We start from the raw sequence: 55,903 nt of genomic DNA on the forward strand, positions 1-55,903 counted from the left end.
GCCGGGCTGCGCGGGCGGCTGGGGCTCGGCCGGCGCGGGCGGCCCGAGGGGGACAGTGGCGGGGCGGACCCGGCGCCGCCCGGCCCCCTGTCGGTCCTGGCCTTCCAGGGCACCTGCGGCGGCGCCGGGGCCACGACGCTGGCGGTGACGCTGGCGGCCGAACTGGCGCGGCTGGGGCTGGAAACCTGCCTGCTGGACCTCGATCCGCAATTCGGCGGGGTGGCGACCTATCTGGACCTGCGCGCGCCCTCGCAGGTGGCCGATGCCTATCGCAACCTGACCCGTCTGGACACCGACGCCTTCCGCAGCTGCCTGGTCGAGGCGGCGCCGGGCCTGAAGGTATTCCCCGCGCCGGACGAGGTGCTGCCGCTGGACGCCATCGACGAGGAGTCGGTCAGCCGGCTGATCGGCTGCGCCCGGGCGGTGGCGCGGGTGGTGGTGATCGACATGCCGCACGCGCTGGCCGACTGGTCGGACCGCGCGTATGTCGAGGCGGACAGGGTCTATTGCGTCAGCCTGCCGGACGTGCGCTCGGCCCAGAACGCGCGCAAGCTGATGGCGCTGCTGTCCGGGGCGCGGCTGCCGCCGGGCCGGATGGTGCACTGCCTCAACCGCCTGCCGCAGCGGCGGCTGCCGCCCGAACTGCAGCGCAACATCGCCAGCTTCGAACAGGGACTGGGCCGGCCCTTCGCCGAACGGTTCGTCGATGGCGGCGTCGAGGTGTCGGCCGCCTGCGATCTCGGCACGCCGCTTGCAGAGCTGGCGGCGGCCAACCCGCTGCGACGGCAGGTCGCCGCCCTGGCCGACCGGCTGGCGGCGGACCACCGCACTGCGGCCGAAGCGCGCGGCGCAGGCCTTCTGGCGCCGCAAGGATCCCGGGCATGAGCATCTTTGACAAGTATCGGCAAAGTTTCGGCGAGTTCGGCTATGACGAGGCGCCCCCGGCGCAACGCGAGGCCGCGCCGCCCTCCGGCGAGGCGGAGGACGCCGCCCGCCGGATGCGCGAGTTCATGGCGCACCGGACCATGGAGGACCGGATGTCGGGCGGGCCGGGCGCGGCCCCCCGCACTGACGACGCCGCCGAGGCCGAGGCCGCCCGCGCCCGCCGCCGCAAGCTGGCCGACCTGCGCCAGCAGGCCCATGCGCAACTGCTGGAAACCTTCAACCTGTCCGCGCTGGTGCAGGCCAACGAGGCCGAGATCAAGACCGAGATCGGCAACATCGTCCGGGCGCTGGTGCCGCAGCAGGCCATCGCCCTCAGCCGGTCGGACCGCGACCAGATCATCGACGACCTCTATTACGAGGTGATGGGCCTCGGGCCGCTGGAAATCCTGATCAAGGACGACAGCATTTCCGACATCCTGATCAACGGGCCGGAACAGGTCTTCGTCGAACAGAACGGCATTCTCGAAGTCACCGACGTGTCCTTCCAGAACGAGGCGCATCTGCGCCGCATCCTGCAGAAGATCGTCGCGATGACCGGGCGGCGGCTGGACGAATCCACCCCCTATGTCGATGCCCGCCTGCCCGACGGGTCGCGGCTGAACGCGATCATCGCGCCCATTGCGCTCGACGGCACGCTGGTGTCGATCCGCAAGTTCAAGAAGGACAAGCTGAGCCTCGACCAGCTGGTGCTGTTCGACGCCTGCAGCGAGAAGATGGCGGCCTATCTGCGCGCGGCGGTGACGGCGCGGATGAACATCATCATCTCGGGCGGCACCGGATCGGGGAAGACCACGCTCCTGAACGCGCTGTCGGCCTATATCGGGCGGCGCGAACGGGTGCTGACCATCGAGGATACCGCCGAACTGCAGCTGCAGCAGGCCCATGTCGGGCGGATGGAAAGCCGCCCCGCCAATGTCGAGGGCAAGGGCGCGGTGACGCAGCGCGACTGCCTGAGGAACGCGCTCCGGATGCGGCCCGACCGGATCATCGTCGGCGAGACGCGCGGCGACGAGGTGATCGACATGCTGCAGGCGATGAACACCGGCCATGACGGGTCGATGACCACCATCCATGCCAACAGCGCCCGCGACGCGACCAGCCGGCTGGAGAACATGGTGGCCATGGCGGGGATCGAGATCCCGCTGGGGGCGCTGCGCCGCCAGATCGCCAGCGCCGTCAACCTGATCGTGCAGGTCAGCCGCCTGCAGGACGGCACCCGCCGCATCGTGTCGCTGACCGAGGTGGTGGGCTGCGAGGGCGACGTGCTGACGATGCAGGAACTGTTCTACTTCGAACATACCGGCGTCAGCCCGGATGGCCGGGTCGAGGGGCATTTCGTCGCCTCCGGCATCCGGTCGCATTATGCCGACCGCTTCAAGCGCTGGAACATCCGGCTGCCCGCCGACGTCTTCGGGGGCTGAGATGGGACCCTCCGCCTTCCTCAGCCTCGCCCTCGCGCTCGGTCTTGCGGCGCTGGCGGCGGCGATGGTCGTGGCGCTGTTGGACCGGGCGGCGCGCGACCGGCGGCGGGTCGAGCAGCGGTTTTCGGGCCGGGGCATCGAGCGGCGGCGCGTGGCGGTGCCGGCGGGCGGGGCCGCGCCGGTGCTGCGGCCGGTGTCGCGCGGCGGCTGGCTCGCCGAACTGACCGACGTGACGCCCGATGCCGTCGCGGCCTTCCGCGCCGACCTGCCGCCCTTCGCGGGTCTCATGCTGGCAATGGGGCTGGGTCTGGGGGTGCTGGCGGTGAACCGGATGCTGGGCATCGGGATCGCTCTGGCGGCGGCGGCGCTGGCACTGGCGGCGGTGCTGACGCTGGTGCTGGTGATCCGCTGGCGGCACCGCCGGCGGCTGCGGCTGATCGAGGCGAAGGTGCCCGAGGCGCTGGACATCATGGTGCGGGCGCTGCGCGTGGGCTCGCCGATCTCGGCCTCGATCCAGGTGGCGGGGCGCGACCTGACCGGGCCGATCGCGGAAGAGTTCACCAAGGCCGCCGAACAGGTCAGCTTCGGCAAGGATGTGGTGACGGCGCTGCGGGAACTGGCCGAACGCTGCCGCAGCCAGAACCTGCGCTTTCTCGCCACCGCCGTGGCGATCCAGTATGCGGCCGGCGGCAACCTCGCGGAGGTGCTGGACCGGCTGTCGGCGCTGGCCCGGCAGCGCCAGCAGCTGGCGCGCAAGATCTCTGCCATGACCGCCGAGGCGAAATGGTCCGGCCGGTTCCTGTCGGCCTTCCCGCTGGTGGCGGCGGGGCTGATCTGGGTGATCAACCCCGCCTATTTCGACACGATCGTCGGGCGGCCCTTCTTCTGGCCGATGCTGGGCATCGTCGGGTTCCTGCTGGTGCTGAACATCCTCTTCATGCAGCGGATGGTGCGGTTCGAATGACGCCTGTCGCCTCGCCCGCGCTGCTTCTGTTCCTGGCCTTCGCCGCGGGGCTGGTGCTGGCCGCGGCGGGCCTGATCCTTGCGGCGCGCGGCACGGCGGCGGCGCAGGCGGCCCGCCCGCCGCGGCCGGAACCGCTGATCTCGGCCCCGCAGCCCGAAACCCTGTCGGAACTGCGCCGCCAGCTGATCCAGGCGGGTTTCGGCCATCCCGCCGCGCCGCAGGTCTTCGTGCTGGCGAAGCTGGCGGCGGCGCTGGCCGGGGCGGCGCTCGCCGCGCTGGCGGTGGCGCTGCTGCCGCTGCTGTCGGGGCTGGCCGCGCCGCTGCGGCTGGCACTGGTCTTCCTCGGCTTCCTCGTCGGCTATCTGGTCCCCACGCTGGTCGTCGACCGCCGCCGCGCCGCCTATCGCCGCCGGATCGAGCTGGGCCTGCCCGACGCGCTGGACCTGATGCTGATCTGCGTCGAGGCCGGACAGTCGCTGGACCAGAGCGTGCAGCGGACCGCCCGCGAACTGGCGCCGATCCATCCCGACCTTGCGCTCGCCTTCGCCCGCGCGACCGAGGCGCTGGCGGCGGGGGCCGACCGGGAACAGGCCTTCCTGCGGATGGCGCAGGACACCGACAACGAGGATCTGCGCTCGTTCGCGGCGCTGGTGGTGCAAAGCGCGACGCTGGGCACGCCGGTGGCGCAGACGCTGCGCGTCTATGCCGCCGACCTGCGCGACCGCCGCATCCGCCGGATCGAGGAGCGCGCCAATGTCCTGCCCACCAAGATGACCCTCGGCACGATGATCTTCACCGTGCCGCCGCTGCTGATCCTGCTGATCACCCCCGCCGTCATCCGCATCCTCGATTCCTTCAAGTGACGGGAACCCCCTGACGTGGCCATGTCCCTTGCCACCGCGCCGCGCCTCGCCCCCACCCAGACCCCGCTGGCCCTCGCCTTCGGGCTGACGGTACTGGCCGCCGCCGCCCTGTCCGGCGCGACCGAGCCGCGGGGGCTGGCGCTGGCCACGGGCCTCGTGCTGGGGGTGACGCTGTTCAAGCTGCAACGCCAGTCGGGCGGGCTGCCCCGGCTGACGCTGGCGGCGCTGATCCTCGCCGGCGCGGGCATCGTGCTGTGGCACTCCCTCGTCCGCAGCGCCAGCGCGACGCGCGAGATCGAGACCGCCATCGCCTATCTGCTGGGCATGGCGGCGGCATGGCTGTTCGCGCGGGTGGATCGCATCGACCACCGGCTGGGCCGGCTCGGCACCCGGGCCACCGCCCTGGGGCTGGCGCTGCGGGCGGCCGGCCTGGTGCTGTTCCTCGCCCTGTGGCGCGGGGGCGAGGGCGTGGTCTTCGGCCGCCTGCCCCCGCCCGCCGAACTGGCCGAGACCCTGCTGGCCGCGCTGCATGTGCTGACCATGGCGCAATTCGCGGCGATCGCCGGCGAACGGCTGCCCGCCGACCGCCCCACCCGCCGCGCGGCGCTGACGGTGGCGACGCTTGCCGGCACCGGCACCGCGATCTTCTTCGACCTGCGGATGCGCGGCGCGCCCGAGGGCCTGCCCCCGGGGCTGCTGTCGATCACCGGGCTGATGCTGGTCGGGCTGCTGGTGCTGCAGATCCTGACCCGCCGGCGCATCGGCGCGCCGGTCGTGGCCTGCGCGATGGCGGGGCAATTGCCGGTCGTGGCGGCGCTGGTGTCCGAGGTTCATGTGCCGACGACCGGCCCCTTGGTCGCGCTGGGGCTGGGGCTGCTGTTGCTGTCGCTGCTGATCCTCGGGCTGCGGCTGGCCTATCCCGAGGGCGGCGCGGCCCGCGACCTCGCCCCCGGCACCACCGCGGGCTTTCAGGCGCAGGCGCAGGCCTGGCTCGCCGAACTGGACCTCGACCGGCGGCGGGTGCGCTTTCCGCTGCAGATCGACGGCAACGGCCCCGCGCCCGAGATGACCTTCACCGAATTCTTCGGCGCCGCGAATTTCGCCGACGTGCTGGAACTGCTGCGCCGCCTGCAGCAGCCGGGCGCCGCGCAGGCCGCCGCCGCCCAGCCCCGGATGACGATGGACCTGCCGCCGCCCGCGGGCAGCCCGCGCCCGGTGGTGGTGTCGATCCTCGCCGTGCAGGGGCAGCGCGGCTGGCTGGGACTGTCGAGCCTCGACGAAAGCCTGCAGTGGCGGCAGAGGGCGGCGCGGCTGGAAACGCAGCTGGCGCAGGCCCTGCTGCGCGAGGAGCGGCTGCTGTCCATCGCCTCGCACGAGCTGCGCACCCCGGTGGCGATCCTGTCGATGATGACCGAGGAACTGAAGTCGGGCGCCAGCTGGAACGACGTGTCGATCAGCTTCGAGGCGACGCTCGCCCGGCTGGTCGCCATCCTCGACGACCTGCGGGTGGGCAACGAGGGCATGCAGCGCAACGTCTTCGCCCTGCGCGAGATCGGGTTGCACCTGATGGAAACCTTCGGCGGTGCGGCGGCCGCGAACGGCATCGCGCTGCGGCTGGACCTGTCGCAGCTGTCGGACCTGCCCCTGCAGGGCGATCAGGCGCGGGTGCTGATCGCCCTGACGAAGCTGGTGCACAACGCGATCCTGCATTCCCGCGCCAGCACCGTCACCCTGACCGGCTTCGTGACGCTGCGCGACGAACATGCCGCCACCGTCACCTGGCAGGTGGCCGATGACGGCATCGGCATCCCGCCCGCCCGCCGCGACAGCCTGTTCGAGCCCTTCGACGGCGAGGCGAGTTCCACCGGCAACAGCGCGGCGGGGGCGGGCTTGGGCCTGTACACCGCGCGGCGGGCGATGCGGCTGATGGGCGGCGATCTGGTGCTGCAGCCGGCGGCGGACGATGCCCCCGCGCGGCCGGGGTCGATCTTCGTGCTGACCCATCCGGCGCGGCTGGCCGACCTACCCCCCGCGCCCGAGGCGGACCCCGCCCCCGCGCCCGAAAGCGACCTCGCCTATCCGGGGCTGAGCGCGCTTCTGGTCGAGGACAACCGCCTGGTGGGCGAGATCACCGCCAGCCGGCTGGGCAAGCTGTTCGGCCAGGTCTGGTGGGTGGAAACCGGGACCGAGGGGCTGGAGGCGTTCAGCCGTCAGCGCCCGGACATGATCTTCGTCGACCAGCTGCTGCCCGGCATGACCGGCAGCGAGATGGTGGCCGAGATCCGCAAGCTCGACCGCCGGGTGCCGGTGGTGGGCATCACCGCCTCGACCATGGGCGCGGAATGCGAGGAGCTGGAGGCCGCGGGCGCGAATATCGCGGTCGAGAAGCCGCTGAGCTTCATCCAGATCCAGGCCATCGCCCGCGACCTGCTGGGCGAGGCGGAGCCGGTGCCCGCCTGACGGATGCGGCGGGCGGCGGCGACCGCCGCCCGGACAGGTCGATTCAGTCCAGCCGGGTGACGAAGCGGGTGTCGAAATAGGCCTCGATCGCCTCGGACCCGCCTTCGGTGCCATAGCCCGAATCCTTGATGCCGCCGAAGGGCACCTCGGGCAGGGCCAGCCCCAGATGGTTGATCGTGGTCATACCCGCCTCGACCTCGGCCGCGATCCGCTGCGCCGCCCTGGCAGAGCCGGTCCAGGCATAGGCGGCCAGGCCGAAGGGCAGCCGGTTCGCCTCGGCAATCGCCGCGTCGAGCGAGTCCACGCGGTTGATCACCGCGACCGGGCCGAAGGGTTCCTCGTTCATGATCCGCGCCGAGGCCGGCACATCGGCCAGCACCGTGGGTTCATAGAACCAGCCCTCGTTGCCGATCCGCCGGCCGCCGGTCATCAGCCGCCCGCCCTGCTCTACCGCGTCCGCCACCAGCGCCTCCAGCGCCGGGATGCGCCGGTCATTGGCCAGAGGACCCATGTCGACGCCGCTGTCGAGCCCGCTTCCGACCTTCACCGCCTCGGCCGCCCTGACGAAGCCGTCGATGAAGCCGTCGGCCACCGGCGCCTCGACCAGGAAGCGGGTGGGCGAGACGCAGACCTGCCCGGCATTGCGGAACTTGTGCGCGGCCATCGTCGCCACCGCCTTGCCGATATCGGCATCGGCGGTGACGATCACCGGCGCATGGCCGCCCAGTTCCATCGTGGCGCGCTTCATGTGCTGGCCCGCCAGCGCCGCCAGATGCTTGCCGACCGGGGTCGATCCGGTGAAGGTGACCTTGCGGATCACCGGATGCGGGATCAGGTATTCCGAGATCTCGGCCGGGACCCCATAGAGCAGCCCGATCACCCCCGCCGGCACGCCCGCATCGGCGAAGCAGCGGATCAGTTCCGCGGGCGAGGCCGGGGTTTCCTCGGGCGCCTTGACGATGATCGAACAGCCCGCGGCCAGCGCCGCCGACAGCTTGCGCACCACCTGGTTGATGGGGAAGTTCCAGGGCGTGAAGGCCGCGACCGGCCCCACCGGCACCTTCACCGTCATCTGCGTCACCCCCGGCGCCCGGGCGGGGATCACCTGCCCATAGGCGCGCGGCGCCTCGCCTGCGAACCAGTCGATGACATCCGCGCCCGCCATCGCCTCCATCCGCGATTGCGCCAGCGGCTTGCCCTGTTCGCGCGTCATGATCCAGGCGATGTCCTCCGCCCGTTCCCGCAGCAGGGCCGCTGCCTTGCGCATCAGGCCCGCGCGGTCATGGGCCGAGGTCTTGCGCCAGACCGCGAAGCCGCGCTCCGCCGCCGCCAGCGCCGCGTCCATATCGGCCCGGCCCGCATGGGGAATGCGGCCGATCTCGGCCCCGGTGGCGGGATCGAAGACCGGAAGGCTGCGGCCATCCGCGGCCGGGCGCCAGGCGCCGTCGATATGAAGCAGCGTGTCGGGATAGCTTTGCATCTGTCGTCTCCTCTGGCCGGGTCATCTGCGGCGGGGTGCAGGGCGGGGCGCCCGCCGCCGGCGCGTCGCTCCGGGCTGCCGCCCGCCCCGGGCCGCCCCGTCGCGGCAAGTCTTACGCCGGCGCGGGAACGGGTGCGAGCGCAACTTGCGGCCGCGATGCGTCGTTTCCCGCACCGTCCCGATGCGCGGCGGCGCGGGATGGCCGACCCGCCGGGCAACCGGCCCGCCGGTCTTGAAGATCGCCGCCGGCCGGTCTACAGACGGCGCGGACACGCCAGACGCTCGCCTTCAGCCGTCCCGCCGCGATTGCCGCCGCGGCCAGCGAAAGTGAAGCGATGACCGTGACCCCTGCCTTTCCCGCCGATTCCGCGACCCTGTCGCCCGCCCCGATGCCCGCCTTCGCCCTTCTGGCTGGTGACGCCGCGCGCATCGCCGGGCCAGATGCGCAGCCGCTGCCCCCCGGCGGGGCGGCCGATCTGGGCGCCCGCCTTGCCGCGGCCTTTGCCGAAACCGGGCCGTGCGGCATCGTCGGGGGCACCCTGCCCTTCGATACGGCGGCGGCCGATGCGCTGTGGCTGAGCCGCCAGTGGTCCGCCGGCCCGCTGGCGGCGAGGACCGCGCCGGAACCGGTCGCCGCGCCCGGCGGCTGGACACTGCGGGAAGAGCCCCCGGGCGCGGACTATGCCGCCAGCGTGGCGGCGGCGTTGCGGATCATCGGCACCGGGGCACTGCGCAAGCTGGTGCTGGCCCGCAGCCTGACCGCCCGCGCGCCCGCCCCCATCGACCTTGCCGCGGTGCTGGCCCGGCTGGCGCTCGACCCCGCCGCCGCCGTCTTCCTGGCCCGCCTGCCCGGTCGCGACGGCGGGCCGCGCCATCTTGTCGGGGCGACGCCGGAACTGCTGGTCCGCAAGCGGGGCGCACAGGTCGCCTCGCATCCCCTCGCCGGTTCGCGGCCCCGCGCCGCCGATCCCGGCGACGACCGGGCCGCGGCGGCGGCGCTGGCCCGGTCCGACAAGGACCGCCGCGAACATGCGCTGGTGGTGGAATTCATCCTCGATACGCTCGCGCCCCTGTGCCGCACGCTCGACTGCCCCGAGGGCACGCGGCCCACGGCCACGCGCAGCATGTGGCATCTCGGCACCCGGATCGCGGGCGAGCTGCGCGACCCGGACCTGCCCGCGGCGCTGATCGCCGCCGCGCTGCATCCGACGCCCGCCGTCTGCGGCCTGCCCCGCGACAGGGCAGCGGCCGAGATCGCGCGGCTGGAACCGGTGCCGCGCGGCTTCTATGCCGGGGCGGTGGGCTGGTGCGGCGCGGATGGCGACGGCGACTGGTTCGTGGCGATCCGCTGCGCCGAGTTGGCGGGGCGCGCGGCGCGGCTCTTCGCCGGGGCGGGCATCGTCGCGGGATCGGACCCCGAGGCGGAACGGGCCGAAACGCAGGCCAAATTCGCGGCGCTTCTGGCGGGGCTGGGTCTTCCCCCGGCAGAAACCGGAGGGACCCCATGACCGACACGCCACGGCGGTTGCCCGCCATCGCCGCCTATCCGCTGCCTGCGGCGGCCGACCTGCCCGCGCCCCGTGCGCCCTTCCGGCTGGACCGGGCGCGGGCGGCGCTGCTGGTCCATGACATGCAAGCCTATTTCTGCGCCCCCTACCCGCAGGGCGACAGCCCTCTCGCCCCCGCCATCGCCCATATCGCGCGGCTGCTGGCGGCGGCGCGGGCGGCGGGGGTGCCGGTCTTCTATACCGCGCAGGAGCTGCGGCAGGACCGCCGCGACCGGGGGCTGCAGGCGGACCTGTGGGGGCCGGGGATGCAGGCGGAGGGCGCAGAGGCGATCCTGCCGGCGCTGGCCCCCGCCCCGGGCGATCATGTGCTGGTCAAGCATCGTTACAGCGCCTTCCAGCGGTCGAACCTCGAACCGCTGATGCGGGCGCGGGGGCGCGACCAGCTGATCGTCTGCGGCCTCTATGCCCATATCGGCTGCATGCTGACCGCCGCCGAGGCCTTCATGCGGGATATCGAGCCCTTCTTCGTGGCCGACGCGCTGGCCGATTTCAGCCGCGACCGGCATGACATGGCCCTGTCCTGGGTGGCGGAGATCTGCGGGGTGCCGATGATGACGGATCAGGTGGAGGCGCTGCTGTGACGGGATTCGGGCTGCAGGGTCGGCGGGCGCTGGTCACGGGCGCAGGCGGCGGCATCGGCCGCGCCACGGTGGCGGCGCTGGCGGCCGAGGGGGTGGAGGTGATCGCCACCGACCGCGCCCTGCCCGCCGAGCCGATCGCCGGCGCGCGCCACAGCCTGGCCCTGGACGTGACCGACAGCGCCGCCGTCGCCGCACTGGTGGCGCGGGTCGAGGCGGAGATCGGCCCCCTCGATATCGGCGTGTCGCTGGCCGGGGTGCTGGCGACCGGGCTGGTGGCCGATACCGGCGATGCCGACTGGCGCCGGGTCTTCGCGGTCAATTGCGACGGCGTCTTCCATGTCTGCCGGGCGCTGGCCGGGCCGATGCAGGCCCGCCGCCGCGGCGCCATCGTCGTCGTCAGCTCCAACGCCGCCGGCATCCCCCGGCACGGCATGGCGGCCTATGCGGCCTCGAAGGCGGCGGCAACGATGTTCACCCGCTGCCTCGGGCTGGAACTGGCGCCCTTCGGGGTGCGCTGCAACATCGTGGCGCCCGGATCGACGCTGACGCCGATGCAGACCGGCATGTGGGCGGATGCCTCGGGCGGCGACCGGGTGATCGCCGGATCGCCCGAAACCTTCCGCACCGGCATCCCGCTGGGCAGGATCGCCCGGCCCGAGGATGTGGCCGATGCGGTGGTCTATCTCGCCTCGGACCGGGCGGCGCATGTCACCATGGCCGATCTTTATGTCGATGGCGGCGCCACGCTGCGGGGATAGTCCCGGCGGATGATGCCCCGGCGAAGCTCCGCCGGCACAGGCCGTCGTGTTGTTATACTGTGACATTCGGCGGCTATAGCTCCCCTGCCAAGCAACCAAGCCAGGGGACATCACCATGAACCAGCGCCAGATTTTCCGCACCTCGAGGCTCGAGGAGGCCGACGGTCCCGGTCTGAACCCGACCGGTAACCCGACCATGGGCGACATCATCACTGCCCGCTTCTCGCGCCGCGGTTTCCTGCAGCGCTCGATGGCCACCGCCGCCATCGCCGCCACCGTGTCGCCGCTGGCGCTGATCGCCGCCGACGAGGCGCGCGCGCAGGGCACCGGTTCCGTCTTCGACTTCCCCGAGGTCGAGGCCGGCGTGGACGCCAACCATCACGTCGCCGAAGGCTATGACGCCGACATCCTGCTGCGCTGGGGCGACAAGGTCTTTGCCGACGCGCCCGAATTCGACCCGACCGCGCAGTCCGAAGCCGCGCAGGAACGCCAGTTCGGCTATAACAACGACTTCGTGGGCTTCATCCCGCTGGACGGCGCCACCGATCGCGGCCTGCTGGTCGTGAACCACGAATACACCAACGAACACCTGATGTTCCCGGGCATCGTCACCCTGCAGGACGGCAAGATCACCGTCGCCGACGCCACCGCCGAGCGCGTGGGCATCGAGATGGCCGCGCATGGCGGCACCATCATCGAGATCCGCAAGGAAAACGGCAAGTGGACGCCGGTTCTCGACGCGCCGCTGAACCGCCGCATCACCGCCAAGACCCGGATGCAGCTGAGCGGCCCCGCCGCCGGCCACGAGCGTCTGCGCACCTCGGCCGATGCCGAAGGCCGCACCGTCTATGGCACGATCAACAACTGCGCCGGCGGCGTGACCCCGTGGGGCACCTACATCATGGCCGAGGAGAACATCCACGGCTATTTCATGGGGGAACTGCCGGCGGATCACCGCGAAGCCGCCAACTACGACCGTCTGGGCGTGCCCGGCGGCGACTACCAGTGGGGCCGCTACGAGACCCGCTTCGACATCGGCCAGGAGCCGAACGAGCCGAACCGCTTCGGCTGGGTCGTCGAGGTCGACGTGATGGACCCGACCTCGGTGCCGAAGAAGCGCACCGCGCTCGGCCGGTTCAAGCATGAGGGCGCCGAAAGCGTCGTGGCCGCGGATGGCCGCGTCGTGTTCTACCTCGGCGATGACGAACGCTTCGACTATGTCTACAAGTTCGTGACCGCCGGCGCCTACAACCCCGACGACCGCGCCGCCAACATGGACCTTCTCGACGAAGGCACGCTCTATGTCGCGCGCTTCGACGAGGACGGCACGATGGTCTGGATGCCGCTGGTGCATGGCGAAGGCCCGCTGACCGCCGAGAACGGCTTCGACAGCCAGGCGGATGTGCTGATCGAAACCCGCCGCGCCGCCGACCTGCTGGGCGCGACGCCGATGGACCGCCCCGAGGACATCCAGCCGAACCCGACCACGGGCCGCGCCTATGTCATGCTGACCAACAACACCCGCCGCGAAGAGGCGAATGCCGCCAACCCGCGCGTGGACAACGCCTTCGGCCATATCATCGAGATCCTCGAGGACAACCAGGACTTCACCGCGACCGGCGGCCGCTGGGAAATCCTGCTGCAATGCGGCGATCCGTCTGTCGCGGAGGTCGGCGCGACCTTCTCGACCGAAACGACCCGGAACGGCTGGTTCGGGATGCCCGACAACGCCGCCGTGGACGCCGACGGCCGCCTGTGGGTGTCGACCGATGGCAACAGCAACGAATCCACCGGCCGCACCGACGGCCTGTGGGCGGTCGATACCGAAGGCGACGCGCGGGGCACCTCGCGCCTGTTCTACCGCGTGCCGGTCGGCGGCGAGATGTGCGGCCCCTGCCCGACCCCGGACATGACCACCATGTTCGTCGCGGTGCAGCACCCGGGCGACGGCGGCGACGACTGGGAAGGCCATGGCCGCCCGTCCTATTACGAGGACCTGTCGACCCGCTGGCCGGATTTCGACGACGCGATGCCGGTGCGCCCGGCTGTCGTGGCGATCACCCGGCAGGGCGGCGGCCGCATCGGCTGATCCGGCCCCGGCCGAACCGACAGGACCGGCGGCGGCAGCGATGCCGCCGCCGGTTCCGTTTCAGGCAGCGCAGCGGGCGCGCGGACCGGCAGCGGGCGTTGGAGTGCCCGGCGCCGGCTGCCCCGTGCGCGTGTCAGGCCGCGTCCTCGGCCGCGTCTTCCGCCGCCTCCTCGGCCTCTTCCTCGGCCGATTGCCGCGCCCACATCGCCGCATAGCGCCCGCCGCGCAGCAGCAGATCGTCATGCCGGCCCTGTTCGACGATGCGGCCCTGTTCCAGCACCACGATCAGGTCGGCATCGGCGATGGTGGACAGCCGGTGCGCGATGGTGATGACCGTCCGGCCCCGGCCCATGGCGCGCAGGGAGTCCTGGATGTCGCGTTCCGTCTGGGTGTCGAGCGCCGAGGTCGCCTCGTCCAGAAGCAGGATCGGCGGGTTCTTCAGCAGCGTCCGGGCGATGCCGACGCGCTGCTTCTCGCCGCCCGACAGCTTCAGCCCGCGCTCGCCCACGGTGGTGTCATAGCCTTCGGGCAGCGCGAGGATGAAGTCGTGGATCTTCGCGGCCCGGGCCGCCGCCAGCACCTCGTCGCGGCTGGCATCGGGACGGCCATAGGCGATGTTGTAGAAGATGGTGTCGTTGAACAGCACCGTGTCCTGCGGCACCACGCCGATGGAATCGTGCAGGCTTTGCTGCGTCACCTCGCGCAGGTCCTGCCCGTCGATGCGGATCGCGCCGCCGGTCACGTCGTAGAAGCGGAACAGCAGCCGCCCGATGGTGGACTTGCCCGAGCCCGAGGGACCGACGATGGCCACCGTCTGCCCCGCGGGCACGGTCAGCGACACGCCCTTCAGGATCGGGCGGGCGGCGTCATAGCCGAACTCCACCCGGTCGAGCGTGATCTCGCCCCCCGTCACCCGCAGCGCCGGCGCGCCGGGACGATCCGTCACCTCGGCCGGCTGGCCGAGCAGCCCGAACATCTCGCCCATGTCGACCAGCGCCTGCCGGATCTCGCGATAGACGGTGCCGAGGAAGCCCAGGGGCAGCGTGATCTGGATCATGTAGGCGTTGACCATGACGAAATCGCCCACGGTCAGCACCCCGGCCATCACCCCCCGCGCCGCCATCACCATGACGATCACCAGACCCGTGGTAATGATCATCGCCTGACCGGCGTTCAGGAAGGCGAGGCTCTGCCCGGTCTTCACCGCCGCGACCTCGTAGCCCTGCATGGCGCGGTCATAGCGTCCGGCCTCGCGCCCCTCGGCGCCGAAATACTTCACCGTCTCGAAGTTCAGCAGGCTGTCGATGGCCTTCTGGTTCGCGTCGGTGTCCTGGTCGTTCATCTGCTGGCGGATCTTCACCCGCCATTCGGTGACCTTGAAGGTGAAGGTGACATAGGCCCAGATCGTCACCACCACGACCAGCGCATACCAGATGTCGAAGGCCACGGCGAAGACGACCGTCACCAGCGCCAGTTCGATGATCAGCGGCCCGACCGAGAACAGCATGAAGCGCAGCAGGAAGTCGACGCCCTTCACCCCACGCTCGATGATCCGGCTCAGCCCGCCGGTCTTGCGGGTGATGTGATAGCGCAGCGACAGCGCGTGGATATGGGTGAAGGTTTCCAGCGCCAGCTGCCGCAGCGCCCGCTGCCCCACCCGCACGAAGACCGCGTCGCGCAATTCGCCGAAGGCCACCGCCCCGAGCCGGGCCATGCCATAGGCGACCGTCAGCCCGACCGCGCCCACCGCCAGCAGGAAGCCGTCGTCGCGCGCCTCGCCCGTCAGCCCGTCCACCGCTGCCTTGTAGAGGAACGGCGTCAGGATCGACACGACCTTCGCCAGCACCAGCGCCGCCAGCGCCAGCGTGACCCGGCGCCGGATCCAGCGGTTTTCGTCCCCCGGCGGCCACAGGTAGGGCGCCACGCGGCGCATGGTCTGCAGCCCCGCGCCGCGCGGGCGGGCGGTCGGTTCGGGTGTCGTGTCGGTCATTCGTGCTCTCCCGCGGGGCGGTTCCGGCGCGCGCTGGCCCCGGTGGTTGATCGCGCCGTCCCGATACCCTAGTTGTAGCGAAGGTTCAACCGTTCAAGAGCAGTTGAAGAATGGAGCGCAAACAGGTTCTCGCGGCGCTTGCGGCGCTGGCCAGCGAAACGCGGCTGGACCTCGTGCGCCTGCTGGTCGAGGCCGGCGACAAAGGGCTGGCGGCGGGCGAGATCGGGCGCAGGCTCGGCATCGCGGCCTCGCGGCTGTCCTTCCACCTCGCCGCGCTGGAACAGGCGGGGCTGGTCAGCTCGCGCCGGGAATCGCGCAACGTGATTTATGCCGCCAGCTTTCGCGGCATCGGCCAGACCTTCGGCTATCTGCTGAACGACTGCTGCCTCGACCATCCCGAGGTGCGCGCCTGCTGCCGGGCACGGGGCGAATGCGCCGGCGGCACGGGACCCGCGGCCCCCGCCCCCGGGCTGGTCATTCCGGCGGAACCTCCCGCGGGACGGTGAAGACCTGCCCGGGATAGATCAGGTCCGGGTCGCGGATCTGGCTGCGATTGGCCTCGAACAGCCGGACGTACTGAAAGCCGTCGCCGTAATTTTCGGTGGCGATGCCCCAGAGGGTGAAACCCGGCTGCACGGTGATCTGCACGAAGCGCAGCCGGTCGGCCTCTGCCGGGGCGAGCGTCTCTGCCGCCGGTGCGCCGGAGGCGATGCCGGGCGCGGCAGGCGCGGCCGTGACGGCGGCGGGCGCCACCGGGGCCAGTGCCGGGGCAGCGGCGCCCGGGGCCGCGGCGACGGGCGCGGGGGATGCGGCAGGCGCGGCGGCGGCGACCTCGGCCGGGACCGCCTGCGCGCTGTCCTGTCCCACGGTCTGCGCGACGTCCTGCGCCGCCCGCGCCATGGCGGCGGCGAGAACCTCGGGCGCCTCGCGCTGGAACGGCGTCTCGAACCGCGACCGCACCTTGCCATCCGGCCCGACCTGATCGACCCGCAGCGTGTAGATGCCGGATTCGAGCCCCGCCAGCCGGGTGGTCCAGCGCCCGTCCGGCCCCACCGGGGCCGAGGCGATCAGCCCGCCATCGACATAGACCCGCGCCTCGCCGCCGCCGCCCGCCCGGCCGGCTAGGGTGACCTCGCCCGCCGCGTCATAGGCGATGGCGTCGACCACGACATTCTCTCCCAACGGCGCGGGCGACAGCACCGACACGCCGGCGCGGTCGGCCAGCAGCACGGTCGGCGCCTCTGCCGGCGCGGGGGCAGCGGGTGCGAGGGCGGAGGGCGGTTCGGGTGCGGGGGCTGCGGCAGACGGGTCCTCGGCGAGGGCGGTTGCGGCCGCTTCGGGCGGCGCGGCGGCGGCCACCTGCCCCGGCACCGGTGTAGTCTCCGGCGCGGTCTCCGGTGCCGTCCGGGGGGCCAGCACCACCCGCTGGTCGGATTCGGTGACCTGCCCGTCGGCGCCGGTCACCCGCAGCCGCAGCTCGCGCGGGGCCGCCGCCAGCGGCACATCCGCCAGCAGCGCGAAATCGCCGCGCGCATTGGTATCGCCGCTGGCCACCTCGGCCCCGTCCGCCAGCAGCGCGACGCGGGCGCCGGGCGCGGCGCGGCCCGCCACCTGCACCCCGCCCTCGGCATCGGCGCGCACCGTGTCGAATTCGGGCAAGGGCGCCGCCGGCGCTGCGGTCGGTTCGGCAGGCGTCTCGGGCGTTGCGGGCGTCTCGGGGGAGAGGACCGCTGCTGTCTCTGCGGCAGGTTCGGCCCCCGCTTCCGGCACGGGCGCAGTCGCAGCTTCGGGCGCAGCCGCCCCTTCGGGCGCAGCCGCCGGCACCGGTTCCCGGACATCGGCCGGGGCAGCCGCCACCTCGGACCCCGCCTCCGCCACATCGGCAGCACCGGGCGCGGCCTCGGTCGTCGCAGGTGCGGGTTCCACATCGGGCCGGATCAGCCAGAAGCCGAGGATCGCCGCGACTACCACGCCCGCAGCAATGCCGGCCGCGAGCCCCGGTCCCAGCCCCGTCGTTGCGCGGGCGTCGCCGCCTGCCATGCCGCTGTCGGCGGGCGTCGCGCCCGCCGGTCCTTCCGCTGCCATCCGAGTCCCCCTGCCGCGGTTGCCGACCGCGCTTGAGAGACCATAGCAACCCCGGTATCAGGGGTCAAAGATACGCTGGTCCGCCAGCCGGATAGAGAAAGAGCGATGCCGAATTACACACGTTCCGTCTGCGTCTTCTGCGGCTCGCGCGCGGGCGGCGACCCCGCCTTCACCGAGGCGGCGCAGGCCACCGGGCGGATGCTGGCGCGCAACGGCTGGCGGCTGGTCTATGGCGCGGGCGATATCGGACTGATGGGCGAGGTGGCGCGCGCCGCCCAGACCGAGGGCGGCCAGACCTTCGGGGTGATCCCCGTGCACCTGCTGTCGAAGGAGAAGGGCAAGCGCGACATCTCGACCTTCATCGTCACCGAGAACATGCATGAGCGGAAGAAGGTCATGTACATGAACTCGGATGCCATCGTGGTGCTGCCGGGCGGGGCCGGCACGCTGGACGAGCTGTTCGAGGTGGTGACCTGGCGGCAGATCGGCCTGCATGGCAAGCCGATCCTGCTGCTGAACACCGCGGGCTACTGGTCGCCGCTGGTGGCGCTGACCCGCTCGGTCATCGACCATGGCTTCGCCGAGGAAAGCCTCGCGGGCTTCATGGAACCGGTGGAGGATGTGGCGGCGCTGGAACAGCGGCTGGCGGCGGCGCTGGCCTGAGCGCCGCCGCCGCGGCCGCCCGTCAGTCGGCTTCGGCGAGATCGGCGGCCAGGATGCGGGCGATGTCCGGCACCGGATGGCCGGTCAGCGTCTTTGGCACCTCGGCGATAACCCGGTCGCTGACCTCCTTGTGCAGCGCCGGGCGCATCGCGCCCAGAACGACGGGCGGGGCGGCGATCACCAGCCGGTCGAAGGCGCCTTCATGCGCCCGGTGATACAGCCAGTCGGCCAGATCGGTGGCGAAGCGTTCCTTGCCCTGCCGCTGGAAATCCGTCTCTTCCATGCTGGACCCGGTGCCGTCGCCGCGATTGCCGGCGCTGCCGGGGCGGTCGGTCGCCTGATCGCGGTCCGGCGGATTGAACTGCGCCTGTTCCTCGCGGACATGCAGCATCGGGGTGCCCCCCGCGACTTCGGTGTCGAAGACCATCGCCTTGCGGCCATCGGCCACCACTACCCAGGTTCCATCGGTCAGACGTTTCATGTGCCTCCTTGGCCCGCGACTGGACACGGGCTGCCGGGATCAACCCGCGGGGCAGGCCCGCTGTTCCGGGCGGCACGCCGCCGGAACCCGGACATGGCAAGGGCCCGCCGGGATCCGGCGGGCCCCGAAGGCCGCAAGGCAGGGGGGCCGAAGCCCCCGCGGCCCAAATGGATCACATGCGCGAGGCGACGTTTTCCCAGTTGACCAGCTTGTCGAGGAAGTTGGTCAGATAGGCCGGACGCTTGTTGCGGAAGTCGATGTAATAGCTGTGCTCCCACACGTCGCAGCCCAGAAGGGCGGTCTGGCCGAAGCAGAGCGGGTTGACGCCGTTCTCGGTCTTGGTGACCTTCAGGCCGCCATCGGCATCCTTCACCAGCCAGGCCCAGCCCGAACCGAACTGGCCCGCGCCCGCCGCCGCGAACTCTTCCTTGAACTTGTCGACCGAACCGAAGCTGTCGGTCAGGGCCTTTTCCAGCTCGCCCGGCATGGCCTTGGCCTCGCCCGGACCCATCATCTCCCAGAACTGCATGTGGTTCCAGTGCTGGCTGGCATTGTTGAAGATGCCGTTCTGCGCCACGGCGCCGGGCTGGTAGGTGCCCTTGACGATCTCTTCCACCGTCTTGCCGTCCCATTCGGTGCCGGCGATCAGCTTGTTGCCGTTGTCGACATAGGCCTTGTGGTGGATGTCGTGGTGATACTCCATCGTCTCCTTCGACATGCCGAGCGCGGCCAGCGCGTCATGGGCATAGGGAAGATCGGGAAGGGTGAAAGCCATCTGTCTGTCCTTTCGCGCGGTTGTGCGGTCGGTATCCTGCGGCGCGGCCACGCGCCATCCGCCGCCGGGTGGCGGCAAGTCGGGCACCGGTCGCCAACGTCTTTAGACGGGGGCCGGTTCCCGAGGTCAAGGCCAGATGCGGGGGCGGCGGCTGCGCCGGCGCCGCGCGGCGGCCGGCACATGGCCGGCACGCCCTGGTCCCCCTGCACCTGACCGAAATATCGTCTGAGGGTGAGTTGCGGCGCCAGCCGCAAGAGGGGGGGCAGACAGCCCCCCTTCCGTCACGCCGTCAGCTCCGACCCCGGCCGCACCGCGTTGTCCAGCAGGCCGAAGGCATAGGCCGCGACCGAGCGGAAGCAGACGATGCGCCAGTCGCCGGGCGCGGCCTGCCACAGCGCGGCTGCGACCTGCGCCATCCGGCTGCGGCGGATCTCGTCCGGCTCCATCGCGGCGAAATCGACCGGGAACAGCTTGGCCAGCGCCTGCACCGCCTTGTCGCCCGTCACCGCGAACATTGCCCGTGCGTCCGACACCTCGGCCACCAGCGCATGTTCGCCCGCCAGCGCCGCCTGCAGCGCGGTCGCCGCCCCGGGCGCATCGGCATGGGGCAGGATCAGCAGCAGTTCGTCCGGCGACATCCATGCGGCGGCGCGGTCCCCCGCCTGCACGATCCGGCGCGGCCCGGGCATGGCGCAGCCGGTGGCCTGCTGCACCGCCGCCGCCAGGACGGGCGAGGCCAGATCGCCCCGCAGCGTGATCATCCCCTGCAGCCCGGCCTCGGCCACGGTGGCGAAGCCGGCGGCGCGGCGGCCCGGCAGGGCGCTTTGCGGTTCAGACATCCTGCTTCGCTCCTTCCCGGTCGTAGAAGACCTGATCGACGATCCGCGCCTGCACCACCTTGCCGCCGACGGTGGGGAAGTCGAGCACCTCGCCCATCCGGTCCGGTCCGTGGCGGACGAGGCCCATGGCGATGCCCCGTCCCAGGGTGGGCGAGAAATAGGTCGAGGTGACGCGCCCCTGCGTCAGCCGCTGGCCGTTGGCATTGGTGCCCTCGGCCACCGCATAGGCGCCTTCGGGCAGGACCGAACCGTCGAGCGTTTCCAGCCCCACCAGCCGCCAGCGCGCCGGGTCCGCCATGTGCGACCGCTCCTGCGCGCGCTTGCCCAGATAGTCGGCCTTCTTCTTCGAGATCGCCCAGCCCAACCCCAGATCCTGCGGGATCACCGTGCCGTCGGTTTCGTCGCCGATCATGATGAAGCCCTTCTCGGCGCGCAGGACGTGCAGGCATTCGGTGCCATAGGGCATCAGCCCGAATTCCGCCCCCGCCGCAACGCAGGCTTCCCAGAATTCCGCGCCGCGGCTGGCCGGGATCGCGACCTCATAGGACAACTCGCCCGAGAAGGAGATGCGGAACACCCGCGCCGGGATGCCGGCCAGCCGGCCCTCGGCCCAGGTCATGAAGGGCAGCGCCGCCTTCGACACGTCCATCCCGCCCAGCTTTTCCAGCAGCCGCCGCGCCTCGGGCCCCACGACCGCCACCTGCGCGAACTGCTCGGTCAGGTTGGCGACATGGACCTTCCAGTCCCACCATTCGCATTGCAGCCAGTCTTCCATATGGGCGTGGATGCGGTCCGCCCCGCCGGTGGTGGTGTGGCACAGCCAGGTGTCCTCGGTCAGCCGGGCCACCACGCCGTCGTCGATCAGGAAGCCGTTGTCCGAACACATCAGCCCATAGCGGCACTTGCCCACCGGCAGCGTGGACATGAGGTTGGTGTAGAGCATGTCGAGGAAGCGCCCCGCATCCGGCCCCTTTACCACCAGCTTGCCCAGCGTCGAGGCATCGAGCAGCCCCAGCCGTTCGCGCGTGTTGCGCACCTCGCGGTTCACCGCCTCGTGGCTGCTTTCGCCGGGGCGGCGATAGCAGAAGGGACGGCGCCACAGGCCCACCGGCTCCCATTCCACGCCATGCGCCTGATGCCAGTCGTGGATCGGGGTGCGGCGCAGGGGCTGGAAGATCTCGCCCCGCGCCTCGCCCCCGATCGCCCCCAGCGTCAAGGGCGTGTAGGGCGGGCGGAAGGTGGTGGTGCCGGTGGCCGGGATCGGTTGATGCAGCGCATCCGAAAGCACCGCCAGACCGTTGATGTTGCTGAGTTTCCCCTGATCCGTCGCCATGCCGAGCGTGGTGTAGCGCTTGGTATGTTCGACGCTTTCATAGCCCTCGCGCGCGGCCAGCTGCACGTCCGACACCTTCACGTCGTTCTGGTAGTCGAGCCACATCTTCGCCTTCAGCGCCGGACCCGCGCCCTGCGGCATGATCCAGACCGGCTCCATCGGCGCCTCGTCATCCGCCGCGGCGGAGGGGGCCGGACCCTGCCCGCCCGCGGCGGCATGGGCATCGGCCAGCACGTCGGCCGCGGTCAGCGCGCCCGAGGCCGCGCCCGCCGTCACCGCGATCGGCTGGCCCGCATCGCCGGTGGGCGGCCGGGCGGGATCGGGGCGGAACATCGACCGCGTCTCGTCCCAGACCAGCTTGCCGCCGCAATGGCTCCACAGATGCACGGCGGGCGACCAGCCGCCCGACATGGCGACGGCATCGCAGCCGATCTCCTCCAGCACCGCGCCCTGCCCGGCCTGGGCGCAGATCGCGACCCCGGCGACGCGCTTGCCGCCCTTGACCTTGGCCACGGCGCGGCCCTCCAGCACCCGCACGCCGCGCGCCCGCACCGCCTGCGGCAGCGCGCCGGTGACCGAGGCCCGCGCGTCGATCACCGCCGGCACCACCAGCCCGGCATCGAGCAGCGCCAGCGCCGTGCGATAGGCGTCGTCGTTGTTGGTGACGATCACCGTGCGGTCGCCGGGGCTGATCGCCCAGTTCACGACGAAATCGCGCACCGCGCCCGCCAGCATCACCCCCGGCAGGTCGTTCCCGGCAAAGGACAGCGGCCGTTCGATCGCACCCGCGGCCACCACGGTCATCCCGGCGCGGATGCGCCACAGCCGCTGGCGCGGCCGCCCGTCGCCCGGCGTGTGGTCGGCGATCCGCTCGCCCGCCAGCGCGTAGCCGTGGTCGTAAAGCCCGGTCACCTGGGTGCGCAGCCGCATCGTGACGTTCGGCATCGCCGCCAGCGCCGCCACCGTGCCCGCCACCCAGTCGGCCGCGGGCTGGCCGTCGATCGCCGCGCCGTCGACCGGCGCCCGGCCGCCCCAATGCGCTGCCTGTTCCAGCAGGATCACCCGCTGCCCCGCCCGCGCCCCGGCCAGCGCCGCGGTCAACCCGGCGATGCCGCCCCCCGCCACCAGCAGGTCGCAGAAGGCATAGGCCTGTTCATAGCGGTCGGCATCGCCGCCCTGCGGCACCCGGCCCAGCCCCGCCGACTGGCGGATGAAGGGTTCGTAGACATGTTTCCAGAACGGGCGGGGATGGATGAACATCTTGTAGTAGAAGCCCGCGGGCAGGAACCGGGCCAGCGCGTCGTTGACCGCGCCCACATCCAGGTCGAGCGTCGGCCAGCGGTTCTGGCTGATCGCGGTCAGGCCGTCGAAGGTCTCGGTCGTGGTGGCGCGCTGGTTCGGCTCGAACCGCGCGCCCTCGCCCAGACCGACCAGCGCGTTCGGCTCTTCGGGGCCGGAGGCGACGATGCCGCGCGGGCGGTGATACTTGAAGGACCGGCCGACCAGCATCTGGTCGTTGGCCAGCAGCGAGGCGGCGAGCGTGTCGCCCGCGAAACCCGTCATCGTCCTGCCGTCGAAGCGGAAGCTCAGCGGTTTCGTGCGGTCGATCAGCCGGCCGCCGCGGCTCAGGCGGGCGCTCATTGCGCGTCCTCCGGGGTTGCTGCGTCCCAATCGGACAGGTCGGCCGAGGGCCGTTTCGCGCGGATCGCGGCCAGCAGGTCGGCCGGCGGCCGCGCGGTCTGCGCGGGATAGGTGCCGAAGACCTCGAGCGTGACGGTGCAGCGCGCGGCGATGAACCACTTGCCGCAGCCATAGGCATGGCGCCAGCGTTCGAAATGCACGCCCTTCGGGTTCTTGCGGGCGAACATGTAGGCCTCGAACTGCTCGTCGCTGTCGCCGGGGCCATAACGCTTCAGATGCGCCTCGCCGCCAAGGGCAAGCTCGGTTTCCTCGGCCGTCACGCCGCAATGGGGACAGGTCAGGATCAGCATGGCAGATGTCCGGTCTGGCGGCGAGGCCGGGGGCTTCGCGCCCCCGGACCCCCGCGGGATATTTGAGCCGACAAGAAGCTGCAGCGACGGGAAGGCATCAATGCGCCACCCCCGCCGCCACGCTTTCGTCGATGAAGCGGCCTTCCCTGAAGCGGTTCAGCCCGAATTCCGCGGCGAGCGGCCCGGGCGTGCCTTTGGCCACCAGTTCGGCCATCGCCCAGCCCGATCCGGGGATCGCCTTGAACCCGCCGGTGCCCCAGCCGCAATTGACGAAGATGTTGCCCACCGGCGTCGCCGACAGGATCGGCGAGCGGTCGCCGGTCATGTCCACGATCCCACCCCACTGGCGCAGCATCTTCAGCCGGCTGATCATCGGGAAGGTCTCGATCAGCGCCCGCACGGTTTCCTCGACATGCTGCCAGGATCCGCGCTGCGTGTAGTTGTTGAACCCGTCGGTGCCGCCGCCGATCACCATCTCGCCCTTGTCGGATTGCGACATGTAGCCATGCACGGTGTTGGCCATCACCACCACGTCCATGCAGGGCTTGATCGGTTCCGACACCAGCGCCTGCAGCGCCATCGACTCGATCGGCAGCCGGAAGCCCGCCATGCCGGCCAGAACCGAGGAATGGCCCGCCACGACGATGGCGAGCTTGCCGCAGTCGATCGCGCCCCTGGCGGTGTCGATCCCCTGCACCGCGCCGTTGGCGGTGCGGATGCCCGTCACCTCGCATTGCTGGATGATGTCCATGCCCATGGCCGAACAGGCCCGCGCATAGCCCCAGGCCACCGCATCGTGCCGCGCGGTGCCGCCGCGGGCCTGATACAGCGCGCCGAGGACGGGGTAGCGCGGCCCGTCGATATTGATGATCGGCACCAGTTCCTTGACCTTGGCCGGTTCGATCCATTCCGTCGCCACGCCCTGCAGCAGGTTGGCATGGACGGTGCGCTTGTAGCCCCGCACCTCGTGATGGGTCTGGGCCAGCATCAGGAGGCCGCGCGGGCTGAACATCACGTTGTAGTTCAGGTCCTGGCTCAGCCCTTCGTACAGCTGCAGCGCCTTGTCGTAGATCGCCGCCGAGGGGTCCTGCAGGTAGTTCGAGCGGATGATGGTGGTGTTGCGGCCGGTATTGCCGCCGCCGAGCCAGCCCTTCTCGATCACCGCGACATTGGTGATGCCGAAATTCTTGCCGAGGTAATAGGCGGTGGCGAGCCCGTGCCCGCCCGCGCCGATCACCACCACGTCATAGCGGGATTTCGGCTGCGGGCTGCGCCAGGCCCGTTCCCAGCCCGTGTGCCAGCGCAGCGCCTCGCGCGCGACGGCGAAAACCGAATAGCGTTTCATGTCCTGCCCTTCCCGCCTGCCGGCCCCGCGCCCCGATTCCGCCGCGGCGGCCCGCCCGTCGTTCTTGAAGAATGCGCACGGGGCGGGGCCATCGGCAAACGTCGTTTTCGGCACAAATGCGACATGCCGCCGGCAGGCCCGCCGCGGTCCTGCGGGCGGGCGCGCCGCCGCCTGCGACAGATCGCGGCGGCGGCGGCCGCGCTTGGCGCTTTCGTGCGCGGGCCGAAGCGCCTAGATGGGGGTGGACGTTTTCCGGAGGACCGATGCTGTTCTGGACCCTGAGCATCGCGCTGGCGCTGATCGTGGCGCTGGCGCTGGCGCGCGGCTATCTGCGGGCCGAGGGCGCGGCGACCCCCACCGCCGCCTATGACCTGCAGGTGTTCCGCGACCAGCTGCAGGAGGTGGAGCGCGACGCCGCCCGGGGCGTCATCGGCGCCGAGGATGCGGCCCGGCTGCGGACCGAGATCGGCCGCCGCCTGCTGGAGGCCGACCGCTCCCTGCGCCTGGCCGCGCCCGAGATCCGCGGGCCGCGCGGCATGGGCCGGATCGCCGGGGTGGCGGCGGCGCTGCTGATCGCGGGCAGCTTCTTCCTTTACTGGCAGATCGGCGCGCCGGGCTTTTCCGACCAGCCCCTGTCGCGCCGGCTGGCGCTGGCCGAGGCCGACTATGCCGCCCGTCCCGCCCAGGCCCAGGCCGAGGCGGCAGCGGCGGCGCAGCAGCCCGCCCCGCCGCAGCCCGATGCCGAAACCGCGGCCCTGATGCAGAAGCTGCGCGACACGGTGGCCGAGCGGCCGGGCGACCGGCAGGGCCTGTCGCTGCTGGCGCGGAACGAGGCCGCGCTTGGCAACTGGCAGGCGGCCTGGCAGGCGCAGGCGCGGCTGATCGCGGCCAAGGGCGACGAGGCCACGGCCCGCGACCATGCCACCCAGGCCGAGATGATGATCTTCGCCGCGGGCGGCGTCGTCACCCCCGAGGCCGAGGCACAGGTGGCGCAGGCGCTGCGGCTCGACCCGCGGAACGAGGCCGCGCGCTATTTCCTCGGGCTGATGTTCCTGCAATCGGGCCGGCCGGACCGGACCTTCACCCTGTGGCGCGGGCTGCTGGAGGATGGCGCGCCCGATGCGCCGTGGCAGGGCCAGATCCGCGCCGCGATGCCGGACCTCGCCTGGCTCGCCGGGCAGGAGGAGTATGTGCCCCCTGCCCCCGGTTCCGGCGCAGGTTCTACCCCGGCTTCGGGGCCGAGCGCGGCCGACATGGCGGCGGCGGCCGGGATGGGCCCTGCGGACCGCGAGGCGATGATCCGCGGCATGGTCGAGGGGCTGAACGACCGGCTGGCCAGCGAGGGCGGCAGTTCGGAGGACTGGGCGCGGCTGATCTCGGCGCTGGCGGTGCTGGGGGAAACCGACCGCGCCCGCGCCGTCTGGCAGGAGGCGGAGGACCTGTTCGCCGCCTCGCCCGACGATCTGCAGCGCGTGGCGGATGCCGCGCGGGCGGCGGGGGTGGCGGAATGATCTGCGCCACGATGGAGGATTTCGCCGCGGCCCTGCCGCCGATGCGGGCGGTGGCGGGGCTGGACCTCGGGACCAAGACCATCGGCGTTGCCGTGTCCGACCGGCTGCGGCAGGTGGCGACGCCGCTGCGCACGATCCGGCGCGAGAAGTTCACGCTCGACGCCGCCGCGCTGCTGCAGATCGCGACGCAGCGGGAACTGGGCGGGCTGGTGCTGGGCCTGCCGATCAACATGGACGGCAGCGAGGGTCCGCGCAGTCAGGCGACGCGCGCCTTCGCGCGCAATCTGGAACGGCTGACGCCGCTGCCCATCGCCTTCTGGGACGAGCGGCTGTCCACCATCGCGGCCGAACGCGCGATGCTGGAGGCCGACATGTCGCGCAAGCGCCGGGCCGAGGTGATCGACCATGTCGCGGCGGGGGTGATCCTGCAGGGCGCGCTGGACCGGCTGGGCCATCTGGCACGGGCGGCGCGGCCGCCGGCCGGGGACGATGACTGAGCCCCCGGCCGCGCCCCCCGCCGCGCCTGTTGCCTCGCCCTGCATCCGGCTGTGCCGGCTGGACCCGGAGACCGGCCTCTGCCTCGGCTGCCACCGGACGCTGGAGGAGATCGCGGGCTGGTCGGCGATGGACCCGGCGGCGCGGCAGGCGGTGATGGCGGCCCTGCCCCGGCGCGCGGCCGGTTCGTCGCGCGGCGAGGTCTGACGACCCGCCCGCTGACTACCAGCCCGCCGCCTTGCGCAGCATGTTCAGCGCCACGATGGCGAGGAAGCCCGCGAAGATCCGCCGCAGCCGCCCCGCATCGGTGCGATGCGCCAGCGCGGCGCCCATGGGCGCGGTGATCAGGGTCATGGCGATGGTGATCAGGAAGGCGGGCAGGTTGACCGCGCCCAGCGTCCAGGGCGGCGCATCCGGCACCGGGACCAGCAGGAAGGCCACCGCCGAGGGCAGCGCGATGGTGATGCCGAAGCCCGCCGCCGTCGCCACCGCCCGGTGGATCGGCACCCCGTGCAGCGTCATCACCGGCACGCCGAAACTGCCGCCGCCGATGCCCATCAGGACCGACAGGAACCCCACCAGCGGCGACAGGACCAGCCGCTGCCCGAGACCCGGCATCCGCTCGGCCACCCGCCAGTCGGCCCGGCCGAGCCCCAGATACAGCGCCACGCACAGCGCCAGCCCGCCGAAGATCGCCTGCAGCACCGCCGTCTTCAGCCAGGCCACCACCACCACGCCCGCCAGCGCGCCCAGGGCGATGCCCGGTGCCCAGTCCCGCAGGATGCCCCAGTCCACCGCGCCCTTGCGGTGATGGGCCAGCACCGACCGGGCCGAGGTGGCGATGATCGTGGCGAGCGAGGTGGCGAGGCAGACCCGCATGATCGAGGGCGTGTCATAGCCCAGCGTCACGAAGATGTAGAAATAGGCCGGCACCAGCACGATGCCGCCGCCGACGCCCAGCAATCCTGCCAGCAGCCCGGCGAAGGCGCCGGTGGCCAGCAGCATGGCAAGCATGGTCAGGATCAGGTCGAGGGGGGGCATGGCGGCCTTCGGCGGTTGACGGCCCGGCAAGGGTTAACCCCTGCGCGCGGCGGGCGCCAGCCGCAATCCGGTGCCGCGCCCGCCCGCCGGGGCCTCAGGCCGCCTGCTGCCGCAGCGGCTCCAGCGCGGCGTCCAGCACCTCGAGCCCCGCGCCCGCGACAGGCCCGCGTTCCGACAGGATGCGTCGCCACTGCCGCGCACCGGGCCGGCCGTGGAACAGGCCCAGCATGTGCCGCGTCACCTGCGGCAGCCGCCCGCCGGCCTGCAGATGCCGCGCGATATAGGGACGCATCGCCTCGACCGCATCGAACGGATCGCGCGGGCTGCCCTCGCCGAAGATGCGCGCATCCGCAGGGGCGAGCGTCGTGCCGGGGTCGTGATAGGCGGCGCGGCCCAGCATCACCCCGTCCATGCCGGCATCCAGCATCGCCTGCGCCTGATCCAGATCGGCGATGCCGCCGTTGATCGACAGGTGCAGATGCGGGAAATCCCGCTTCATCCGCAGCGCGAGGTCATAGTCGAGCGGCGGCACGGTACGGTTCTCATGCGGGCTCAGCCCCTGCAGCCAGGCCTTGCGGGCATGGATGGTGAAGCGCCGCACCCCGGCCGCCGAGACGGTTTCGAGAAAGCGCGGCAGCGCCTGTTCCGGGTCCTGCTCGTCCACGCCGATCCGGCATTTCACCGTCACCTCGACCGGCGCCACCGCGATCATCGCCGCCACGCACTCCGCCACCAGCTCCGGCCGGGTCATCAGCACCGCGCCGAAGCAGCCCGACTGCACCCGGTCCGAGGGGCAGCCGCAATTCAGGTCGATCTGGTCATAGCCCCAGTCCGCGGCGATGCGCACCGCTTCGGCCAGCATCGCCGGTTCCGAACCGCCGAGTTGCAACGCCACGGGATGTTCCGCGGCATCGAAGTCCAGCAGCCGCGCCCGCGGCCCGTGGATCACCGCCTGCGCCGTCACCATCTCGGTGTACAGCAGCGCATGGCGCGACAGCTGCCGGTGGAAGAACCGGCAGTGGCGGTCGGTCCAGTCCATCATCGGGGCGACGGACAGTCTGCTGGACGGATGTTCTGTCATTCTCTGGCACTACCGGTTCACGGCGCGGCGGCCTCTGCACCGCCCGCTTGTGCCCCATACCTGCGTTTCCGTCCGGTTTCGACCGCCCATCGCACCGTCCGGTACACGAATTGGCGACGGGAGCACAGCGTGCCCCCGTCCGCGTCGCGCCTTACGCGGCCTGATCGAAGGACAGGCCCGTCAACCGCTCCGCCTCGTTCCACAGACGGCCCGCGACGGCCGCATCCTTCGCTTGGTCGACCACCTTCGCGGGGGCGGGATGTCCCCGTGTCTCTGCCAGCCGGTCGGGCCCGTAATAGGCGCCGGGGCGCGCATCCGGCGAGGTGGCCGCATAGAGGCTCGGCAAGGCGCCCTGCGCGACCGGCTGGAACAGGAACGGCAGGCCCGTCCGCAGGAGCCTGCTGAACTCCCACCGGCCGGCGGAATTGGGGATCAGGTCGCTGCGCGAAATCCCGGGATGGGCGGCGATGCTGTCGATGCCCCAGCCGGCCCAGTCACTGCGGCGTTGCAGCTCGAAGGCGAACAGGATGCAGGCGAGCTTCGACTGGCTGTAGATCGCCATCGGCTGGTAGGCGCGTTCGGCATTGAGGTTCTGGAAGTCGATGGCGCCGCCATTCGCCGCGAGGCTGCCCAGCGAGACGACGCGCGCCCCCTCTGCCTTCCGCAGCAGCGGAAGCAGCTGCGCGGTCAGCGCGAAATGCCCGAGGAAGTTGGTCCCGAACTGCAACTCGAACCCGTCGGAGGTCAGGCGCTTGTCGGGCGGCGCCATGACGGCGGCGTTGTTGATCAGCACATGCAGGCTGTCGCGGCTGCGGCGCAACCTGTCGCCGAAGGCCGCGACCGTGGACAGATCCGCCAGATCGACGCGTTCGAAGGCGACGTCGGCCCCCGGCGTCCTTGCGTGGATCCGCTCCACCGCCTTCTCGCCGCTCGCGGGGTTGCGGCCGGCCACGATGACCTCGGCCCCCGCCGCCGCCAGCGCGGATGCGGTCTCGAATCCGATCCCGCCCGTGCCGGTGACGACCGCGGAACGGCCGGTCAGGTCGGGAATGTCGTTGGTGGTCCATTTGGTCATTCGGTCAATGTCCGTGTTGTGCGAAAGGGCCTTGCGGCGCGGAGGGCCGGCGCGCGATCCGATAGACGCTGGCCGGGGGAAGGTTGCGCAGGGTGCCGCCGATGCGCCGCGCCTCCAGCCCCAGCCGGTCCAGCACCGGCCGGGGCACCGGGCAGCGCGGCCCATAGGTGAACTGGTAGAACGCGGCGCCCGGCCGCAGATGGGCGAAGGTTCCGGACAGGATCGCCATCACCGTGCGGGGCGACATCGACAGCAGGCCGAGCCCGCTGACCGCGGCCCCCGCCTTGCGACCGTCGAACAGCGACAGCCCCCGCAAGCGCGCGGCGCTCATCTGCAGGATCTGCGCCTCGGGAAACCGTGTCCGGAGCAGACCGGCGAAGGTGTCGTCCAGTTCGACCAGCGCGAGGTCTTCCGGGGCGAGGCCCCGCGCGATCAGCGCCCGGGTGAAGACGCCGGTGCCCGGCCCGAGTTCCAGCACCGGGGCATGCCGCGTCCCGATTTCCGAGGTGATGAGGGCGGCCAGCGCCGGGCCGGACGGGGCGATCGCCGCCACTTGCAGCGGGGCCGCCCGCCAGGAGCGCAGGAAGCGCAGCGTGTCGGAGGGTTCGGCACGCGGATCGGTCCCGGGGGCGCGCCGGCGGGGCCGGCAGCCGGACCGCCGGAGGGGTTCGCCCTCTGCCGTCGGCCGCGGCGGCACCGGGCTGCCCGCAGCCTCCGGCGCCTCGGTCCCGGACCCCGTGCGAAGGGGCGGCGGTCCCGCGCGGACAGGATCGCTGAAGGAGGGCGGCACTGCAGTCATCGAAGGTCTCCGGCTTGCTCGTTTGCACAAAGATGCGGTCGCGCGGACCGTTTCGCTTGCCTGATCTGCCCGAAAACCTGCCTGATGCTCCGAACGGCTGGTCAGCGCGGCAGGCTTCCCCCATATTCGGCCCCAAGGACAAATCCCGGGAGCGCCGCAGTGAAAACCGATCTGGTCAAAGCCTTTTCCAGCTATGTCGCCGCGCATGGCGGGCCCGATGCGATGTCGACCACGCCGGTGGAAAACCTCTTCCTGATGTGCAGCACCATGAAACGCCTGCCGTTCCGCAAGATGTACAAGCCGTCGCTCTGCATCGTGGCGCAGGGGGCCAAGCGGATCGAGGTCGCCGAGACGGTTCTGGACTATACCGCGGGCACCGCGCTTGCGATCAGCGTGGAACTGCCGGGCTATGGCGGCGTGACCGAGGCCAGCGTCGAAAAGCCGTTCCTCGGCATGACGATCGAGTTCGACATGGGCATGATCCGCTCGGTCCTCGACAAGCTGCCGACACCGCCCGCCACGGCTGCGGACGGTTCGGGGCTGTTCGTCGAGCAACTGAACGACGCCCAGCAGGATTGCGTCGCCCGGCTGGTGAGGCTGCTCGATACGCCCGAGGCGGTGCCCGTGCTGTATCCCGCCATCATGCAGGAATTCTACTACTGGCTGCTCGTCGGGCCGAATGGCGGCGAGATCGCCAAGATGGTCCGGTCGGAAAGCCACACGCAGCGCATCGCAGACGCGATCTTTCACCTGCGCCGCGATTTCCGGCGGCCGGTCCGGATCGAGGAGCTGGCCGATGTCGCCTGCATGAGCCCGTCCTCCTTCCACCAGCACTTCAAGGTCCTGACCTCGATGACCCCGCTTCAGTACCAGAAGCAGCTTCGTCTGATCGAGGCGCGGCGGCTGATGGTGATGGAGGCGGCGAACGTGACGAAGGCCGCCTTCGAGGTTGGATATGAAAGCCCGTCGCAGTTCAGCCGCGAGTATTCGCGCCTGTTCGGCAGCCCGCCGAAGCAGGATGCGATGACGCTACGTCCGCATCGCGCGCAACTGGGGCTCTGACCGCCGGGCGCCACGTTCGCCGCAGACCGGCACCGGACGCTAGGCGTCCCCCGGCCCCGGCCGCACCGCCCGGGTGAAGAAGTCGATGAAGGCCCGCAACGCCGGGGGCATGTGCCGGCGGCTCGGATAATACAGGTGCCAGGCCGGCAGCTGGGGCGTGAATTCCTCCAGCACCCTGACAAGGCTCCCCTGCCGCAGGTGGTCTTGCGCATAGGGCAGCGCCACCCGGGCCAGACCTGTGCCGGCGGCGGCCGCCGCGACGGCGTGGCGGGCGTTGTTGACGGTCAGGCGGCCACGCGGCACGATTGCGATGTCCGTCCCCTCTGCCCGGAACCGCCAGGGAAAGATCGTCCCGCTGGGAAACCGGTGCCGGATGCAGTCGAACCGGGTCAGATCCCCGGGCTGTTCGGGCCGGCCCTCGCGCTCCAGAACCTCGGGCGCGGCGACGACGGCATAGTCCTGCTCCGGTCCCAGGGGCAGCGCGATCATGTCCTGCGCCATCTCCAGCCCCAGCCGGATCCCGACGTCATAGCCCTCGGCCACGATATCGACATTGCGCGCATCTTCGGTGATCTCGACGGCGATGTCGGGATGGCTGCGCAGGAAGTCCGGCAGGTGCGGCACGATCAGGCTGTCGAGCGCCGGCGCCGGCGCATTCATCCGGATCCGGCCCGAGGGACGCCGGCCGACCGAGCGAACCTCGTCCAGCGAGGCGCGGATATCGTCCAGCGCCGGCGCCAGACGCCGTGCCAGCAGGTCGCCCGCCTCGGTCGGGACGACGCTGCGGGTGGTCCGGTTGAACAGGCGGACCTGAAGGTCCTCCTCCAGCGCCCGGACGGTCTGGCTGAGCGCCGAGCCGGTCAGACCACGTTCGCGCGCCGCGGCCCGGAAACTGCCGTGACGGACCACGGCCAGGAAGGATTCGAGATCACTCTGCCGCATGGGCGACCATTCATTAGGTTTGCTTCACAGTCAGAGTAGCAGGTGGCGCCTAGTCTTTCCAATAGACACGCCCATTCTTTCAGCAGCCGGCGGAAGCCCGGTTCCCGGTCCGAATGGAAAGCACGTCGCCATGCGCCAGCCCCGCGCCCTCGCCGCCCGACCGCCCGCCCCCCGAACCGCCCCACGGGCCGCCCCACGGGCCGCCCCCCGCGGCACGGGGCGGCAGCGCGTGACGGGACCGGTCAGGATCGCGGGTTCGGGCATGTTTTTCGGAGTTTCGGGCATGTCGCCCGACCCCGTCGCACTCAATTCTCCCACCAGAGGAGCGCTGCGGGGGGATGCGATGACCGGACCGGACCCGTCCCGCAACCGATCCGCCGGGTCCACCCCCGGCCGGCTGCCGAGCCACCCGCATCAGACCGAAAGGACCGCGCCATGATCCGCCCGCCCTCACTGTCGCCCGACCGTCCCCGCGCCCTGCGGCTCGGCGGCGCCCTTACCCTGCTGACCGCCCTGGCCGCCCCCGCGGCCGAGGCGCAGTCCGCCGATGGCGAGCGCCTGTTCCGCCAGCGTTGCGCCGCCTGCCACAGCATCGAAGAGGGGGCGACCGGCAGCGGCCCCTCGCTGCACGGAGTCGTCGGGCGCGAGGCCGGAACGCTCGAGGGCGCGCGCTATTCGTCTGCGATGCAGGAGGCCGGGCTGGTCTGGGACGACCAGACGCTGGACGCCTTCCTCGCCAATCCCCGCGACACCGTCCCCGGCACCACGATGGCCGTTCGCATCACCAGCGCGGCGCAGCGCAGCGCGATCATCGCCTTCCTGCGCGAAGCGGGCGCCGGCGGCTGACCTTCGCACACCACCAGAGCCACATGCAGGACAAGGAGCTAACATGGTCAATCTCAACGTGAACGGTCGCGCGGTCGAGGTGAATGCCGCGCCCGAGACGCCCCTGCTGTGGGCCCTGCGGGACGAGCTGAAGCTGAAGGGCACGCGCTATGGCTGCGGCGCGGGCATGTGCGGCGCCTGCACCGTCCATATCGACGGGCAGGCCGCCTTTGCCTGCCAGATGACCATCGGCGATGTTGGGGGCAGCGAGATCACCACCATCGAGGGCCTGTCCGAAACGGGCGACCACAGCGTGCAACAGGCCTGGATCGCCGAGCAGGTGCCGCAATGCGGCTATTGCCAGTCGGGCCAGATCATGCGGGCCGCCGCGCTGCTGGCGCGCAATCCCCGTCCCAGCCGGCAGGAGATCGTCGACGAGATGTCGGCCAACCTTTGCCGCTGCGGCACCTATCCCCGCATCATCCGCGCCATCGAGCGCGCCGCACAGGAGGGCTGATCCATGACCGTCGACACCATCCGTCCCACGCGCCGCGGCTTCCTCATGGGGTCCGGCGCCCTGTCCTTCGCCCTTCTGGCCAGCGGTGCCGCAACGATCCTTCCCGCCGGGGCCGAGGCGCAGCCGCTGCCCGATGGCCGGGTCACCGCCTGGGTCACGATCACGCCCGACAACCGCATGACGATCATGTTCGGCTCTGCCGAGATGGGTCAGGGCGTCAGCACCTCGCTGCCGATGATCGTCGCCGAAGAGCTGGATGCCGACTGGTCCACCGTCGCCTCGGAACAGGTCAGCAGCGATCCCGAAGGCGTCTATGGCAACCCGATGGCGGGCGGCGTCCTCTTCGCGGCAGGCAGTTCGTCGGTGGAGGGATATTTCACCTATCTGCGGCAGGCCGGCGCGCAGGCCCGGCAGATCCTGATCCAGATCGCCGCGGCGCATTGGGACGTCCCCGCGGAAGAGGTGACGACGCACCGCAGCACGGTCCTGCACGGCCCGACGGGCGCCTCGATGACCTATGGCGAGGTCGCGGCCCTGCCGGACCCGGTCTGGCCCAGCGGCGAGATGCCGGAGGCCGAGCTGAAGCCGCGCGCGGACTGGGCCATCATGGGCACGGATGTCGAGCGGCTGGACATTCCCGGCAAGACCACCGGCGCCCCGGTCTATTCCATCGATGTCGAACTTCCGGACATGGTGCATGCGGCCCTGCTGCTGCCCCCGGTCGAAGGCGAGACGCCGACGCTGAACTCCGACGCCGCCGCACGCGCGGTCGAGGGCGTGGTGGACGTGATCGTGATGGATCATGCCGTGGCCGTGCTGGCCCGCAGCTTTCCCGCGGCCCTGGCCGGGCGGGATGCGCTGGACGTGGGCTGGACCGAAACCTCGCCCTTCCGCATGGCCAACAGCGCCGACGAACTGGTCGCCCTGGCCGAGGCCGCCGACGACATGTCGGCCGATGCCGTGGTCTGGGAAAGCCGCGGCAGCGGTCCGGCGGATTTCGCCGCCGCCGGTGTCGTCACCGGCACCTACACGACCGAACATGTCTATCACGCCCAGATGGAGCCGCTGAACGCCGTCGCCTCGGTCGATGCCGACGGCATGGGCGCCGAGATCTGGCTCGGCACGCAAAGCCAGACCGCCTCGATCCTGATCGCGGCCGCCGTTCTGGGCACGACGCCGGACCGCATCCGCTTTCACGCGATGCAGATGGGCGGCGCCTTCGGCCGGCGGACGGTCTTCGCCCGCGAGCAGATGCGCGACGCGCTGCTGCTGTCGCGGGCCTCGGGCCGGCCGGTGAAGGTGATCTGGACCCGCGAGGATGACGTGAAGAACGGCTGGCTGCGCCCGGCGACGGTGCAACGCCTCGATGCGGTGCTCGATGCCGAGGGCTACCCCACCGCCCTGCGCCACCGCATCGCCTCGCCCTCGATCTTCCAGTTCGCGATGCCCGACCGCTGGAACCCGGAAACGCGCCGCGACCTGCTGGTGATGGAGGGCGCGGAAAGCGCCGAATACGCGTTCGGCACCTTCCAGGCCGAACATGTGCTGCTGCCGCGGCAGTCGCGCCTTTCGGCCTGGCGCGGCATCGGCTGGGCGCCGAACTGCTTTGCGCGCGAATGCTTCCTGGACGAACTGGCCGGGCGCGCCGGCACCGACCCCGTCAGCTATCGCCGCAGGCTGCTGGCCGGCTCGCCCCGGGCGCTGGCCGTTCTCGACGCCGCGGTCGAGATGTCGGGCTTCGGCACCGCGCCCGAGGGCCGGGCGCATGGCCTCGCCTTCGCGGGCTACAAGAAGACGCTGGCGACGGGCGTGGCGGAGGTCTCTGTCGAGGACGGGCAGCTGCGCGTCCACCGCTTCTGGGCGGCCATCGACCCCGGGATGGTCGTCCATCCGCAGGCCTACCGCGCCCAGGTCGAGGGCGGCATCCTCTTCGGCCTGTCGAGCGTGCTGCGCGAACGCTCGACCTTTACCGCCGGTCAGATCGACCAGAGCAACTTCTACGACTACGAGCCGGTCCGGATCGCCGACATCCCCGAGATCGAGGTGCGCTTCGTCGAGTCCGGAGAGCCGCCGAGCGGCGGCGGCGAGATCGGCGTGCCGATGACGGCCCCCGCCATCTCCAACGCCCTGCGCCGGCTGACGGGCGAGGGTTCGACGCGGCTGCCGTTCCCGGCGCAGCAGGCCTGAGCGAGGGGGCCCCGGGCTGCCGGGCCCTCCCTTCCCGCCCCCGACGGATCAGAGACCAGAGATCGCGCGCCGGAAGCCTTGGGTCTTGCGGTCGCTTTCGATGCGCCAGCGCAGGATGTCCATGATCATCCCGGCCCGCCGGTCGGCGCAGCGGGGATTGTGGCGCGCGTGTCCCCACCGCGCGGCGGCCCGGATGCGGGTCAGGCCGGCCGGACCCTGATGCTTTGCGACAGCACCCGCTCCATGCCGCCGGTGCAGAACTCGATCAGCGTGTCGCGATAGGCCGAGGGCAGCCGCGGCGCGCAATCGGCGAGGCCGGCGATGCGCGCCCGGCTCGCCACCACCGCCAGCAGGCTGGCGACGCTGAAGGTCAGCAGCGCCGCCAGCGTCTCGCGTTCGGCCTCGGGATGCACCTCGGCCATGGCGGCGATGAATTCCTGCGCCACCGGATCGTAGAGGTCGCGCACATGGCAATAGTTGCGGTCGTCGGCCGTGGTGCGGGCGATCAGCGCGGCATAGGCCTGCCACTGCGGATCCCCGCTCGAGGCATAGTCGATATAGGGCGCAAGGTAGGCGGCGACGATCCCGCGCAGCGTCAGGCGCCCGCGCGCGCTGCGCAGCTCGGTCAGGCGCGCGCGCCGCAGCAGGTTCAGCGCATTGACCCGCCGCGCCAGAACGGTGCGGAACAGGTCTGCCTTGCTGCCGCCGTGGAACCCCACGACGCCGAGCGTGACGCCCGCCTCTGCCGCCACCTGCCGGATCGAGACGGCATCGAACCCGTCGCGCCCGAAGCAGCGCTCGGCGGCATCCAGCACCTTGTCGCGCGTCGCCTCGCCGCGAAGAAGGCGGCCATCGACCCGCGCCGGCGTTTCCTCCGGCGCATCCGCCGTGCCACCGGGCAAGGCCGCCGGACAGTCCCGATCTTTGCTTGACATATTATACGGACGTCCAGATAGTTTTCTCAGGCTTTGGGAGGAGCCTGCCGGGTTTGTCGATCCGGCGCAACGGGAGGATCTCATGATCATGGATTTCTTGCGCGGCCGCGGTGCCGCGTCCGGTCTCGTCATGGCGGCACTGGCGCTGGCCCAGCCGGCCCGGGCCGAGACGATCGACATCGTCGCGGTCGCCTCGCACCCGCCGATCTTTCTGTGGGTGAAGACGCTGTCGGAGGTGTTCATCCCGGCGGTGGACGAGGCGCTCAAAGGCAGCGGCCATTCCATCGACTGGACCGAGGCCTATGGCGGCACCCTGGCCAAGGCCGGCGGCGAGATGGAGACGATCGAGGACGGGCTTGCGCAGCTCGGGATCGTCTCGACCCTGTTCGAGCCCTCGGAACTGTCGCTGCAGAACGTCTCCTATGTGACGCCGTTCGGATCGGACGACATCGCGCTGGTTCTGCGCAGCGTGGACGAGATGCATGACCAGATCCCCGGCATGCGCCAGATCTGGGAAGATCACGACCTCGAATATCTGGGCGGGGCCTTCGGGCTCGAGGACTACATGCTGATGACGAAAGAGCCGGTGCCGGATCTGGCCGCGCTGAAGGGGCGCAAGATCAACGCGCCGGGGGCGGCGGTCAACTGGCTCGAGAATACCGGCGCCGTGGGCGTCGCGGGGAACCTGACCACCTATTACAACGACATCCAGACCGGCGTGGCCGACGGGGTGATCGTGTTCCCGACCGCCGCCGCGGCCGCGAAGCTGCAGGAGGTCGCGCCCTATATCACCCGCACCCATTTCGGCGCCCAGTATGCCGGCGGGATCGCGGCGCAGAAAAGCTGGTGGGACGCGCAGCCGGCCGAGGTGCAAGAGGCCATCCGCACCGGCGTGCGCGCTTTCGAGGCGGCCTATCACCGCGACCTCGAAACCCGCGTGGCCGAGGCCTATGCCCAGATGGAGGCGAACGGCGCCCGGATCAGCGAGCTGCCCGAGGCCGACCGCAGCGCCTGGGCCGCGGCCCTGCCGCCGATCGGGCTGAACTGGGCGCGGGAGCAGGATGCCCGCGGCCTGCCCGGCACCGAGGTGCTGCAGGCCTATATCCAGCGCCTGAAGGAGGCGGGCACCGTCCTGCCCCGCGACTGGTCGGCGGAATGAGCAGCGCCCCCGCCCGCCCCTCCCCGGCCCCCGCCGGCGCCTTCGGCCGGGCCGCCGACAGGATCATGGGGCTGGCCAACATCGTGGCGACAAGCTGGATCCTGCTGATCATGGCGCTGATCCTGGCCGATGTGGCGGGGCGCAACCTGCTGGGCCGCCCGGTCGCGGGGGTGCCCGAAATGGTGAAGTTCTCGATCGTGGGCATCGTGTTCCTGCAGATCGCCCATACCCACCGCCGGGGCGAGATGATCCGTTCGGACGGTATCCTCGGCATGCTGGCCGCCCGCCGGCCGGGGCTGGCGCGGGCGATGGACATCGGCGCGCAGCTGGCCGGCGCGGCCTTCGCGCTGATGCTGGCCTGGGCGATCTGGCCCAAGGCGCTGCGCGCCTTCCGCCGGGGCGAGATGGAGGGGGTGAGCGGCCACTTCCAGCTGCCGGTCTGGCCCTTCCACACCCTGATCCTGCTGGGGTCGCTGCTGCTGGCGCTGTCCTTCCTGCTCGCGGCCGCCGAACGGGCCCGCCTGCCCCACCCGGAGCGGTGAAGTGGAGGCGCTGACCGTCGGATATATCTCGCTCGCGGGGATCGTGATCGCGATCTACGCGGGGCTGCACGTCGCCATCGCCCTCGCCGGCGTCTCGCTGCTGGGGGTCTGGGCGATCACCGGCAAGCTGAGCCTCGCGCTGAACTTCGTGGCGCTGGCGGCTAGCGATTCCATCGCCGACTACACCTTCGGGGTCGTGCCGCTCTTCGTGCTGATGGGCCTCGCGGTGGCGGAATCGGGTCTGGGGCGCGACACGTTCGATATCGTCGCGCGGCGGCTGCGGCGCTGGCGCGGCGGGCTCGGCGTCGCCACCGTCCTGTCGAATGCCATCTTCGCGGCGATCACCGGCATCTCCATTGCCTCGGCCGCCGTCTTCGCCCGCGTCGCCGTGCCCGAAATGGTCCGCGCCGGAACCGACCGCTCGATCGCCGTGGGCGTGGTCGCGGGCTCGTCGGTGCTGGGCATGCTGATCCCGCCCTCGCTTCTGCTGATCCTCTTCGCGGTGCTGACCGACAGTTCCGTGGGCGCGCTCTTTGCCGGCGGGGTCGGGCCCGGGCTGCTGCTGACGCTGGCCTACATCGTCTATCTCACGGTCCTGGGCCGGCTGCGGCCGCAGCTGTTCGGAGAACTGGAGAGCGCGCTGCCGCCCGGTTCGGGGCGGCGGACGCCGGGCTGGCTGATCCTGCCCGTGGCCGGGCTTGCGGGGCTGGTGCTGTCGGGGATCTACCTCGGGGTCTTCACCCCGACCGAGGCCGGTGCCGTGGGCGCCTTCGCCGCGCTGGCGCTCGGCATCCTCATGCGCCGCATCGGCCTGCAGGAAGGCTGGCGCATCGCCCAGCAAACCGGCCATGTCACCGCCGCCGTCTGCTTCCTGATCATCGGCGCCTCGATCTACGGCCGGATGCTGGGATATTCGGGCGTGCCGCAATCGATCACCACCTGGGCCACCGGATCGGGAATCGGCCCGCTGGGCTTCCTGTTCCTCTTCTCGCTTCTCGTGATGGCCCTGGGGACCGTGCTGGACAGCTCGTCGATCATGCTGGTGACGGTCCCGCTCGCCTTCCCCATCGCGCGCGAACTGGGCATCGACCCGGTGCATTTCGGCCTCGTCACCGTGCTCGCGGTCGAGATCGGGTTGCTGACCCCGCCGCTCGGCCTGTCGGTCTTCGTCGTGCAGGCCACGCTGCGCGACACCGGCGTCACCCTGGGCGAGGTGTTCCGCGGCGCGGCGCCCTTCGCCGCGATCATGGCGGGGGTGCTGGTGCTGGTGATCCTCGAACCCGCCATCGTGCTGACCCTGGCGCGATGACCGCGCGCGACCGCAGCCCCTTGACAGAGCAGCCCCTGACAGAAAGGAGAGCCATGCGCCTCATCGACCTCTCGCGCCCGCTCGAGAACAGCCCCCATGCCGATCCGCCGGGCCTGGCGCCGCGCATCGACTATGCCCGGCACGACGAGACGGCCGAGGCGCTTCTCGCCTTCTTCCCCGGTGTGACGCGCGCGGCGCTGCCGGGGGGCGAGGGCTGGGCGGTCGAGACCGCCCATGTCTCGACCCATAACGGCACCCATCTCGATGCGCCCTATCACTATCATTCGACGATGGACGGCGGCGCGCGGGCCATCACCATCGACGAGGTGCCGCTCGAATGGTGCATCGGGCCGGGCGTGAAGCTCGACTTCCGCCATCTGCCCGATGGCCATGTGGTCACGGCGGCCGAGATGGAGGCAGAGTTCGGCCGCATCGGCCATGACCCGGCCCCGGGCGACATCGTGCTGGTGAACACGGCGGCGGCCGCCGCCTGGGGGACGCCCGCCTATGTGCCCAGCGGCTGCGGCATGGGCCGCGAAGCCACGCTCTGGCTGACCGGACGCGGCATCCGGATCTGCGGCACCGACGCCTGGAGCTGGGACGCGCCCTTCGTCCATACCGCGCGCCGCGTGGCCGAGACAGGGGATACCGATCTGATCTGGGAAGGCCATCGGGCCGGCATGCAGCGCGGCTATTGCCAGATCGAGAAGCTCGCCAACCTCGAGACCCTGCCCGATACCGGTTTCGAGGTGATGTGCTTCCCGGTGAAGATCACCGGCGCCTCGGCCGGATGGTGCCGGGCCGTGGCACGGCTTGCGGACTGAGGGGGCCGAACGGGACGAGCGGCCTGCAATGCGGGCCGGGCGTCCGCATTTGCATCGCCTAGGCCGGGGAGCGGGCCTCGGCATCCTCGGCGAAGGGCATGCGCGATCCCAGAAGGATGTCGGTCGTCCGCGTCAGGTGATCGCGCATCAGCGTCTCGGCCCGCGCCGCATCGCGACCGACCACGGCCTCGGCCAGCGCCTCGTGCTCGGCATGCACGTCGCGCCCGGTTTCGTCCGCGGGGCCGGACAGCCGGCGATACCGCTCGGACTGGACGTACAGCTGCTGGCGCAGCCGCAGCCACCAGCGGTTCGGGCAGGCGGCGGCCAGCGCGTCGTGGAAGGCCGCGTGCAACTGGTGCCAGGTCTGCGCCTCGGGCGCGCCCGGCGTCAGGAAGGCGTTGCGCAGCGATCCCAGCCGGTGGCGTGCCGCGATGATCGCGGCCTCCCACTCCATGTCGCCGTGCAGGATCGACTGGTGCAGGCAGCGCAGTTCGATGTCGATGCGGACCTCCGTGAGGTCGGTCAGGTCGCGGCGCGAGATCGGCGCGACGACGAAGCCCCGCTGCGGCTCGGCGATCACCAGCCCCTCGGCCGTCAGCCGCGACAGCGCCTCGCGCACCGCACCGCTGGAGGCCTGCAGGTCGCGGCAGATTTCCTCGATCCGAAGCCGCTCGCCCGGGGCATAACGCGATTCGATGACCGCCATGCGCAGGCGGTCGCAGGTGCGGGCAGTGAGGCTCTTGTGCACGGTGGTCATGGGCTGTTTCTGCCGTAAATGTCCTGTTCGCGCAAATATACATTTTTTGTTGCTTTGTGCAGATTATCTTCGTAGCCTCTACTCCGAGGATGACAGGAGGATGGCATGCGGTTTTTCAGCTTCACCGCCGAGGGTCGGCGCGGACTCGCGCTGGCGACGCCCGGCGGATATCGCGGCTGTCTCGAGGGCGAGGCCGGCTGGCCCGGCGATCTCGACACGCTGCTGCGCGAGGACCGGCTGGCCGAGGCCGCCACGGCGCTGGCCGCCTGCGGGCCGGTCGACCAGGGCGACGTGACGCCCGCGCTGCCCTTCAACCGGGCCGACAAGGTGCTGTGCGTCGGGCTGAACTATGCCGATCACGCGGCGGAATCGAAGATGGAGACGCCACCCTTCCCCACGGTCTTCGCCCGCTTCAACTCCAACCTGATCGCCCATGGCGCCAACCTCGTGCGGCCCGCCGCATCGGAGATGTTCGATTACGAGGGCGAACTGGTGGCGGTGATCGGCAAGCCGGGCCGCGCCATCCCGAAGGAGCGGGCGCTGGACCATGTCGCAGGCTACACCATCTTCAACGACGGCTCGATCCGCGATTTCCAGCTGCGCACCAACCAGTGGACGGTGGGCAAGAACTTCGACGGCACCGGCGCGATGGGTCCGGTCTTCGTGACCGCCGACGAACTGCCCCCCGGCGCCGCAGGGCTGCGCCTGACCACCCGCGTGAACGGCCAGGTGCTGCAGGATGCCTCGACCTCGCTGCTGATCTTCAGCGTGGCGGATCTGGTCTCGATGCTGTCGATCGGGATGGAACTGCGCCCGGGCGACCTGATCGTCACCGGCACCCCCTCGGGCGTCGGCATGGCCCGCGACCCGAAGGTCTTCCTCAGACCCGGCGACACCTGCGAGGTCGAGATCGAGCGCATCGGCATCCTGTCGAACCCGGTGGTGGCCGAAGAGGACGAGAGCCGCAAGGCGCTGAGCGCGGCCTGAGCGCCCGGCCCGCCCCTCCTGTCCGGGGGCGGGCGGCAGGATCGGACCGGCGCATCTGCCGGCAGGGAGGATCGGATGACTGAGGACTACGATGCCGACGTGCTGGTGGTGGGCGCGGGGCCCTCGGGGCTGGCGCTCGCGACCGAGCTGCTGATGCGCGGCATCCGGGTGATCGTCGTCGAGCGGAACGACCGCACGGGGCTGCAGCCCCGCGCCAAGACGACCAATGTGCGTTCGATGACCCAGATGCGCCGCTGGGGGCTGGCCGCCGAGGTTCGTGCCCGCTCGCCGCTGACGCCCGGGTTTCCGCGGCAGGTCAGCTTTCGCACCGGGCTGTTCGACCCGCCGATCTACCTGTTCCACGATGCCTTCTGCGCCACCCCCGGGCGGCGCGACGCCTTTCCCGAACATGCCGAATTCATCCCGCAATACGTCATCGAGGGCATCCTCGCGGACCATGTCGCCGCCCATCCGGACGCCCGGCTGTGCTTCGGCCACCGGCTGACCGGCTTCACGCAGGACGAGGCCGGCGTCACCGCCGAGATCGAGGGGCCCGGCGGGTCCTCCCGGCTGCGCAGCCGCTATCTGGTGGGGGCCGACGGCGGGCGCAGCCGGATCCGCGCGGCCCTGGGGATCGGGATGGAAGGCCAGAGCGACATGCTGACCTTCGCCACGCTGATCCTGCGTATCCCGGGGCTTCACGCGGAACCCGGGCTGGTGCCCGCGCTCTTCCACTGGATCATCGACGCCGAGGCGGCGTCCTTCATCGGGCCGCTGGATCACGGCGACCTGTGGTACTGGTCGAAACTCGCCCCGCGCGACACCTCGACCGAGACGCTCCTCGGCCATGTCCGCCGCGCGATCGGCCGCGAGATGCCGATGGAGGTGGTGACCCGCGACGACTGGGTGGTCAACAGCCTGATGGCCGCGCGCTACCGCGCGGGGCGGGTGTTCCTGGTCGGCGACGCCTGCCACCTGCATTCGCCCTTCGGCGGGCACGGGATGAACCTGGGGATCGGCGACGGCGTCGATCTCGGCTGGAAGCTCGCCGCCGCCCTGGAAGGCTGGGGCAGCGAGGCGCTGCTCGACAGCTACGAACAGGAACGCCGGGGCGTGCATGCCGCCGTGATCGACAGCGCCACCCGCAACGTCGCCTCGCTGTCGGATCATTTCGTCGATCCCGCTCTGGCCGATCCGGGCCCGGCGGGCGTCGCGGCCCGCGCGGCCACCGCCCGCGCGGTCGAGCGGCTGAAGACGCCGGAATTCCGCTCGCTCGGCCTCGTGCTGGGCTATCGCTATCCGCCCTCGGGCGCGGTTGCGGCCGAACCCGGCGCCGCGCCGCCGCTCGAGGTCACGCAATACGTGCCGACGGCCCGGCCCGGCCATCTCGCGCCCCATGCCTGGGGGACCGATGGCCGGTCGCTCTACGACCTCTTCGGGACCGGCTTCACCCTGCTGGTCACCGGACCGGTCCGCGACCCCGAAGGCGAGGCCGCCCTGCAGGCCGAGGCCGGCCGCAGCGGCGTGCCACTTGCGATTGCCGTGCCGGGGATCGACGGGCTGCGGGCGCTGTACGAGGCGAATTTCGCGCTGATCCGGCCCGACCAGCATGTGGCCTGGCGCGGCGACAGGCTTCCCGCCGCCGGGGCGCTGGTGGCGCTGATGCGCGGGCTGGCCCGGGACGGAATGCCCGAGGCCGCCGCCGCGCCCGACGGCCGCATCCTGACCGCCTGAACCGCGCGGCGGCAGGGCGACACCGCGACAGATCGACGACCGGGCCGGGGAGGGTCCGGACAACAGGGAGGATCCATGATGGACAGACGCGACTTCTTCGTGGCGGGGCTGGGTGCTGGGCTGGTCCTGGCCGCCCCCGCGGTGCTCAGGGCAGAGCCCGTCCGGCTGAAATGCTCGAGCTACCTGCCGCCGATGCACCAGATCAACGCCGAGCTGGCCCGCTGGGCCGCCGATCTGGGCCAAGCCTCGGACGGGCAACTGCTGATCGAGGTCTTCCCCGGCGGCCAGATGGGTCCCCCGCCGCGGCAGCTGGACCTCGTGCGCACCGGGATCGCGGATTTCGCCTTCGTCTACACCGCCCTCTATCCCGGCCGCTTCCCGGTGACCGACCTGCTGGCCCGGCCCTTCGCCCTGGCCGATGCCGAGGGCGAGCCGATCAGCAGCGCCCGCGCCTCGTGGGTCGCGACCTCGCTCGCCGATGTCACGGCGGCCGAATATCCCGGCTGCGAGCTGCTCTATTCTGTCTGTTCCACCGCGACCGGCTTCTACATGAAGGACGTGCTGGTCCGCCGCCCCGAAGACCTTGCGGGGCTGCGGATCCGCCCCACCAGCGGCGTGGTGGCCGAACAGCTCAAGGCCCTGGGCGCCAGCCCGGCCACCATCGCGCCCACGGAACTGGCCGATGCCATCGCCAAGGGGGTCGTGGACGGCGCGGTGTTCAACTTCGAGGGCGGCAAGGCCTTCCAGCTGCAGCAATCGGTGCGCCGGGTATCGACCATCGCCAATTCGGCCGCGACCTTCTCGCTCGTCGCGAATGGCGCGATGATCGCCGGCCTGCCGGCCGAGCTTGCGGCGCTGCTGCGCGACAGCGGCGGGCCGGAGGCCGGGCGCCGGGTGGGCGGGCTTTATGACACGGCCGAAGCCGCGGGCCGCAGCTTCATGGCCGAGGCGGGTGTCGAGATCGTCGACCTGCGCGGCCCCGCGCTGGAGCCGTTCCGCGCCGCGCTGGCGCCGGCCGGCGCGGCGCAGCTGGCCGCACTGGGCGAAGCCGAGGCAGCGGCCCTGGTCGCGCGGATCGACGCGCTGATGGCGGAGGCATGACCATGGCCGCGCCCCGCCCCGCCGCACAGCCCGCCGCACAGCCCGGTGCGATCAACCGCGCGCTGTCGCGCCTCGCACGGACCTGCACCTGGGGCGGGGTCGCGGCGGTCGCGGTGATGATGCTCGCCACCTGCTGGGATGTCCTCGCCCGCCAGCTTCTCGGCCGGCCGCTCGACGGCGTGGTGGAACTGGTCGAGGTGACGGTGCTGGCCGCGGCGATGCTGGGCCTGCCCGAAGCCTTCCTGCGGGACGAGCAGATCCGCGTCGATCTGGTCGACAGCCTGCTGCCGCCGCGGGCGCTGGCCACCGTCAAGGCGGTGGCGCTGGCGCTGTCGGTCGGGTTTCTGGCGCTGCTGGTGGTGCGGGTCTGGCCGTCGATGCTGGACGCCCGGCGCTATGGCGACATGAAATATGACCTCGGCCTGCCGCTCTGGCCGCTGTATGCGCTGATCGTCTTTGCCTTCGCCGCCTCGATGGCGACCGCGGCCCTGTCGCTGATCCGCGCGCTGCGCGGGGCGACCGGCGCGCCGGCCCCCGCCGGTGCCGAGGGCAGGCAGGAGCGCCCGGCATGAGCCCGCTCGCGCTTGCAGGGGTCGGCATCCTGTCGCTCGTCGCCCTGATCCTGGTGAGGGTGCCGGTGGCCGTGGCACTCGGCCTCGTGGGGGCGGCGGGCTATGCCGCGCTGGAGGGGCTGGGGCGCGCGGGGCTGGTCGTGGGCGCCGCGCCGGCGGAACTGGCACAGGCCTACAGCTTCTCGGTCGTGCCGCTCTTCACGCTGATGGGCGCTGTCGCCGCGGTGGCGGGCCTGTCGGCCGACCTGTTCCGCGCCGCCAATGCCACGCTGCGGGGCACCCGCGGCGCCTCGGCAGTGGCGGCGATCCTGGCCTCCGGCCTGTTCGGGGCGATCTGCGGCTCTTCGGTCGCGACCGCGCTGACCATGACCCGCGTCTCGATCCCCGAGATGCAGCGCGAGGGCTATCCCGACCGGCTGGCCGCGGGCGCGGTGGCCGCCGGCGGAACGCTGGGGATCCTGATCCCGCCCTCGCTGATCCTGATGATCTACGCGATCATCGCCCAGCTTTCGGTGGCCGAACTCTTCGCCGCGGCGCTGGTGCCGGGGATCGCGCTGATGCTGCTGTACGCGCTGGTGGCGCTGGCGATCGGCCGGCGCATCGCCCCGGCCCGGACCGGGCCCGCCGCGCCCCTTCTGCCGGCGCTGGCGCGGATCTGGCATGTGCTGGGCCTGTTCCTGCTGACCATCGGCGGGATCTATGCGGGCTTCTTCACCCCGACCGAGGCGGCGGCCATCGGCGCGCTGGGCGCGATCGTGCTGGCGCTGGTCACCCGCCGCACCGGCTGGCGCCAGCTGGGCACGACCGCGGTGGAAACGGTGCGGCTGGTCTCGTCGGTGATCTTCATCGTGATGTGCTCGACGATCTTCTCGTATTTCATCGTGCAGACGGGGCTGTCCGGGGCGCTGGCCTCGGCGCTGACCGCGGCGGGCCTCGGGCCGGTCGGGATGATCCTGCTGATCTGCCTCGCCTATCTGGTGATGGGATGCTTCCTCGACGGGATCGCGATGATCCTCATCACCGTACCGATCGTGCTGCCGCTGGTGGCGGCGGGGGGCTGGGACCCGGTCTGGTTCGGCGTGCTGCTCGTGGTGCTGGTGGAAATCGGGCTCGTCACCCCGCCCTTCGGCATGAACCTCTTCGTGATCAAGGCCTCGTGCCCCGGGCTTTCGGTGGCCGATCTCTACCGCGGCGCAGCGATGTTCCTCGTGGCGCCGGCGCTGCTGATCGCGGCGATGATCCTCTGGCCGGGCCTCGCGCTCTGGCTGCCCGCCCTGATGAACTAGGAGCCCGCCATGGCCGCACGTCCGAAAACCATCATCTCCTGCGCAATCACCGGCGCGATCCACACCCCCACCATGTCCGACGCGCTGCCCTATACGGCCGAGGACATCGCGACCCAGGCGATCGAGGCGGCCGAGGCCGGCGCCGCGATCCTGCACCTGCATGCCCGCCGCCCCGAGGATGGCGGCGTCTCGGTCGACCGCGGGCATTTCGCGGCCTTCCTGCCGCGGATCAAGCAGGCGAGCGACGCGGTCATCAACATCTCGACGGGCGGCAGCCTGCACATGAGCATCGAGGAGCGCGTCGGCCCCGCGCTCGCCTTCTCGCCCGAGATGTGCAGCCTCAACATGGGATCGATGAACTTCTCGTTCCACCCGCTGGCCAAACGCTACGACACCTGGAAGTTCGACTGGGAGCGCGACTACATCGCCAATTCCGATGCGAACATATTCCGCAACACCTTCCGCGACATCGAGACCGCGGCCCGCGCGCTGGCGCCCCACGACATCAAGTTCGAGCACGAATGCTACGATGTCGGCCATCTCTACAACCTGCGCTTCTGCATGGATATCGGCCTGTTCAAGGCGCCCGTCTTCATCCAGTTCGTCTTCGGCATCCTCGGCGGCATCGGCCCCGAGGTGGACAACCTCGTGTTCATGAAGCGCACCGCCGACCGCCTGTTCGGCACCGACTACCGCTGGTCGGTGCTGGGCGCGGGCGCGGCGCAGATGCCGCTGGCCACCACCGCCGTGCAGCTGGGCGGCAATCTCAGGGTCGGACTGGAGGACAGCCTGTTCATCGCCCGCGGCCGGCTCGCGCGGTCGAATGCCGAACAGGTCGCCAAGATCCGCCGCATCGTCGAGGATCTGGGCGCCGAGATCGCCACCCCCGAGGAGGCGCGCGAGATCCTCGCCCTGAAGGGCGGCGACCGGACGAATTTCTGAAGCCACGGCAACCGCGCGGCCGCCGCACAGCGCCGGCCGGATCAAGGGAGGACGCGGACATGACGGCGATCACCGGCAAGATCGGAGTGACGAAGCGCCCCGGCGAACTGGGCGTGCATTCCATGGACCATTTCGGCATGAGCGTGCCCGACCTCGCGGCCGCGGAACGCTTCTACGGCGATTTCGGGCTGATCGTGCGCGAGGAGGGACAGGGTCTCGGGCTGTACACCGAAGGGTCGGAACACCGCTGGATGCAGCTCTCCGAAGGCCCGCGCAAGAAGCTCGGCCATCTGTCCTTCGGCGTGTTCGAGGAAGATTTCGAGCCGATGAAGACCCGGATCGAGCGCGCCGGCGTCCGGCTGGTCGATCCGCCGCGGGGATCGGACAGCAATGGCGTGTGGTTCTTCGACCCGTTCGGGATACCGATCGAACTGAAGGTGGCCGAGAAATCGTCGCCCAACGTCAAGACATCCTTCGACATGGCCTCCTGCCCGCCGGGGCAGGCGGCGGCGCCGCTGCGCTCGCGCGCGGCGCGGACCCGGCCGCGCCGGCTCGCGCATCTGCTGATGTTCTCGCCCGACATCGGCCGCAGCATCGACTTCTACTGCCGGGCGCTCGGGTTGCGGCTGTCGGACCGTTCGGGCGACGGGGTCTGCTTCCTGCACGGGATCCACGGCTCCGATCACCACATGATCGCCTTCGCCAAGTCGGCCGCGCCGGGCATGCACCATGTCTCGTGGGACGTGGGCAGCATCGACGATATCGGGCGCGGGGCGATGCACATGGCGGACCGCGGCTTCCAGAAGGGATGGGGGCTGGGACGGCACGTGCTGGGGTCGAACTACTTCCACTACATCGGGGACCCCTGGGGCAGCTATTCGGAATATTCCTGCGATATCGACTACATCCCCCTCGATACCGACTGGGAGGCCGGGGACCACGACCCGCAGGACGGCTTCTACCTCTGGGGTCCCGAACTTCCCGCCGATTTCGTGCACAACTTCGAGGCGGAATAGGCCCGGCAGCCGGACGTTCAGGGACCGGCCCTGCCTCGCGCCACCCGACCGGCGGGCATCCGGCAGGCGCGGTCACGCGCCCGCGCGGGCCCCGGTGCGGCGGCTGCGCAGACGCTTCAGCAGCGGCAGGCAGGTCGAGACCGCAAGCAGGGCGATCAGGATCCACGAGATCGCGCCCGAGAACAGCGCCCCGGCATCGCCGCCCGAGATCAGCAGCGTGCGGCGCAGCGCATCCTCGGCCATCGGCCCCAGGATCACCGCGAGCACGGTGGGCGCGGTCGGGATGTCGAGCTTCTCCATCAGGAAGCCGAGCAGGCCGAAGCCCAGCATCAGCCAGACCTCGAACAGGCTGTTGTGGATCGCATAGACGCCGATCACCGACATCAGCATGATCATCGGCGACAGAAGCCGGGCCGGCATGCGCAGCACATAGATGAACGCCTTCGCGCCGACGGTGCCCAGGACATACATCATCCCCGCGGTGATCAGCATCGACAGCATGAAGCCGTAGGTGACGTCGGCATTGTCGCGGAAAAGCTGCGGCCCCGGGATCAGCCCGTGCACCAGCATCGCCCCCAGCATCACCGCCGCGACCGCGCTGCCCGGGATCCCGAGTGTCAGCGCCGGGATCAGCGTCGCCGCGGTATCGGCGTTGTTCGCGCATTCCGGCGCCGCCACACCCTCGGGTGCCCCCTGCCCGTACTTGGCCTTGTCCGGATCGCCGCGCCGCTGCTCGTTCCAGGCGAAGAGCGCGGCCACATTGCCGCCGAGCGCGGGGATGATCCCGGTCACCACGCCGATGACCGAGGCCTTGACCCAGACCGGCACCAGCTGCGACCAGCGGAAGCCCTCCGGCCGGCCGTCGAGCTGGCGCGCCTCGGTCCCGAGCTTCGGCGGATTGATCGCCAGGTCGATGGCCGGCGGGATCGCATAGAGCCCGGTCAGCAGCACCACGATGTCGATGCCGCTGAGCAGATCGAGCTGGTTGAAGGCGAAGCGTTCCACGCCGGTGATCGGATCGACGCCGATGCAGCCGATGACCAGCCCGAGGCAGGCGGCCAGAAGCCCCTTGACCGGGTTCCCCGACAGCAGGACGGCGATGGTCATCAGCCCGAAGATCGCCAGCCAGAAGTAGTTGGCCGGGCTGAACTTCAGCGCGACCATGGCCAGAGGCGGCGCCAGCAGCAGCAGCGCCACCGCGCTGACCGCCGAGCCGATGGCCGATGAGGCCAGCGAGATGCGCAGCGCGAGCCTGCCCTGCCCCTTCTGCGCCATCGGATAGCCGTCGAACACCGTCGCCACGCCCGCCGGCGTCCCGGGGATGCGCAGCAGGATCGCGGGGATCGAGCCGCCATACATCGCGCCGTTGTAGATGCCCGCCATCATCCCCAGGGCTGCCAGCGGCTCCATGGTGAAGGTCAGCGGGATCAGCACCGCGATGCCCATCGTCGCCGACAGCCCGGGAAGGGCGCCGACCGCGATCCCCACGGCCGTGCCGAGCAGCATCGACAGCACGACCGGCACGGTCATCAGCGCCGGCAGCGCGGCGACGATCTGGTGAAGGGTATCCAGCATCGGTTCAACCCAGCAATGAGAGGACGGCTTCCGGCGGCAGCGGAAGCTTCAGCAGCAGATGGAAGACGCCGTAGAGCAGTGCGATGAAGCACAGCGTCGCCACGGCGATCGGCCCGGGCGCCCGGTATCCCAATGCCACCGCCATCGCCGGCAACAGGATCAGGCCCGCGGTGAAGAAGCCGATGCTGTCGATGCCCAGCACCACCAGCGCCGTCCCCAGGATCAGCGCCGCAAAGCGGCCCAACTGGGCAGGCGAGATGCGGAGGGGATCCGGGGCCGGACCCTCGACCGGGGTCCGGCGCAGCTCGATGACGGACTGCAGGAACCAGATCGCGGACAGGGCGGTGGCGATCAGCAGCACGGCAGAGGGCAGCATCCCGCTGCCGCCGCCATAGCCGCGCGCGGTGGCATAGCCCAGCAGCGACAGCGCCGCACAGCCGAGCGAGAGGGCGAGTTCGAGGTGAACCCTGCGCATCATCGGGTCTCCGTCACGAATGGCCGCGGCAGGAGGGAGCCCCCTCCTGCCAGAGACGTCAAGCCGGCGTCAGTTCTGGGCCCAGGGCTCTTCGTCCCAGAGCTGCGAATAGGTCGCGTGCATCGCCTCGAGATCGGCGGTGAAGGCGGCGGCGTCCTTGTAGTCCAGCGCCAGCTTCTGTTCGGCGGCGCGGGCCTGGAATTCCGGGTCCTCGACCGCCGCCTTGACGGCCGCCTGCAGCTTGCCCAGCACGTCGTCCGGCAGTCCGACCGGCGCGCCGATGCCACGCTGCGAGCCAGAGATGACGTCATATCCCTGTTCGCGGAAGGTCGGCACGTCTGCGGCCTCGTCCCAGCGGCTTTCGGCCATCTGGCCCAGCGGGATCAGCGCGCCTTCCTCGGCGTCGGCGACCGTCTCGGAGATGTTCATGTTGCACAGCATGATATGCCCGCCGAGCGCGGCGGCACGGACATCGGCATTCCCGCTGAACGGCACGTGGGTCAGCTTGATACCCGCCTCCTTCTCGAAAGCGCGGGCCGCGAGATGGTCGTCGGAGCCGAGCCCGGTCGTGCCGTAAGTCACCTTGCCGGGGTTCGCCTTGGCATATTCCACCAGTTCGTCCAGCGTCTTGAACTCGCTCTGCGGCAGGACGCTGAACGCGCCGGGATCGGTGACCACATTGGCGACCGCCTGAATGCCTTCGAGCGTGTAGCGGGCGTCGCGCTGGATCGGGATCGTCACCACGTTCGGGGTATTGATGAAGCCGATGGTATAGCCGTCCGGATTGGCCTTCGCGAGTTCGGCAAAGCCGATCTCGCCGCTGGCGCCGGGGCGGTTCAGCACGACGATCGAGGCGCCGTCGCCGAGGTGCTTTTCGATGAAGGGGGCAAGCGTGCGCGCGGCGATGTCAGTGCCGCCGCCGGCGCTGTAGGCCACGATCATGGTGATCGGGCGCTCGGGATAGTCTGCCCAGGCAGCCCCACCCGCAAGCGTCATCAGGGCTGCAACCGCAGCCGTCGTCAGCCGGTTCATGTCATCCTCCCAGATCCCTAGCGCGCCCTCCACGACGCGTAACATGGACACAAATAGTGCTACAGTCGGGCCGGCAATGCGTAAAGGGAAAATTTCAGCACGCTCCGAACTATCGCATAATATCTATTTATTTCAGCATTTTCCTTGGCAGATTGCAGCGCTCATCAATAGTGTTTCAGACACGCCTCAAGCGAACCTTGCCCTTGCTTTGTATTTTTTCTGTTTTATCACGGAACCATCAGCAAGCCGAATCGTGGAGGAGGCGCCTTGCACAGTTCATCGCCACAGCAGACCCTCGCGGACCCGTCGCCGCAGATCCTCGTGCTGGGGTTCGGCGCCGCGGGCCAGCCCTTCGCGACCGGCCTGGCCGCGGCCGGGGCCCGGGTGACCGCCGTCGATCCGGCCATCGCCGCGCAGGGGCCGATCGACCGGCCCCGGCTGACGCTGTGCGCGGCCCTGCCCGCACGGCTCGACGACTATACGCTCGTCATCAGCATCCTGCCGGCCGCACTGACCCTCGCGGCGCTGCGCGACCTAGCGGGCCGCGGCGGCAACGGCACCATCCTCGATCTGTCGTCGTCGGATGCGGCCACGATGCGCCTCGCGGCCGAGGAACTCGACGGGCGCCTCGTCGATGGCGTGATCCTCGGGGCCGTCGGGCTGACGGGCCACACCACGCCCCTGCTTCTGGCCGGCGGCCCCTGCGAAACCGCCGAAAGCATCCTGACGCCGCTCGGCGCGCGGGTCACGGTGCTGCCCGGCGGCCGCCATGGCGATGCGGGCCAGCTGAAACTGCTGCGCAGCCTCTTTACCAAGACGCTGGAGGCGCTCGTGGTCGAGCTGAACCTCGCCGCGGATGCCCTGGGCCTGCAGGACAAGCTGCCGCTGGTCCTTGGCGACCTGCGGCAGGTCGCGTTCATCGACTTCATGGACGAGATGCTGCGCACCCACCCGCGCCACGCCGGACGCCGCGCCATCGAGCTCGAGGCGGCGCAGGCCCTGCTGGCCGGCCGGCTGCCGCTGCCCATGGCCGCCGCCGGACTGGGCGTGCTGGCGCGCGCCGCGGCGGAGGGGCCTGGCCCGGATGCGTCGCCCCGCGTCGCCCTCGACTGGTTGCGAGCCCATGCCGCCCCCGTGGCCGGCTGATCGCGACCGGATCGGCCCGCACAGGGCACGTTCGCGGCAAGGGGGCCGCAGCCGATGACGACGACCCGTTCCACCACCGAACCGCCCGCCGATATCCCGGCCGCCCCGGTCGCCGTCGCCCGGCGCGAGGACGCGATCGTGACGCGCAATCCCAGCCAGGTGCCGGCCCGGCTGCGCCGCTACCTCGCGCTGCAGGACTTCGAGACCCGCGCCCTGAAACGCCTGCCCGCCTCCATCGCGGGCTATGTCGCGGGCGGGGTCGAAACCGACCAGAGCCTGCAGGCGAACCGCGCCGCCTTTCGCCGGCACGTGTTCCTGCCCCGGACGCTGCGCGACGTCTCGGGCCGCAGCCAGTCGCGCCAGCTGTTCGGCCAGACCCTACAGGTGCCCTTCGGCATCGCGCCGATGGGCTTCAGTGCGCTGGCCGCTTTCGATGGCGACGTGGCGCTGGCTCAGGGCGCCGCGCGCTGCGGCAGCGTCGCGATCTGCTCGGCCGCCTCGCTGACGCCGCTGGAACGGGTGGCGGCCGAGGGCGGCAGCACCTGGTTTCAGGCCTACGTCCCGGGCGACAACCGCCGGATCGAGGCGCTGTTGCATCGCCTGCGTGCCGCGGGTTTCGACACGCTGGTGATCACCGCCGACGCCCCTGTCGCCGCCAATCGCGAACACAACGCCCGCAACGGCTTCGACGCGCCCTTCCGCATCACGCCGCAACTCGTCTGGCAAGGCGTCACCCATCCGCGCTGGACGCTGGGGACACTGGGGCGCGAACTTTTCCGTCGCGGCATGCCCCATTTCGAGAACATGGAGGCCGTGCAGGGGCCGCCGCTGTTTTCACGCACGCTGCAGCGTTCGACCATCGGCCGGGAACGGCTCGCCTGGGATCAGGTGCGTCTGGCCCGCCGCCTGTGGCCGGGCCGGCTGGTCGTGAAGGGGCTGCTCGCGCCGCAGGATGCGGCCATCGCGGCCGATTGCGGCTGCGACGGGATCATCGTGTCCAACCATGGCGGGCGACAGCTCGACGGCGCGATCGCACCGCTCGACGCCCTGCCGGCGATCCTGCGGGTCAAGGCTGGCATGACGGTGATGATGGATGGCGGGATCCGGCGCGGCACCGACGTGCTGAAGGCGCTCGCACTGGGGGCGGACTTCGTCTTCCTGGGCCGCCCGTTTCTCTATGCTGCCGTGATGGAGGGGGCCGAGGGCGTGGCCCATGCCATGTCCCTGCTGCGGGACGAGGTCGACCGCGGTCTGGCATTCCTCGGGCTCGGATCGCTGGACGACCTGTCGGCCGAGCATATTCATGCGGCCTGAGCTGCCCTTCCCGGCGCCCGAGCGCGGCTCAGCCGGCGGCGGCGCCCTGCGGCCGGTCGCGGCGCAGCGGCTCGCCGTCATTGCGCAGGAACCGCTCCATCGCCGCGCCCAGGTGGCAGGCGATCACCGCGCGTGCCCAGGGCCCGTTGCCAAGCCGGATCGCCTTCGTCAGTTCGCGGTGGTGGTGAAGGCTCTCGGCGATATCGTCGTCATTGTAGATGTAGAACCCGCCCATGACCATCTGCACGTCCAGCAGATGCCGGCCCGAAATCCGCAGGTAGGGGCTGCCCGAGCCGTCATACAGCATCTCGTGGATCACCCGGTTGCCCTCGCCCAGCACGTCCAGCCAGCCGCTGCGCTGGCTGGCGAAGGCCTCTTCCATGGCGGTGCAGGTCGCCTCGAGCGTCGCGATCTGTTCGGGCGTGGCATGGGTGGCGCAGAGGAAGGCCCCGTGCCCCTCGAGCAGGATCCGGATGGCGAAGATCTCGCTCACGTCCTCCTTGCGCCACTGGGTGACGATCGCGCCCCGCTTCTGGCCGGGGCTGAGCAGCCCCTCGGCGATCAGCCGGGTCAGGGCCGCCCGCACCGGTGTGCGGCTGACGCCCATCTCTGCGGCGATGGCCTCTTCCTTGAGGTGCATCCCCGGGTCGTAGACGCCCGAGGCCAGCTTGCGCCGAAGGAAGGTGTAGACGGTTTCGGTAACGTTCATCTTCGCCCGCCGGGGACAGGTTTGAGATCTGTTCCTTACCGTCATCCGCCCGCGGTGCCAATCGCGGGGCGGCCTTTTGTCCCGACATCGGCGCGGCGCGGGCGAGGATCGGGGACCCGCCCTGCCCCCGCACCGCAACCCGCCCGACACAGCCACCGGTGAGGCCATGCCGCATATCCATATCTCCAGCCCCATCCATCCGGCCGTAGTCGAGGCCGCCCGCGCCAGGGCCGAGGTCAGCCTCGCCTATGGTCCCGGCGCCGTGCCTCTCGATGCCGTGGCGGGCCGGGTCGATGCGGTGCTGCTGCGGTCCGGCGCCTTC

52 protein-coding genes (1 of these 52 cut by a window edge) are annotated in these 55,903 nt (G+C 71.1%); 32 read left to right on the forward strand and 20 right to left on the reverse strand.

Annotation, left to right across the window (positions count from 1 at the left end; genetic code table 11):
* The 5 genes from EEY80_RS06970 to EEY80_RS06990 form a co-directional block, all read left to right on the forward strand.
* Window positions 1-885: AAA family ATPase (locus tag EEY80_RS06970; protein WP_164738175.1), on the forward strand; the 885-nt coding region annotated here is incomplete at its 5' end.
* A 2-nt stretch (window positions 886-887) separates the two neighbouring features.
* Window positions 888-2,366, forward strand: a complete 1,479-nt coding sequence (locus EEY80_RS06975; protein ID WP_407920724.1) for a CpaF family protein — start codon at window positions 888-890, stop codon at window positions 2,364-2,366.
* Between the two features lies 1 nt (window position 2,367).
* Entirely contained in the window at window positions 2,368-3,330 is a 963-nt protein-coding gene (locus EEY80_RS06980) for a type II secretion system F family protein (RefSeq protein ID WP_126975877.1), read from the forward strand.
* A complete protein-coding gene (locus tag EEY80_RS06985; RefSeq protein WP_126975878.1) occupies window positions 3,327-4,193 on the forward strand; it encodes a type II secretion system F family protein in 867 nt (288 codons plus the stop codon). The genes EEY80_RS06980 and EEY80_RS06985 overlap by 4 nt, the downstream gene beginning before the upstream one ends.
* A 21-nt stretch (window positions 4,194-4,214) precedes the next feature.
* On the forward strand, window positions 4,215-6,653 hold the full coding sequence (locus EEY80_RS06990) for an ATP-binding protein (RefSeq protein WP_164738176.1): 2,439 nt from the start codon (window positions 4,215-4,217) through the stop codon (window positions 6,651-6,653).
* Between the two features lie 43 nt (window positions 6,654-6,696).
* Here the strand turns inward: EEY80_RS06990 and EEY80_RS06995 are convergent, their stop codons facing one another.
* A complete protein-coding gene (locus EEY80_RS06995; protein WP_126975880.1) occupies window positions 6,697-8,133 on the reverse strand; it encodes an NAD-dependent succinate-semialdehyde dehydrogenase in 1,437 nt (478 codons plus the stop codon).
* 335 nt (window positions 8,134-8,468) lie between these two features.
* Here EEY80_RS06995 and EEY80_RS07000 point away from each other — a divergent pair, with 335 nt between their 5' ends.
* The 4 genes from EEY80_RS07000 (at window position 8,469) to EEY80_RS07015 (ending at window position 13,129) form a co-directional block, all read left to right on the forward strand.
* A complete protein-coding gene (locus tag EEY80_RS07000) occupies window positions 8,469-9,641 on the forward strand; it encodes an isochorismate synthase (RefSeq protein ID WP_126975881.1) in 1,173 nt (390 codons plus the stop codon).
* Entirely contained in the window at window positions 9,638-10,282 is a 645-nt protein-coding gene (locus EEY80_RS07005) for an isochorismatase family protein (RefSeq protein ID WP_126975882.1), read from the forward strand. The genes EEY80_RS07000 and EEY80_RS07005 overlap by 4 nt, the downstream gene beginning before the upstream one ends.
* On the forward strand, window positions 10,279-11,040 hold the full coding sequence (locus EEY80_RS07010) for a 2,3-dihydro-2,3-dihydroxybenzoate dehydrogenase (protein ID WP_126975883.1): 762 nt from the start codon (window positions 10,279-10,281) through the stop codon (window positions 11,038-11,040). The genes EEY80_RS07005 and EEY80_RS07010 overlap by 4 nt, the downstream gene beginning before the upstream one ends.
* 115 nt (window positions 11,041-11,155) lie before the next feature.
* Window positions 11,156-13,129, forward strand: a complete 1,974-nt coding sequence (locus EEY80_RS07015) for a PhoX family protein (protein WP_126975884.1) — start codon at window positions 11,156-11,158, stop codon at window positions 13,127-13,129.
* Window positions 13,130-13,262: 133 nt separating this feature from the next.
* Here the strand turns inward: EEY80_RS07015 and EEY80_RS07020 are convergent, their stop codons facing one another.
* The gene (locus EEY80_RS07020; RefSeq protein WP_126975885.1) at window positions 13,263-15,119 is read right to left on the reverse strand and encodes an ABCB family ABC transporter ATP-binding protein/permease; all 1,857 of its coding nucleotides are present in this window, start codon (window positions 15,117-15,119) and stop codon (window positions 13,263-13,265) included.
* Between the two features lie 110 nt (window positions 15,120-15,229).
* Between EEY80_RS07020 and EEY80_RS07025 the strand changes: the two genes are divergently transcribed.
* Window positions 15,230-15,625 carry an ArsR/SmtB family transcription factor gene (locus tag EEY80_RS07025; RefSeq protein WP_126975886.1) on the forward strand — a complete coding sequence of 132 codons (396 nt, stop codon included), beginning with the start codon at window positions 15,230-15,232 and terminating at the stop codon, window positions 15,623-15,625.
* Here the strand turns inward: EEY80_RS07025 and EEY80_RS20400 are convergent.
* Window positions 15,594-17,204, reverse strand: coding sequence for a LysM peptidoglycan-binding domain-containing protein (locus tag EEY80_RS20400; RefSeq protein ID WP_235829736.1), 1,611 nt, complete (start codon window positions 17,202-17,204; stop codon window positions 15,594-15,596). The genes EEY80_RS07025 and EEY80_RS20400 overlap by 32 nt on opposite strands.
* Before the next feature lie 105 nt (window positions 17,205-17,309).
* On the opposite strand from EEY80_RS20400, the gene EEY80_RS07035 reads away from it, so the two are divergent.
* Window positions 17,310-17,867 (forward strand): LOG family protein, encoded by a 558-nt coding sequence (locus EEY80_RS07035; RefSeq protein WP_126975887.1) that lies wholly within the window; start codon window positions 17,310-17,312, stop codon window positions 17,865-17,867.
* A gap of 22 nt (window positions 17,868-17,889) precedes the next feature.
* Here EEY80_RS07035 and EEY80_RS07040 read toward each other — a convergent pair whose 3' ends face one another.
* The 6 genes from EEY80_RS07040 to EEY80_RS07065 form a co-directional block, all read right to left on the reverse strand.
* Window positions 17,890-18,348, reverse strand: coding sequence for a baeRF12 domain-containing protein (locus EEY80_RS07040; protein WP_126975888.1), 459 nt, complete (start codon window positions 18,346-18,348; stop codon window positions 17,890-17,892).
* A 172-nt stretch (window positions 18,349-18,520) separates the two neighbouring features.
* Complete coding sequence (locus tag EEY80_RS07045; protein ID WP_126975889.1) at window positions 18,521-19,123, reverse strand: superoxide dismutase; 603 nt, start codon at window positions 19,121-19,123, stop codon at window positions 18,521-18,523.
* Window positions 19,124-19,404: 281 nt separating this feature from the next.
* A complete protein-coding gene (locus tag EEY80_RS07050) occupies window positions 19,405-19,962 on the reverse strand; it encodes a sarcosine oxidase subunit gamma (protein WP_126975890.1) in 558 nt (185 codons plus the stop codon).
* On the reverse strand, window positions 19,955-22,936 hold the full coding sequence (locus tag EEY80_RS07055; protein WP_126975891.1) for a sarcosine oxidase subunit alpha family protein: 2,982 nt from the start codon (window positions 22,934-22,936) through the stop codon (window positions 19,955-19,957). The genes EEY80_RS07050 and EEY80_RS07055 overlap by 8 nt, the downstream gene beginning before the upstream one ends.
* Complete coding sequence (locus tag EEY80_RS07060) at window positions 22,933-23,286, reverse strand: sarcosine oxidase subunit delta (RefSeq protein WP_126975892.1); 354 nt, start codon at window positions 23,284-23,286, stop codon at window positions 22,933-22,935. Before EEY80_RS07060 ends, EEY80_RS07055 begins: the two co-directional genes overlap by 4 nt.
* Window positions 23,287-23,383: 97 nt before the next feature.
* Window positions 23,384-24,631, reverse strand: a complete 1,248-nt coding sequence (locus tag EEY80_RS07065) for a sarcosine oxidase subunit beta family protein (protein ID WP_126975893.1) — start codon at window positions 24,629-24,631, stop codon at window positions 23,384-23,386.
* A gap of 263 nt (window positions 24,632-24,894) precedes the next feature.
* On the opposite strand from EEY80_RS07065, the gene ccmI reads away from it, so the two are divergent.
* The 3 genes from ccmI to EEY80_RS07080 are packed head-to-tail and all read left to right on the forward strand — an operon-like array spanning window position 24,895 to window position 26,844.
* Window positions 24,895-26,142: a c-type cytochrome biogenesis protein CcmI gene (gene ccmI / locus EEY80_RS07070; RefSeq protein WP_126975894.1), complete on the forward strand. Its 1,248-nt coding sequence runs from the start codon at window positions 24,895-24,897 to the stop codon at window positions 26,140-26,142.
* Window positions 26,139-26,639, forward strand: coding sequence for a Holliday junction resolvase RuvX (ruvX, locus tag EEY80_RS07075; protein ID WP_126975895.1), 501 nt, complete (start codon window positions 26,139-26,141; stop codon window positions 26,637-26,639). Before ccmI ends, ruvX begins: the two co-directional genes overlap by 4 nt.
* A complete protein-coding gene (locus tag EEY80_RS07080) occupies window positions 26,632-26,844 on the forward strand; it encodes a DUF1289 domain-containing protein (protein ID WP_126975896.1) in 213 nt (70 codons plus the stop codon). The genes ruvX and EEY80_RS07080 overlap by 8 nt, the downstream gene beginning before the upstream one ends.
* 15 nt (window positions 26,845-26,859) lie before the next feature.
* Here the strand turns inward: EEY80_RS07080 and EEY80_RS07085 are convergent, their stop codons facing one another.
* The 4 genes from EEY80_RS07085 to EEY80_RS07100 all read right to left on the reverse strand — a co-directional run bounded on the left by EEY80_RS07085 (window position 26,860) and on the right by EEY80_RS07100 (window position 30,387).
* Complete coding sequence (locus EEY80_RS07085) at window positions 26,860-27,678, reverse strand: sulfite exporter TauE/SafE family protein (RefSeq protein WP_126975897.1); 819 nt, start codon at window positions 27,676-27,678, stop codon at window positions 26,860-26,862.
* A 94-nt stretch (window positions 27,679-27,772) separates the two neighbouring features.
* Window positions 27,773-28,759: a tRNA dihydrouridine(20/20a) synthase DusA gene (gene dusA / locus EEY80_RS07090; protein ID WP_126975898.1), complete on the reverse strand. Its 987-nt coding sequence runs from the start codon at window positions 28,757-28,759 to the stop codon at window positions 27,773-27,775.
* A 151-nt stretch (window positions 28,760-28,910) separates the two neighbouring features.
* Window positions 28,911-29,834: an SDR family oxidoreductase gene (locus EEY80_RS07095; RefSeq protein ID WP_126975899.1), complete on the reverse strand. Its 924-nt coding sequence runs from the start codon at window positions 29,832-29,834 to the stop codon at window positions 28,911-28,913.
* A 4-nt stretch (window positions 29,835-29,838) separates the two neighbouring features.
* Entirely contained in the window at window positions 29,839-30,387 is a 549-nt protein-coding gene (locus EEY80_RS07100) for a class I SAM-dependent methyltransferase (RefSeq protein ID WP_235829737.1), read from the reverse strand.
* 405 nt (window positions 30,388-30,792) lie between these two features.
* On the opposite strand from EEY80_RS07100, the gene EEY80_RS07105 reads away from it, so the two are divergent.
* Complete coding sequence (locus EEY80_RS07105) at window positions 30,793-31,695, forward strand: AraC family transcriptional regulator (protein ID WP_126975900.1); 903 nt, start codon at window positions 30,793-30,795, stop codon at window positions 31,693-31,695.
* A 39-nt stretch (window positions 31,696-31,734) separates the two neighbouring features.
* Here EEY80_RS07105 and EEY80_RS07110 read toward each other — a convergent pair whose 3' ends face one another.
* Window positions 31,735-32,637, reverse strand: a complete 903-nt coding sequence (locus EEY80_RS07110; protein ID WP_126975901.1) for a LysR family transcriptional regulator — start codon at window positions 32,635-32,637, stop codon at window positions 31,735-31,737.
* Between the two features lie 435 nt (window positions 32,638-33,072).
* Here EEY80_RS07110 and EEY80_RS07115 point away from each other — a divergent pair, with 435 nt between their 5' ends.
* Genes EEY80_RS07115 through EEY80_RS07125 form a run of 3 tightly spaced genes read left to right on the forward strand, consistent with a single transcriptional unit; the run spans window position 33,073 to window position 36,166 of the window.
* Window positions 33,073-33,483 carry a c-type cytochrome gene (locus EEY80_RS07115; protein ID WP_126975902.1) on the forward strand — a complete coding sequence of 137 codons (411 nt, stop codon included), beginning with the start codon at window positions 33,073-33,075 and terminating at the stop codon, window positions 33,481-33,483.
* A 43-nt stretch (window positions 33,484-33,526) separates the two neighbouring features.
* Window positions 33,527-33,979 carry a (2Fe-2S)-binding protein gene (locus EEY80_RS07120; RefSeq protein ID WP_126975903.1) on the forward strand — a complete coding sequence of 151 codons (453 nt, stop codon included), beginning with the start codon at window positions 33,527-33,529 and terminating at the stop codon, window positions 33,977-33,979.
* Window positions 33,980-33,982: 3 nt separating this feature from the next.
* A complete protein-coding gene (locus EEY80_RS07125) occupies window positions 33,983-36,166 on the forward strand; it encodes a xanthine dehydrogenase family protein molybdopterin-binding subunit (RefSeq protein WP_126975904.1) in 2,184 nt (727 codons plus the stop codon).
* 200 nt (window positions 36,167-36,366) lie between these two features.
* Here the strand turns inward: EEY80_RS07125 and EEY80_RS07130 are convergent, their stop codons facing one another.
* Window positions 36,367-37,101: a TetR/AcrR family transcriptional regulator gene (locus EEY80_RS07130; protein ID WP_126975905.1), complete on the reverse strand. Its 735-nt coding sequence runs from the start codon at window positions 37,099-37,101 to the stop codon at window positions 36,367-36,369.
* An 88-nt stretch (window positions 37,102-37,189) separates the two neighbouring features.
* Here EEY80_RS07130 and EEY80_RS07135 point away from each other — a divergent pair, with 88 nt between their 5' ends.
* Genes EEY80_RS07135 through EEY80_RS07150 form a run of 4 tightly spaced genes read left to right on the forward strand, consistent with a single transcriptional unit; the run spans window position 37,190 to window position 40,935 of the window.
* Window positions 37,190-38,260 carry a C4-dicarboxylate TRAP transporter substrate-binding protein gene (locus EEY80_RS07135; protein ID WP_126975906.1) on the forward strand — a complete coding sequence of 357 codons (1,071 nt, stop codon included), beginning with the start codon at window positions 37,190-37,192 and terminating at the stop codon, window positions 38,258-38,260.
* Window positions 38,257-38,802: a TRAP transporter small permease subunit gene (locus EEY80_RS07140; protein WP_126975907.1), complete on the forward strand. Its 546-nt coding sequence runs from the start codon at window positions 38,257-38,259 to the stop codon at window positions 38,800-38,802. Before EEY80_RS07135 ends, EEY80_RS07140 begins: the two co-directional genes overlap by 4 nt.
* Window position 38,803: 1 nt before the next feature.
* Window positions 38,804-40,111, forward strand: a complete 1,308-nt coding sequence (locus tag EEY80_RS07145) for a TRAP transporter large permease (protein ID WP_126975908.1) — start codon at window positions 38,804-38,806, stop codon at window positions 40,109-40,111.
* Window positions 40,112-40,164: 53 nt separating this feature from the next.
* A complete protein-coding gene (locus EEY80_RS07150; RefSeq protein WP_126975909.1) occupies window positions 40,165-40,935 on the forward strand; it encodes a cyclase family protein in 771 nt (256 codons plus the stop codon).
* A gap of 58 nt (window positions 40,936-40,993) precedes the next feature.
* Here the strand turns inward: EEY80_RS07150 and EEY80_RS07155 are convergent, their stop codons facing one another.
* Complete coding sequence (locus EEY80_RS07155; protein ID WP_126975910.1) at window positions 40,994-41,692, reverse strand: GntR family transcriptional regulator; 699 nt, start codon at window positions 41,690-41,692, stop codon at window positions 40,994-40,996.
* A gap of 105 nt (window positions 41,693-41,797) precedes the next feature.
* Here EEY80_RS07155 and EEY80_RS07160 point away from each other — a divergent pair, with 105 nt between their 5' ends.
* The 7 genes from EEY80_RS07160 (at window position 41,798) to EEY80_RS07190 (ending at window position 49,330) form a co-directional block, all read left to right on the forward strand.
* On the forward strand, window positions 41,798-42,679 hold the full coding sequence (locus tag EEY80_RS07160; protein WP_126975911.1) for a fumarylacetoacetate hydrolase family protein: 882 nt from the start codon (window positions 41,798-41,800) through the stop codon (window positions 42,677-42,679).
* Between the two features lie 75 nt (window positions 42,680-42,754).
* Entirely contained in the window at window positions 42,755-44,413 is a 1,659-nt protein-coding gene (locus EEY80_RS07165) for an FAD-dependent monooxygenase (RefSeq protein ID WP_126975912.1), read from the forward strand.
* 75 nt (window positions 44,414-44,488) lie between these two features.
* Entirely contained in the window at window positions 44,489-45,514 is a 1,026-nt protein-coding gene (gene dctP, locus EEY80_RS07170) for a TRAP transporter substrate-binding protein DctP (protein WP_126975913.1), read from the forward strand.
* A 2-nt stretch (window positions 45,515-45,516) separates the two neighbouring features.
* Window positions 45,517-46,086, forward strand: a complete 570-nt coding sequence (locus EEY80_RS07175; protein ID WP_164738177.1) for a TRAP transporter small permease — start codon at window positions 45,517-45,519, stop codon at window positions 46,084-46,086.
* On the forward strand, window positions 46,083-47,372 hold the full coding sequence (locus tag EEY80_RS07180; protein WP_126975915.1) for a TRAP transporter large permease: 1,290 nt from the start codon (window positions 46,083-46,085) through the stop codon (window positions 47,370-47,372). The genes EEY80_RS07175 and EEY80_RS07180 overlap by 4 nt, the downstream gene beginning before the upstream one ends.
* A gap of 9 nt (window positions 47,373-47,381) precedes the next feature.
* Window positions 47,382-48,314: a BKACE family enzyme gene (locus EEY80_RS07185; RefSeq protein WP_126975916.1), complete on the forward strand. Its 933-nt coding sequence runs from the start codon at window positions 47,382-47,384 to the stop codon at window positions 48,312-48,314.
* Between the two features lie 59 nt (window positions 48,315-48,373).
* On the forward strand, window positions 48,374-49,330 hold the full coding sequence (locus EEY80_RS07190; RefSeq protein WP_126975917.1) for a VOC family protein: 957 nt from the start codon (window positions 48,374-48,376) through the stop codon (window positions 49,328-49,330).
* A gap of 72 nt (window positions 49,331-49,402) precedes the next feature.
* On the opposite strand, the gene EEY80_RS07195 is transcribed toward EEY80_RS07190, so the two are convergent.
* The 3 genes from EEY80_RS07195 to EEY80_RS07205 all read right to left on the reverse strand — a co-directional run bounded on the left by EEY80_RS07195 (window position 49,403) and on the right by EEY80_RS07205 (window position 52,412).
* Window positions 49,403-50,905 (reverse strand): tripartite tricarboxylate transporter permease, encoded by a 1,503-nt coding sequence (locus EEY80_RS07195; protein WP_126975918.1) that lies wholly within the window; start codon window positions 50,903-50,905, stop codon window positions 49,403-49,405.
* Between the two features lie 4 nt (window positions 50,906-50,909).
* Entirely contained in the window at window positions 50,910-51,383 is a 474-nt protein-coding gene (locus tag EEY80_RS07200) for a tripartite tricarboxylate transporter TctB family protein (RefSeq protein ID WP_126975919.1), read from the reverse strand.
* 66 nt (window positions 51,384-51,449) lie between these two features.
* A complete protein-coding gene (locus EEY80_RS07205; protein ID WP_126975920.1) occupies window positions 51,450-52,412 on the reverse strand; it encodes a Bug family tripartite tricarboxylate transporter substrate binding protein in 963 nt (320 codons plus the stop codon).
* A 267-nt stretch (window positions 52,413-52,679) separates the two neighbouring features.
* Between EEY80_RS07205 and EEY80_RS07210 the strand changes: the two genes are divergently transcribed.
* Entirely contained in the window at window positions 52,680-53,558 is an 879-nt protein-coding gene (locus EEY80_RS07210) for an NAD(P)-dependent oxidoreductase (protein ID WP_126975921.1), read from the forward strand.
* 54 nt (window positions 53,559-53,612) lie between these two features.
* Window positions 53,613-54,872: an alpha-hydroxy acid oxidase gene (locus tag EEY80_RS07215; protein ID WP_126975922.1), complete on the forward strand. Its 1,260-nt coding sequence runs from the start codon at window positions 53,613-53,615 to the stop codon at window positions 54,870-54,872.
* A 28-nt stretch (window positions 54,873-54,900) separates the two neighbouring features.
* Here EEY80_RS07215 and EEY80_RS07220 read toward each other — a convergent pair whose 3' ends face one another.
* Window positions 54,901-55,581, reverse strand: coding sequence for a GntR family transcriptional regulator (locus EEY80_RS07220; RefSeq protein WP_164738178.1), 681 nt, complete (start codon window positions 55,579-55,581; stop codon window positions 54,901-54,903).
* Window positions 55,582-55,747: 166 nt separating this feature from the next.
* On the opposite strand from EEY80_RS07220, the gene EEY80_RS07225 reads away from it, so the two are divergent.
* Window positions 55,748-55,903: the beginning of a hydroxyacid dehydrogenase gene (locus tag EEY80_RS07225; RefSeq protein WP_126975924.1), read on the forward strand. It continues 816 nt past the right edge of the window; the window shows 156 of its 972 coding nt (coding positions 1-156); it begins with the start codon at window positions 55,748-55,750; its stop codon lies off the right edge, out of view.

The organism is Frigidibacter oleivorans, assembly GCF_003993775.1.
GTDB lineage: Bacteria > Pseudomonadota > Alphaproteobacteria > Rhodobacterales > Rhodobacteraceae > Frigidibacter > Frigidibacter oleivorans.

Bases quoted from the DNA above. Each gene is read 5' to 3' on its own strand.
- EEY80_RS06980 (WP_126975877.1), top strand. From the start codon at position 2,368: ATGGGACCCTCCGCCTTCCTCAGCCTCGCCCTCGCGCTCGGTCTTGCG.
- EEY80_RS06985 (WP_126975878.1), top strand. From the start codon at position 3,327: ATGACGCCTGTCGCCTCGCCCGCGCTGCTTCTGTTCCTGGCCTTCGCC.
- EEY80_RS06990 (WP_164738176.1), top strand. From the start codon at position 4,215: ATGTCCCTTGCCACCGCGCCGCGCCTCGCCCCCACCCAGACCCCGCTG.
- EEY80_RS06995 (WP_126975880.1), bottom strand. From the start codon at position 8,133: ATGCAAAGCTATCCCGACACGCTGCTTCATATCGACGGCGCCTGGCGC.
- EEY80_RS07000 (WP_126975881.1), top strand. From the start codon at position 8,469: ATGACCGTGACCCCTGCCTTTCCCGCCGATTCCGCGACCCTGTCGCCC.
- EEY80_RS07005 (WP_126975882.1), top strand. From the start codon at position 9,638: ATGACCGACACGCCACGGCGGTTGCCCGCCATCGCCGCCTATCCGCTG.
- EEY80_RS07015 (WP_126975884.1), top strand. From the start codon at position 11,156: ATGAACCAGCGCCAGATTTTCCGCACCTCGAGGCTCGAGGAGGCCGAC.
- EEY80_RS07020 (WP_126975885.1), bottom strand. From the start codon at position 15,119: ATGACCGACACGACACCCGAACCGACCGCCCGCCCGCGCGGCGCGGGG.
- EEY80_RS07025 (WP_126975886.1), top strand. From the start codon at position 15,230: ATGGAGCGCAAACAGGTTCTCGCGGCGCTTGCGGCGCTGGCCAGCGAA.
- EEY80_RS20400 (WP_235829736.1), bottom strand. From the start codon at position 17,204: ATGGCAGCGGAAGGACCGGCGGGCGCGACGCCCGCCGACAGCGGCATG.
- EEY80_RS07035 (WP_126975887.1), top strand. From the start codon at position 17,310: ATGCCGAATTACACACGTTCCGTCTGCGTCTTCTGCGGCTCGCGCGCG.
- EEY80_RS07040 (WP_126975888.1), bottom strand. From the start codon at position 18,348: ATGAAACGTCTGACCGATGGAACCTGGGTAGTGGTGGCCGATGGCCGC.
- EEY80_RS07045 (WP_126975889.1), bottom strand. From the start codon at position 19,123: ATGGCTTTCACCCTTCCCGATCTTCCCTATGCCCATGACGCGCTGGCC.
- EEY80_RS07050 (WP_126975890.1), bottom strand. From the start codon at position 19,962: ATGTCTGAACCGCAAAGCGCCCTGCCGGGCCGCCGCGCCGCCGGCTTC.
- EEY80_RS07055 (WP_126975891.1), bottom strand. From the start codon at position 22,936: ATGAGCGCCCGCCTGAGCCGCGGCGGCCGGCTGATCGACCGCACGAAA.
- EEY80_RS07060 (WP_126975892.1), bottom strand. From the start codon at position 23,286: ATGCTGATCCTGACCTGTCCCCATTGCGGCGTGACGGCCGAGGAAACC.
- EEY80_RS07065 (WP_126975893.1), bottom strand. From the start codon at position 24,631: ATGAAACGCTATTCGGTTTTCGCCGTCGCGCGCGAGGCGCTGCGCTGG.
- ccmI (WP_126975894.1), top strand. From the start codon at position 24,895: ATGCTGTTCTGGACCCTGAGCATCGCGCTGGCGCTGATCGTGGCGCTG.
- ruvX (WP_126975895.1), top strand. From the start codon at position 26,139: ATGATCTGCGCCACGATGGAGGATTTCGCCGCGGCCCTGCCGCCGATG.
- EEY80_RS07080 (WP_126975896.1), top strand. From the start codon at position 26,632: ATGACTGAGCCCCCGGCCGCGCCCCCCGCCGCGCCTGTTGCCTCGCCC.
- EEY80_RS07085 (WP_126975897.1), bottom strand. From the start codon at position 27,678: ATGCCCCCCCTCGACCTGATCCTGACCATGCTTGCCATGCTGCTGGCC.
- dusA (WP_126975898.1), bottom strand. From the start codon at position 28,759: ATGACAGAACATCCGTCCAGCAGACTGTCCGTCGCCCCGATGATGGAC.
- EEY80_RS07095 (WP_126975899.1), bottom strand. From the start codon at position 29,834: ATGACCAAATGGACCACCAACGACATTCCCGACCTGACCGGCCGTTCC.
- EEY80_RS07110 (WP_126975901.1), bottom strand. From the start codon at position 32,637: ATGCGGCAGAGTGATCTCGAATCCTTCCTGGCCGTGGTCCGTCACGGC.
- EEY80_RS07115 (WP_126975902.1), top strand. From the start codon at position 33,073: ATGATCCGCCCGCCCTCACTGTCGCCCGACCGTCCCCGCGCCCTGCGG.
- EEY80_RS07120 (WP_126975903.1), top strand. From the start codon at position 33,527: ATGGTCAATCTCAACGTGAACGGTCGCGCGGTCGAGGTGAATGCCGCG.
- EEY80_RS07125 (WP_126975904.1), top strand. From the start codon at position 33,983: ATGACCGTCGACACCATCCGTCCCACGCGCCGCGGCTTCCTCATGGGG.
- EEY80_RS07130 (WP_126975905.1), bottom strand. From the start codon at position 37,101: ATGTCAAGCAAAGATCGGGACTGTCCGGCGGCCTTGCCCGGTGGCACG.
- EEY80_RS07135 (WP_126975906.1), top strand. From the start codon at position 37,190: ATGGATTTCTTGCGCGGCCGCGGTGCCGCGTCCGGTCTCGTCATGGCG.
- EEY80_RS07140 (WP_126975907.1), top strand. From the start codon at position 38,257: ATGAGCAGCGCCCCCGCCCGCCCCTCCCCGGCCCCCGCCGGCGCCTTC.
- EEY80_RS07150 (WP_126975909.1), top strand. From the start codon at position 40,165: ATGCGCCTCATCGACCTCTCGCGCCCGCTCGAGAACAGCCCCCATGCC.
- EEY80_RS07155 (WP_126975910.1), bottom strand. From the start codon at position 41,692: ATGACCACCGTGCACAAGAGCCTCACTGCCCGCACCTGCGACCGCCTG.
- EEY80_RS07160 (WP_126975911.1), top strand. From the start codon at position 41,798: ATGCGGTTTTTCAGCTTCACCGCCGAGGGTCGGCGCGGACTCGCGCTG.
- EEY80_RS07165 (WP_126975912.1), top strand. From the start codon at position 42,755: ATGACTGAGGACTACGATGCCGACGTGCTGGTGGTGGGCGCGGGGCCC.
- dctP (WP_126975913.1), top strand. From the start codon at position 44,489: ATGATGGACAGACGCGACTTCTTCGTGGCGGGGCTGGGTGCTGGGCTG.
- EEY80_RS07175 (WP_164738177.1), top strand. From the start codon at position 45,517: ATGGCCGCGCCCCGCCCCGCCGCACAGCCCGCCGCACAGCCCGGTGCG.
- EEY80_RS07180 (WP_126975915.1), top strand. From the start codon at position 46,083: ATGAGCCCGCTCGCGCTTGCAGGGGTCGGCATCCTGTCGCTCGTCGCC.
- EEY80_RS07185 (WP_126975916.1), top strand. From the start codon at position 47,382: ATGGCCGCACGTCCGAAAACCATCATCTCCTGCGCAATCACCGGCGCG.
- EEY80_RS07190 (WP_126975917.1), top strand. From the start codon at position 48,374: ATGACGGCGATCACCGGCAAGATCGGAGTGACGAAGCGCCCCGGCGAA.
- EEY80_RS07195 (WP_126975918.1), bottom strand. From the start codon at position 50,905: ATGCTGGATACCCTTCACCAGATCGTCGCCGCGCTGCCGGCGCTGATG.
- EEY80_RS07200 (WP_126975919.1), bottom strand. From the start codon at position 51,383: ATGATGCGCAGGGTTCACCTCGAACTCGCCCTCTCGCTCGGCTGTGCG.
- EEY80_RS07205 (WP_126975920.1), bottom strand. From the start codon at position 52,412: ATGAACCGGCTGACGACGGCTGCGGTTGCAGCCCTGATGACGCTTGCG.
- EEY80_RS07215 (WP_126975922.1), top strand. From the start codon at position 53,613: ATGACGACGACCCGTTCCACCACCGAACCGCCCGCCGATATCCCGGCC.
- EEY80_RS07220 (WP_164738178.1), bottom strand. From the start codon at position 55,581: ATGAACGTTACCGAAACCGTCTACACCTTCCTTCGGCGCAAGCTGGCC.